General features: G+C 61.4%; 46 protein-coding genes and 1 tRNA gene (1 of these 47 running past the window's edge). 16 read left to right on the forward strand and 31 right to left on the reverse strand.

The window, feature by feature from the left end; translation table 11 throughout:
• Nucleotides 1-190: 190 nt before the first annotated feature.
• The 7 genes from CAF90_RS26860 to CAF90_RS26890 form a co-directional block, all read right to left on the reverse strand.
• On the reverse strand, nucleotides 191-370 hold the full coding sequence (locus CAF90_RS26860) for a hypothetical protein (RefSeq protein WP_085609062.1): 180 nt from the start codon (nucleotides 368-370) through the stop codon (nucleotides 191-193).
• Nucleotides 367-1497 carry a PepSY domain-containing protein gene (locus CAF90_RS26865; RefSeq protein ID WP_085609063.1) on the reverse strand — a complete coding sequence of 377 codons (1131 nt, stop codon included), beginning with the start codon at nucleotides 1495-1497 and terminating at the stop codon, nucleotides 367-369. Before CAF90_RS26865 ends, CAF90_RS26860 begins: the two co-directional genes overlap by 4 nt.
• A gap of 74 nt (nucleotides 1498-1571) precedes the next feature.
• Nucleotides 1572-3998 (reverse strand): TonB-dependent siderophore receptor, encoded by a 2427-nt coding sequence (locus tag CAF90_RS26870; RefSeq protein ID WP_007959822.1) that lies wholly within the window; start codon nucleotides 3996-3998, stop codon nucleotides 1572-1574.
• Between the two features lie 197 nt (nucleotides 3999-4195).
• Complete coding sequence (locus tag CAF90_RS26875; RefSeq protein WP_085609064.1) at nucleotides 4196-5167, reverse strand: FecR family protein; 972 nt, start codon at nucleotides 5165-5167, stop codon at nucleotides 4196-4198.
• Nucleotides 5164-5682, reverse strand: a complete 519-nt coding sequence (locus tag CAF90_RS26880; RefSeq protein WP_045121909.1) for an RNA polymerase sigma factor — start codon at nucleotides 5680-5682, stop codon at nucleotides 5164-5166. The genes CAF90_RS26875 and CAF90_RS26880 overlap by 4 nt, the downstream gene beginning before the upstream one ends.
• Before the next feature lie 110 nt (nucleotides 5683-5792).
• A complete protein-coding gene (locus CAF90_RS26885; RefSeq protein ID WP_085609065.1) occupies nucleotides 5793-6500 on the reverse strand; it encodes a PolC-type DNA polymerase III in 708 nt (235 codons plus the stop codon).
• Complete coding sequence (locus CAF90_RS26890) at nucleotides 6497-8437, reverse strand: putative nucleotidyltransferase substrate binding domain-containing protein (RefSeq protein WP_045121910.1); 1941 nt, start codon at nucleotides 8435-8437, stop codon at nucleotides 6497-6499. The genes CAF90_RS26885 and CAF90_RS26890 overlap by 4 nt, the downstream gene beginning before the upstream one ends.
• 253 nt (nucleotides 8438-8690) lie before the next feature.
• On the opposite strand from CAF90_RS26890, the gene CAF90_RS26895 reads away from it, so the two are divergent.
• A complete protein-coding gene (locus tag CAF90_RS26895) occupies nucleotides 8691-9137 on the forward strand; it encodes a response regulator (RefSeq protein WP_085609066.1) in 447 nt (148 codons plus the stop codon).
• Between the two features lie 70 nt (nucleotides 9138-9207).
• Here the strand turns inward: CAF90_RS26895 and CAF90_RS26900 are convergent, their stop codons facing one another.
• Nucleotides 9208-11385, reverse strand: coding sequence for a malate synthase G (locus tag CAF90_RS26900; RefSeq protein ID WP_085609067.1), 2178 nt, complete (start codon nucleotides 11383-11385; stop codon nucleotides 9208-9210).
• Between the two features lie 454 nt (nucleotides 11386-11839).
• Here CAF90_RS26900 and CAF90_RS26905 point away from each other — a divergent pair, with 454 nt between their 5' ends.
• Nucleotides 11840-12358 (forward strand): glycine cleavage system protein R, encoded by a 519-nt coding sequence (locus CAF90_RS26905; RefSeq protein WP_007959830.1) that lies wholly within the window; start codon nucleotides 11840-11842, stop codon nucleotides 12356-12358.
• A 223-nt stretch (nucleotides 12359-12581) separates the two neighbouring features.
• On the opposite strand, the gene rarD is transcribed toward CAF90_RS26905, so the two are convergent.
• From rarD to CAF90_RS26930, 5 genes are all read right to left on the reverse strand, one after another.
• Entirely contained in the window at nucleotides 12582-13469 is an 888-nt protein-coding gene (gene rarD / locus CAF90_RS26910) for an EamA family transporter RarD (RefSeq protein ID WP_007959831.1), read from the reverse strand.
• Nucleotides 13470-13535: 66 nt separating this feature from the next.
• Nucleotides 13536-14510 (reverse strand): serine/threonine protein kinase, encoded by a 975-nt coding sequence (locus CAF90_RS26915; RefSeq protein WP_085609068.1) that lies wholly within the window; start codon nucleotides 14508-14510, stop codon nucleotides 13536-13538.
• A 116-nt stretch (nucleotides 14511-14626) separates the two neighbouring features.
• Nucleotides 14627-16528: a PhoX family phosphatase gene (locus CAF90_RS26920; protein ID WP_085609069.1), complete on the reverse strand. Its 1902-nt coding sequence runs from the start codon at nucleotides 16526-16528 to the stop codon at nucleotides 14627-14629.
• 69 nt (nucleotides 16529-16597) lie between these two features.
• Complete coding sequence (locus tag CAF90_RS26925; RefSeq protein WP_085609070.1) at nucleotides 16598-17362, reverse strand: TOBE domain-containing protein; 765 nt, start codon at nucleotides 17360-17362, stop codon at nucleotides 16598-16600.
• Between the two features lie 58 nt (nucleotides 17363-17420).
• Nucleotides 17421-18161 carry a ComF family protein gene (locus tag CAF90_RS26930; protein ID WP_085609071.1) on the reverse strand — a complete coding sequence of 247 codons (741 nt, stop codon included), beginning with the start codon at nucleotides 18159-18161 and terminating at the stop codon, nucleotides 17421-17423.
• A gap of 91 nt (nucleotides 18162-18252) precedes the next feature.
• Between CAF90_RS26930 and bioB the strand changes: the two genes are divergently transcribed.
• The 11 genes from bioB to CAF90_RS26985 all read left to right on the forward strand — a co-directional run bounded on the left by bioB (nucleotide 18253) and on the right by CAF90_RS26985 (nucleotide 33056).
• The gene (gene bioB, locus CAF90_RS26935) at nucleotides 18253-19308 is read left to right on the forward strand and encodes a biotin synthase BioB (RefSeq protein WP_011336244.1); all 1056 of its coding nucleotides are present in this window, start codon (nucleotides 18253-18255) and stop codon (nucleotides 19306-19308) included.
• 160 nt (nucleotides 19309-19468) lie between these two features.
• Nucleotides 19469-20647, forward strand: coding sequence for an 8-amino-7-oxononanoate synthase (gene bioF / locus CAF90_RS26940; protein ID WP_007959842.1), 1179 nt, complete (start codon nucleotides 19469-19471; stop codon nucleotides 20645-20647).
• On the forward strand, nucleotides 20640-21371 hold the full coding sequence (locus tag CAF90_RS26945) for an alpha/beta fold hydrolase (protein WP_085609072.1): 732 nt from the start codon (nucleotides 20640-20642) through the stop codon (nucleotides 21369-21371). The genes bioF and CAF90_RS26945 overlap by 8 nt, the downstream gene beginning before the upstream one ends.
• Complete coding sequence (gene bioC / locus CAF90_RS26950; RefSeq protein ID WP_085609073.1) at nucleotides 21364-22170, forward strand: malonyl-ACP O-methyltransferase BioC; 807 nt, start codon at nucleotides 21364-21366, stop codon at nucleotides 22168-22170. Before CAF90_RS26945 ends, bioC begins: the two co-directional genes overlap by 8 nt.
• On the forward strand, nucleotides 22167-22847 hold the full coding sequence (bioD, locus tag CAF90_RS26955; protein ID WP_007959854.1) for a dethiobiotin synthase: 681 nt from the start codon (nucleotides 22167-22169) through the stop codon (nucleotides 22845-22847). Before bioC ends, bioD begins: the two co-directional genes overlap by 4 nt.
• 106 nt (nucleotides 22848-22953) lie before the next feature.
• Nucleotides 22954-23250: a pyrroloquinoline quinone biosynthesis protein PqqE gene (locus CAF90_RS26960; RefSeq protein ID WP_085609074.1), complete on the forward strand. Its 297-nt coding sequence runs from the start codon at nucleotides 22954-22956 to the stop codon at nucleotides 23248-23250.
• 275 nt (nucleotides 23251-23525) lie between these two features.
• Nucleotides 23526-25331, forward strand: a complete 1806-nt coding sequence (locus tag CAF90_RS26965) for a phenylacyl-CoA dehydrogenase (RefSeq protein WP_085609075.1) — start codon at nucleotides 23526-23528, stop codon at nucleotides 25329-25331.
• 260 nt (nucleotides 25332-25591) lie between these two features.
• The gene (locus CAF90_RS26970; protein ID WP_085609076.1) at nucleotides 25592-27706 is read left to right on the forward strand and encodes a cytochrome-c peroxidase; all 2115 of its coding nucleotides are present in this window, start codon (nucleotides 25592-25594) and stop codon (nucleotides 27704-27706) included.
• 210 nt (nucleotides 27707-27916) lie between these two features.
• A complete protein-coding gene (locus CAF90_RS26975) occupies nucleotides 27917-29206 on the forward strand; it encodes a GGDEF domain-containing protein (RefSeq protein WP_007959861.1) in 1290 nt (429 codons plus the stop codon).
• A gap of 90 nt (nucleotides 29207-29296) precedes the next feature.
• On the forward strand, nucleotides 29297-31093 hold the full coding sequence (locus CAF90_RS26980) for an acyl-CoA dehydrogenase C-terminal domain-containing protein (RefSeq protein WP_085609077.1): 1797 nt from the start codon (nucleotides 29297-29299) through the stop codon (nucleotides 31091-31093).
• Between the two features lie 184 nt (nucleotides 31094-31277).
• Nucleotides 31278-33056, forward strand: coding sequence for an acyl-CoA dehydrogenase C-terminal domain-containing protein (locus CAF90_RS26985; RefSeq protein ID WP_085609078.1), 1779 nt, complete (start codon nucleotides 31278-31280; stop codon nucleotides 33054-33056).
• A 227-nt stretch (nucleotides 33057-33283) separates the two neighbouring features.
• Here the strand turns inward: CAF90_RS26985 and CAF90_RS26990 are convergent, their stop codons facing one another.
• Nucleotides 33284-34213, reverse strand: a complete 930-nt coding sequence (locus tag CAF90_RS26990) for a LysR family transcriptional regulator (RefSeq protein ID WP_085609079.1) — start codon at nucleotides 34211-34213, stop codon at nucleotides 33284-33286.
• A 169-nt stretch (nucleotides 34214-34382) separates the two neighbouring features.
• On the opposite strand from CAF90_RS26990, the gene CAF90_RS26995 reads away from it, so the two are divergent.
• On the forward strand, nucleotides 34383-35666 hold the full coding sequence (locus tag CAF90_RS26995; RefSeq protein WP_085609080.1) for an aspartate aminotransferase family protein: 1284 nt from the start codon (nucleotides 34383-34385) through the stop codon (nucleotides 35664-35666).
• A gap of 205 nt (nucleotides 35667-35871) precedes the next feature.
• Nucleotides 35872-36030, forward strand: a complete 159-nt coding sequence (locus tag CAF90_RS27000) for a YqaE/Pmp3 family membrane protein (protein WP_003228885.1) — start codon at nucleotides 35872-35874, stop codon at nucleotides 36028-36030.
• 3 nt (nucleotides 36031-36033) lie between these two features.
• Here the strand turns inward: CAF90_RS27000 and CAF90_RS27005 are convergent, their stop codons facing one another.
• The 16 genes from CAF90_RS27005 to rpsU form a co-directional block, all read right to left on the reverse strand.
• Complete coding sequence (locus tag CAF90_RS27005) at nucleotides 36034-37842, reverse strand: S9 family peptidase (RefSeq protein ID WP_085609081.1); 1809 nt, start codon at nucleotides 37840-37842, stop codon at nucleotides 36034-36036.
• Nucleotides 37808-38980, reverse strand: a complete 1173-nt coding sequence (gene pqqE / locus CAF90_RS27010) for a pyrroloquinoline quinone biosynthesis protein PqqE (protein ID WP_085609082.1) — start codon at nucleotides 38978-38980, stop codon at nucleotides 37808-37810. The genes CAF90_RS27005 and pqqE overlap by 35 nt, the downstream gene beginning before the upstream one ends.
• Nucleotides 38952-39227 carry a pyrroloquinoline quinone biosynthesis peptide chaperone PqqD gene (pqqD, locus tag CAF90_RS27015; protein ID WP_085609083.1) on the reverse strand — a complete coding sequence of 92 codons (276 nt, stop codon included), beginning with the start codon at nucleotides 39225-39227 and terminating at the stop codon, nucleotides 38952-38954. Before pqqD ends, pqqE begins: the two co-directional genes overlap by 29 nt.
• Nucleotides 39224-39976 carry a pyrroloquinoline-quinone synthase PqqC gene (pqqC, locus tag CAF90_RS27020; protein WP_007959877.1) on the reverse strand — a complete coding sequence of 251 codons (753 nt, stop codon included), beginning with the start codon at nucleotides 39974-39976 and terminating at the stop codon, nucleotides 39224-39226. Before pqqC ends, pqqD begins: the two co-directional genes overlap by 4 nt.
• Nucleotides 39977-39997: 21 nt before the next feature.
• Entirely contained in the window at nucleotides 39998-40909 is a 912-nt protein-coding gene (gene pqqB / locus CAF90_RS27025) for a pyrroloquinoline quinone biosynthesis protein PqqB (protein ID WP_085609084.1), read from the reverse strand.
• 84 nt (nucleotides 40910-40993) lie between these two features.
• On the reverse strand, nucleotides 40994-41068 hold the full coding sequence (gene pqqA / locus CAF90_RS27030; protein ID WP_003444522.1) for a pyrroloquinoline quinone precursor peptide PqqA: 75 nt from the start codon (nucleotides 41066-41068) through the stop codon (nucleotides 40994-40996).
• A 159-nt stretch (nucleotides 41069-41227) separates the two neighbouring features.
• Nucleotides 41228-43654: a pyrroloquinoline quinone biosynthesis protein PqqF gene (gene pqqF, locus CAF90_RS27035; RefSeq protein WP_085609085.1), complete on the reverse strand. Its 2427-nt coding sequence runs from the start codon at nucleotides 43652-43654 to the stop codon at nucleotides 41228-41230.
• Nucleotides 43655-43692: 38 nt separating this feature from the next.
• On the reverse strand, nucleotides 43693-44487 hold the full coding sequence (locus CAF90_RS27040) for a carbon-nitrogen hydrolase family protein (protein WP_085609086.1): 795 nt from the start codon (nucleotides 44485-44487) through the stop codon (nucleotides 43693-43695).
• A 12-nt stretch (nucleotides 44488-44499) separates the two neighbouring features.
• Complete coding sequence (locus CAF90_RS27045) at nucleotides 44500-46182, reverse strand: NAD(P)/FAD-dependent oxidoreductase (RefSeq protein WP_085609087.1); 1683 nt, start codon at nucleotides 46180-46182, stop codon at nucleotides 44500-44502.
• Between the two features lie 146 nt (nucleotides 46183-46328).
• The gene (locus tag CAF90_RS27050) at nucleotides 46329-46790 is read right to left on the reverse strand and encodes an Lrp/AsnC family transcriptional regulator (RefSeq protein WP_007959884.1); all 462 of its coding nucleotides are present in this window, start codon (nucleotides 46788-46790) and stop codon (nucleotides 46329-46331) included.
• Nucleotides 46791-47099: 309 nt separating this feature from the next.
• Entirely contained in the window at nucleotides 47100-47861 is a 762-nt protein-coding gene (locus CAF90_RS27055) for a PBECR2 nuclease fold domain-containing protein (RefSeq protein ID WP_256578533.1), read from the reverse strand.
• A 3-nt stretch (nucleotides 47862-47864) separates the two neighbouring features.
• Nucleotides 47865-47941, reverse strand: a tRNA-Ile gene (locus tag CAF90_RS27060).
• Nucleotides 47942-47956: 15 nt separating this feature from the next.
• Nucleotides 47957-51703 (reverse strand): bifunctional diguanylate cyclase/phosphodiesterase, encoded by a 3747-nt coding sequence (locus tag CAF90_RS27065; protein ID WP_007959886.1) that lies wholly within the window; start codon nucleotides 51701-51703, stop codon nucleotides 47957-47959.
• 126 nt (nucleotides 51704-51829) lie between these two features.
• Nucleotides 51830-53677, reverse strand: coding sequence for an RNA polymerase sigma factor RpoD (rpoD, locus tag CAF90_RS27070; protein WP_007959889.1), 1848 nt, complete (start codon nucleotides 53675-53677; stop codon nucleotides 51830-51832).
• Between the two features lie 67 nt (nucleotides 53678-53744).
• Nucleotides 53745-55712, reverse strand: a complete 1968-nt coding sequence (dnaG, locus tag CAF90_RS27075) for a DNA primase (protein ID WP_085609089.1) — start codon at nucleotides 55710-55712, stop codon at nucleotides 53745-53747.
• A gap of 480 nt (nucleotides 55713-56192) precedes the next feature.
• Nucleotides 56193-56408: a 30S ribosomal protein S21 gene (gene rpsU / locus CAF90_RS27080; protein ID WP_002551877.1), complete on the reverse strand. Its 216-nt coding sequence runs from the start codon at nucleotides 56406-56408 to the stop codon at nucleotides 56193-56195.
• A 199-nt stretch (nucleotides 56409-56607) separates the two neighbouring features.
• On the opposite strand from rpsU, the gene tsaD reads away from it, so the two are divergent.
• Nucleotides 56608-57633, forward strand: a complete 1026-nt coding sequence (gene tsaD / locus CAF90_RS27085) for a tRNA (adenosine(37)-N6)-threonylcarbamoyltransferase complex transferase subunit TsaD (protein ID WP_039768071.1) — start codon at nucleotides 56608-56610, stop codon at nucleotides 57631-57633.
• Nucleotides 57634-57656: 23 nt separating this feature from the next.
• On the opposite strand, the gene plsY is transcribed toward tsaD, so the two are convergent.
• A protein-coding gene (gene plsY / locus CAF90_RS27090; RefSeq protein WP_007959895.1) for a glycerol-3-phosphate 1-O-acyltransferase PlsY crosses the window boundary here: on the reverse strand, nucleotides 57657-57671 show its final stretch. It continues 555 nt past the right edge of the window; the window shows 15 of its 570 coding nt (coding positions 556-570); its start codon lies beyond the right edge, outside the window — the gene reads right to left on this strand; it ends in the stop codon at nucleotides 57657-57659.

The following is a 57671-nucleotide window of genomic DNA, read 5'->3' on the forward strand; positions in this document are numbered from 1 at the left end:
TCGCCTGCATGCGGATACTACTGATCAGACTAAATGCCATGCTGCGTGACGGCACCGAATGGCGGTGACGAATGGCAGGGTTAAGACAGTTGCTCCCACACGTTCTCGGGTGTTCACCGATCCCGTGAACACCGCGACCCCTGTGGGAGCGGGCTTGCCCGCGAAGAGGCCAGTCCAGGCAATGCAAATCTCAGCGGCGTTGCAGCAATCCGCGCAGGGCAATGGCGGCCGGAATGCCCAGACCAATCCAGCTCAAACCATCCCAGATCCCGTCGCCCAGCAGCGCGGCGAACAGGCCCGCCGCACTCAGCAGCGCGATCACCAGCGGCGTACTGAAGACCTTCCAGAAATTCGACTGACGCGGTTTCATGCAGAGGCCTCCGCCGGTTCCAGTACCGGTTTCGCGGCCTTGCGCCGTACCACCCACAGATACACGCCGCTGGCGAGGACGATGATGGTCAGCACGTCCAGCGTGGCCCAGAGGATTTTCATCGGCATGCCGCCGTAGTCACCGAAGTGCAGTGGCTGCGACATGCCCATGGCGTCCATGTACCACGGTCGTTCTGCCACCGCCGTGACTTGCAGGGTGCTGGCGTCGATCAGCACCGGAGTCAGCAGGTGCGAAGTCAGGTGGGTGCCGCCCTTCATGAATACCGAGTAATGATGCTCGCTGGAGAAGCGGGTGCCGGGGAAGGCGATGAAGTCCGGCTTCATCCCCGGTGTCACGCTGCCGGCGATGTCCAGCACCCGGGTGGCCGGGGCCAGTTGCGTCAGCGGCGGGGCGTCGCGGTAGGGCGCGATCAGGGTCGTCAGGGCTTCGGCCCGCCATGCGGCGATCAGCAGGTCGGCGCAGGCACTGATGACGCCGGTCACACCAACCACCAGCGCCCAGGTCAGGGTGACCACGCCGATCAGGTTATGCAGGTCGAGCCAGCGCAGGCGGGTGGATTTGTCCTGGCGCACGGTGCCGAACTTCAAGCGGCGCATGAACGGCAGGTACAACACCGTGCCGGACACGATCGCGATCACGAACAGCAAACCCATGAACGCCAGCAGCAATTTGCCTGGCAGGTCGGCGAACATGTCGACGTGCAGACGCAGGATGAACAGCATCAGGCCACCGTTGGCCGAAGGCATTTCCAGGGCTTCGCCAGTGCGCGCATCGAGCATGAAGGTGTGCGAGGAATTGGGCTCGGTGCCGGCAGTCTTGGCCATGATCGTCAGCACGGCATTCGGCTCGTCGTCTTCGAAGCCGAAGTACTGCACGACTTCACCGGGCCGATGCTTTTCCGCCGCTTCGACCAGTTGCGCCAGGTTCAGATGCGGCGTGTCCGCCGGCATCACCCGCAACTCGGGCGCATCGCCCAGCAGGTGGTCGATTTCGTGATGGAAAATCAGCGGCAGGCCGGTCAGGGCCAGCAGCAGCAAAAACACGGTGCAGATCAGGCTGGTCCAGGTGTGGACGAAGGACCAGCGACGAATTGTTTTACTTTTCATTTCATGACCTTCAAAAACACCAAAGCCGTCCACGAGGGACGGCCTGGTTGCAGGGCCTGTTTCAGCTCAGGCGCTTACCACTTGTAGGTGGCGCTGGCGACGACACTGCGCTGGTCGCCGTAGTAGCAGTAGAAGCTGTCGCAGGTGGAAATGTAGTCCTTGTCCAGCAGGTTGGTGGCGTTGAGTGCCAGCGACGCGCCTTTGAGGCTGTTGTCCAGACGGCCGAGGTCGTAATGCACGGCGGCGTCGAACACGGTGTAGGCGTCCGCCTTGCCCAGCCAGGTGTTGGCTTTGTCGCCGTAAGTGTTGCCGGTGTAGCGCGCGCCGGCACCGATGCCGAAGCCGTCGAGCACGCCGCTGTGCCAGGTGTAATCGGCCCACAGCGAGGCTTGCTGGTTCGGCATCAGTTGCAGGCGGTTGCCCTTGTCGGCGCCGTTCTGCACTTCGGACTTGGCCAGGGTGTACGCGGCGATGACCTTCAGGTTGTCGGTGACGTCGGAGACGGCTTCCAGCTCCAGGCCTTTGACCTTCACTTCGCCGGTCTGGCTGGTGATCGATACGCCGTTGACGAACGAGCTGACCGAAACGTTTTTCTGGGTCAGGTCATACACGGCCGCAGTCAGCAAAGTCTTGCTGCCTGGTGGCTGGTACTTGATGCCCAGTTCCCACTGCTTGCCTTCGGTCGGTTTGAGCGATTCGGTCGAAGAGGCGTCGGCGCCGCTGGTCGGCTGGAAGGATTCGGCGTACGACAGGTACGGTACGAAACCGGAGTCGAACACGTAGCTGATCGCTGCGTTGCCGCTGAAGGCCTTGTCGCGGTCGGTGTTGGTCGCATCGGCCTTGTTGATGAACTTCGTACCGGTGTGCACCCAGTCTTCACGACCGCCGAGGGTCAGGCGCCATTGATCCAGGGCCATTTGGTCCTGGACGTAGAGGCCGGTCTGGTAGGTCTTCTGGTTGTAGTCATAGAACGCGGTGGAGCGCGCCGGACGCACGATCGGCTGACCATGGATCGGGTTGTTCACGTTGATGTCCGGCGCACTGCCGAAGATCGAGGTGTAGTTGGTGTTGCTGCGCTGGTGATCCAGACCCAGCAGCAGGGTATGGCGGATGTCGCCGGTGGCGAAGTCGGCCTGGAAGTTGTTGTCCACGGCGAACTGGCTGATGTCTTCGTCGACGATGGTGGTCGAGCGGCCGACGTTGCCATCATTGTCCACTTGAGTGAACGGGTAGGAGCCGACGGTGATGCCCTGGAACGACAGATCCGACTTGGTGTAGCGCAGGTTCTGTTTGAACTGCCACACATCGTTCAGGCGATGTTCGAAGGCATAGCCCAGCGCGTAGTAGGTGCGGTCGTAGTATTCCCAGTCCGGATCGCCCAGATTCTTGTGGTGGGAAACCTTGCCGAACGGCATGTCGATTTTGGTGCCCTGCACCGGCAGGAACTGGCTGGTGATGCCGGTATCGTCGCGGGTGAACTGGGTCAGCAGGGTGAACTTGGTGTCGTCGTCGATGTTCCAGGTCAGGCTTGGCGCGATGTTGTAGCGCTTGTTGTCGACGTGGTCGACCTGAGTGCCGCTGTCACGCACCACGCCGCTGAGGCCATAGAGAAACTGGCCGGCGTCGTCGATCTTGCCGGTGCTGGCGAAGTTGATCTGACGGTGGTTGTCGCTGCCGTATTGCAGCTGGATTTCGCTGCTCTGCACATCGCTCGGGCGACGGCTGACCATGTCCAGCAGGCCGCCCGGCGGGGTCTGGCCGTAAACCGACGAGGCCGGGCCGCGCAGCAGGGCGAGGCGGTCGAGGTTCCAGGTTTCCTGTTTCGGGTTGGCGTACACGCCTTTTGGCAGCGGCAGGCCGTCGAGGAACTGGGTCGGTTCGAAACCGCGCACACGCAGCCAGTCGGCGCGGGTGTCGCTGCCGTAGCTGCTGGCGGTGATGCCCGGCATGTAGCGCACGGCGTCATCGAGGCTGTGCACGCCACGGTCTTCCATTTGCTGGCGAGTGGCGACCGAAATCGAACGCGGTGCTTCGACCAGCGCGGTGTCGGTCTTGGTGCCGGCGGCGGTGCGGGTGGCGGTGTAGCCTTCGACCGGGCCCCAGGCGCTTTCATAGTTTTCCACGCCGATCACCGAAGTTTCCGGCAGGGCCATCACGCCTTCCGGCACGGCGACCAGGGTGTAGGTGCCGGCGCTGCTCTGTTCCAGTTGCAGACCGGTGCCGCGCAGGGCCGCGCGCAGGGCGCCGGCCGCGTCATATTGGCCGTTGACCGGCGCCGAGGTCTTGCCCGCCGCCAGCGACGGGTTCAGCGACAGCGTGAGGCCGCCCTGGCTGGCGATCTGGTTCAGGGTGGTCGACAACGGAGCCGCCGGCAGGTTGTAGGCGCGTACGCTCGACGCCTGTTCAGCGGCGATCAGTTGGCTGCTGGCCAGCGGGGTGCAGAGGGCAATGGCGACCGCCAGCAAACTGGGGCGCAACAAGGTGTCTAGCGAACGGGACATACGGCGGCTCCTGAATGGAAATATTTCTCAATTGCCTGTGTGCCGGACGAGATTCGAAAAGTGATAGGGCTGGATGAAAATAATTTCGATTAACGAACGACATCGCTGCGCAAGTCAGCAGAAAGTCCGTTTTCATGGGGTGTGAAGGTTCTGTCGCGACCTGTTCGCGACAGCGATTGCTCAGGCAACGCAAGTTGTCAGGGCTTCGGATCAGCCTTGGCCACGGTCACCCACCATGGCGTGTGCTGCTCGATCTGCACCGGCAGGGTCGGCAGCAGGGCGTTCAGCGCCTTGTCGGTGTCGTGCAGCGGGAAGCTGCCGGTGATGCGCAGGTCGGCGACTTCCGGCGCAATGCCCAGATGGCCGCGACGATAGCGACCGAGTTCATGCACCAGGTCTTCCAGGCGCGCGTTGTCCACCACCAGCATGCCGCGGGTCCAGGCATCGGCGCCGGGGTTGAGCGCCACCACCGAATCCAGACCGTTATTGCGGATCAGCACTTGCTGGCCTTCGCGCAGGATCTGTTCCTTGGGATCGGATTGTGGATGCGCCGCGACCGCCGACTGCAACACGCTCAGGCGCGTGCCGGCGTCTTCGCGCTTGACCAGGAACCGCGTGCCCAGGGCGCGCATGCTGCCCTCGGCGGTTTCGACGATGAACGGCCGCGCATCGCCGTGACCGGTTTCGACGAGGATTTCGCCTTCCTGCAACACGATCAGCCGCCGCTTCTCATCAAAGCGGACATCCACCGCGCTGTGGGTATTGAGGTTGAGCACGGTGCCATCGGCCAGGCGCACGGTGCGCTGTTCGCCGGTGGCGGTGCGTTGATCGGCGAGCCAGTAATCCAGCGGTAGATAACGTTCGCCGGCAAACAACGCCAGACCGACCACCGCCACGACACTGGCCAGCCCGCTGCCGAGCTTGCGCACGCGGCGGCGGATGCCTTCGCGCGATTGCAACAACGCGCTGCGTGCCGGGCCGTTGGCCACGCTGAAACGCTGGTCGAGCATGCCCAACTGGCGCCAGGCGCGAGCGTGTTCTTCATTGGCCGCGTGCCATTTGGCGAACTCTTCGCGCTCCAGCGGCGTGCTGGAATCGAGGGTCAATTGCCAAGCAATCGCCGCATCCAGCACATGGGCCGGGACCGGTCGGGAACTGGCCGGGCTCATGTCGGCTCACCGTACAACGCGACGTAGCACTGGCGGATGCCCTGGGCCAGGTACTGACGCACGCGCGGGACCGACACGCCGAGTTTGTCGGCGATCTCGGCGTGGGTCAGACCGTCGAGGCGGTTATAGAGGAAAGCGGCGCGGGCCTTGGTCGACAGCTTGCCGAGCATGCGGTCGATGGCCTTGAGGTCTTCGAGGATCAGTTGCTGTTCTTCGACCGAGGGCTGTTCGCCCTCGGGGATCAGCATCAGTTCGGTCAGATACGCCTGTTCAAGCGCCGCCCGGCGGAAGTAGTCGAACAACAAGCCTTTGGCGATCGCCACCAGAAACGCCCGGGGTTCGCGAGGCGTCAGCAGTTCATCGCGGCCGAGCAGGCGGACGAAGGTGTCCTGGCTCAGGTCTTCGGCCCGTTGCGGGCAGGCGACGTTGCGGCGCAGCCAGGCCAGCAGCCAGCCGCGGTGGTCGCGATACAACGCACCGACGAGCTCGCTGTGAGGGCTTTGGGCTGAAGACACGACGACACCGACTGGGAAGTGTTAACTAACGAGAATTGTTCGCGATTGTGGCAGAGGTGGGAATGGTTAGCAATTGGCCACCGGTCGGGTTGTCGGGCGACAACCCGGATTCAGAACGAATGCGTCTGCTGGCGGCGTTTCCACTGACTCAGGCGTTGCTGCAGATTCAGCGGGCTGTGGATCTGCTGCTGGCGTGCCCGGCTGAACAGGATCAGCGCCAGTTCCGCCGTGGCCAGAGCATCGGCGCTCGCATGGTGGCGTTCGAACACTTCGAGCTTGAACCAGTCGATCCACTCGTCCAGCCCCGCCTCGCGAATGTGCGCCTGCGGGCACAGCAGCGGGGCAATCTGCGCCACATCGAGAAACACCGTCTGCAACTTGTGCCCCAGGTGTTCCTTCAATGCGCGGCCGAGCATGTGCTGGTCGAACGAGGCGTGAAAAGCCAGCACCGGGCTGTCGCCGATAAACTCCAGTAGCTCGACCAAGGCTTCGGTGGGCTCGCTGCCCGCAGCAATCGCGCTCGGTGCCAGACCGTGAATCAACACGCTCGGGCCGAGTTTCAGCTCGCGACATTGCAAGGTGCGTTCGAACTGCTGGCTGAAGTCGATCGCGCCGTCCTCAACCACCACCGCGCCGATCGACACCACCCGATCCTTGTTCAGGTTCAGCCCGGTGGTTTCCAGATCCAGCACCACCCAACGCTGCTCGCGCAAACTGCATTCACGCAGTTCGCCAATGGCCGGCAGTTTCGTCAGGCGCTGTTGCAGGTCGTCCGGCACGACGGGACTGGCCGGACGCAGCCACGAAAACAGGCTCATAGCTGATACCGCAGGGTCAGGCTGCTTTGCAGGCGCTGGGCCTGGCGCAGGGATTCACGCAGGATGCGTCGGTCCAGATGATTGAGGCTGTCGGGATCGACCCGGTTCGAGTACGGCAGGTTTTCCCGGGTCTGCAGTTGATGCTGTTGCATGCGCGTCTGTTGGATGAAGTGATACGCCTCTTCGTACGCGGCGCCATCCAGTCGGTCGATGACTTCTTTATCCACCAACTGGCGGAAGCGTTCGAGGGTGTTGTTGGCATCGATGCCATGGGCCAGCGCCAGCAGGCGGGCACCGTCGACAAACGGGGTTAGGCCCTGAATTTTCAGGTCCAGCGTGGCTTTCTCGCCGTTCTTTTTCGTCAGCACGAACTCACGGAAACGTCCTACTGGTGGACGGTTGCGCAAGGCGTTCTCGGCCATCATTCGCTGGAACAGTCGGTTATCAGCGACCTGATCGAGAATCCCCCGGCGCAACTGCTCGCAGCCTTGTTCATCACCCCAGACCACGCGCAGGTCGAAATAGATGCTTGATCCCAACAGGTTCTCCGGCGTTGCCTCGCGAATGAACGCGGCAAAACGTCGGGCCCATTCGGCGCGGGACAGGCACAGCTGCGGATTGCCGGCCATGACGTTGCCCTTGCACAGGGTGAAGCCGCATTGCGCCAGACTGTTATTGATCTGCTGGGCGATGGGCAGCAGCTTGCCGCGAATCTCCGCCGCATGGGCCGCATCCCGCGCGTCGAACAGAATGCCGTTGTCCTGATCGGTGTGCAGGGTCTGCTCGCGCCGGCCTTCGCTGCCGAAGCACAGCCAGCTGAACGGCACGCCGGGGTCGCCTTTTTCGGCGAGGGTCAGTTCGATCACCCGGCACACGGTGTGATCGTTGAGCAGGGTGATGATGTGGGTGATCTGGGTCGACGAGGCGCCGTGAGCGAGCATGCGCTCCACCAGTTGGCCGATCTCGCCGCGCAGGGTCACCAGTTGTTCGACCCGCTGGGCGCTACGGATGGTGCGCGCCAAATGCACCAGATCGACCCGCTGCAGCGAGAACAGATCCCGCTCGGAAACCACACCGCACAGGCGTCGATCCTTGACCAGACACACATGGGCGATGTGCCGTTCGGTCATGGCAATCGCCGCGTCGAAGGCGCTGTGATCCGGCGACAGATAGAACGGCGAGCGGGTCATATGGCGTTCGATCGGCTCGCTGAAATCGCCAACCCCTTCAGCCACTACATGGCGCAGGTCGCGCAGGGTAAAAATCCCTAGCGGCGCCTTTTGCTCGTCCACCGCGACGATGCTGCCGACCTGTTGTTCGTGCATCAATTTCACCGCTTCACGCAGAGGCGTAGACGGGCTGCAGGTCACCGGATGGCGCATGGCCAATTCGCCGAGGCGAGTGTTCAGCGAATACTGGGTGCCGAGGGTTTCCACGGCTTTCTGCTGGACTTGCTGATTGACCTGATCGAGCAGGCTGCTGACTCCGCGCAGGGCGAAATCGCGGAAGGTGCTGGAGAGGGCGAACAGCTTGATGAATGCCAGTTTGTTCAGTTGCAGGCAGAAGGTGTCTTCGCCGGCCAGGTGCTCGGTGCGGGTCGCCCGTTCGCCGAGCAGCGCGGCGAGGGGAAAACACTCGCCGGTGGTGATTTCAAACGTGGTTTCGGTGCCGCCCTTGGCCGTGTGCGGACGTTCGCCGACCACCCGGCCCTGCTTGACGATGTAGAAGTGTTCGACCGGCCCGTCGGCGGGTTTGATGATGCTTTCGCCCTGACCGTAGAAGCGCAGCTGGCATTGCTCCACCAGATAGGCCAGGTGGGCGTGTTCCATTTGATTGAAAGGGGGGAAGCGCTGGAGGAATTGCAAAGTGCCCTGAATGTTCTGCAACACCGCGGTTTTCCCTGCCTGGGTGAAGGCGTCCGCTTTACTCATAACCATTACCGCAGTCTTTTTCGAATTGTTGTTGTCGGATCGTTGCAGCCATGGTCGACCCCATCGCGCGGGGTGCCCATTGGACGTAAGTCTAGGTTGGGCATGCCGTTGGGGAGTTTTCGGATATGCCCTACAAAATCAGTCGGAAATTCTTCGGTTCGCCCCTTGGAAAAAAATCCGACGAAGTGCACATTGAAGCTCTGCCCAGCGATGTCTGACCACTGTGCCAGGGGATCGATTTGAAAACGTAGAGAACGCCATGTCCGACCACGATATTTTGAGCGACGCCGAGCGGGAAGCGCTCAGCGCCGTCATGCTGGAACCCGACCTGCCACCGCAGCGGGTACTGATCGTCGACGACGACAAGGATGCCCGCGAGTTGTTGTCGGAGATCCTGGCACTGGATGGCATTCGCTGCCTGACCGCGGCCAGCGGCGAGTCCGCCCTGAAGATGCTCGAGGAAAAACCCTCCATCGGTCTTGTGATCACCGATCTGCGGATGGGCAATGTCGGCGGGCTGGACCTGATTCGTCAGGTGCGTGAATCGGTGCGGGCGGCGATGCCGATCATCATTGTTTCGGGCGATGCCGACGTGAAGGACGCGATTGCGGCGATGCATCTGAGCGTGGTGGATTTCCTGCTCAAACCGATCGATACCGCCAAGTTGCTCGGTCTCGTCAGACATGAGCTGGGCATCGAGCCCTAGCCAATCCGGCGTAAACAAAAAAGCCCTGATCCAAAGATCAGGGCTTTTTCATGTCCGGCATCAGCGCAGGTTACAGGCCGTTGGCAGCCTTGAACTCGCGACGACGACGGTGCAGGACCGGCTCGGTGTAGCCGTTCGGCTGTTTGGTGCCCTCGATCACCAGTTCGACCGCCGCCTGGAAGGCGATGTTGCTGTCGAAGTTCGGGGCCAGCGGACGGTACAGCGGGTCGTTGGCGTTCTGACGGTCCACCACCGGCGCCATGCGCTTGAGGCTTTCCATCACTTGCGCTTCGTTCACCACGCCGTGGCGCAGCCAGTTGGCGATGTGCTGGCTGGAGATACGCAGCGTCGCACGGTCTTCCATCAGGCCGACGTCGTTGATGTCCGGCACTTTCGAGCAACCCACGCCCTGGTCGATCCAGCGCACCACGTAACCGAGAATGCCCTGGGCGTTGTTGTCCAGTTCGTTCTTGATCTGCTCCGGGGTCCAGTTCGGGTTGACCGCCAGCGGGATGGTGAGGATGTCATCGACCGAAGCGCGGGCACGTTTGGCCAGCTCGGCCTGACGGGCGAACACGTCGACCTTGTGGTAGTGCAGCGCGTGCAGCGCAGCGGCGGTCGGCGACGGAACCCAGGCAGTGTTGGCGCCGGCCAGCGGGTGAGCGATTTTCTGTTCGAGCATCGCTGCCATCAGGTCGGGCATCGCCCACATGCCTTTACCGATTTGCGCACGACCTTGCAGGCCGGTGCTCAGACCGATATCGACGTTCCAGTTCTCGTAGGCGCCGATCCATTTCTCGGCCTTCATGTCAGCCTTGCGCACCATCGGGCCGGCTTCCATGGAGGTGTGGATTTCGTCGCCGGTGCGGTCGAGGAAACCGGTGTTGATGAACACCACGCGCTCGCTGGCGGCCTGGATGCAGGCCTTGAGGTTGACCGTGGTACGGCGCTCCTCGTCCATGATCCCGACTTTCAGGGTGTTGCGCTTGAGGCCCAGCACGTCTTCGATGCGACCGAACAGCTCGTTGGTGAACGCCGCCTCTTCTGGGCCGTGCATCTTCGGTTTAACGATGTAGACCGAACCGGTGCGGGTGTTCTTGCGCGAAGTGTTGCCGCTCAGGTTGTGCATCGCCGCCAGGCAAGTCACCAGGCCGTCGAGGATGCCTTCCGGCACTTCGTTGCCGTGCTTGTCGAGGATCGCGTCGATGGTCATCAGGTGACCGACGTTACGCACGAACAACAGCGAGCGGCCGTGCAGGGTCAATTCGCTGCCGTCGACCTTGGTGTAGGTGCGATCCGGGTTCATGGTACGGGTGAAGGTCTGGCCGCCCTTGGACACGGATTCCGCCAGATCGCCCTTCATCAGGCCGAGCCAGTTTCGGTAGATCACCACTTTGTCGTCGGCATCGACGGCAGCGACGGAGTCTTCGCAGTCCATGATGGTGGTCAGCGCTGCTTCCATCAGGATGTCTTTGACGCCAGCGGCATCGGTCTGGCCGACCGGGGTGCTGGCATCGATCTGGATTTCGAAATGCAGGCCGTTGTTTTTCAGCAGGATCGCGATCGGCGCATTGGCGTCGCCCTGGAAGCCGATCAGCTGAGCTTCGTTGCGCAGGCCGCTGGTGCTGCCGCCCTTGAGGGTGACGACCAGTTTGCCGTCAGCGATCTTGTAGCCGGTGGAATCGACGTGGGAGCCGGTCGCCAGTGGCGCGGCTTCGTCGAGGAACGCACGGGCGAAGGCGATGACTTTGTCGCCACGCACCTTGTTGTAGCCTTTGCCTTTTTCCGCGCCGCCGGCTTCGCTGATAGCGTCGGTGCCATACAGGGCGTCGTACAGCGAACCCCAGCGGGCGTTCGAGGCGTTGAGGGCGAAGCGGGCGTTCATCACCGGAACCACGAGTTGCGGGCCGGCGGTACGGGCGATTTCGTCATCGACGTTTTGCGTCGTTGCCTGGAAATCAGCCGCTTCTGGCAGCAGATAACCGATCTCTTGCAGGAAGGCTTTGTAGGCCACGGCGTCGTGCGGCTGACCGGCACGGCTCTGGTGCCAGCCATCGATACGAGCCTGGAAGTCATCGCGTTTGGCGAGTAGGGCTTTGTTCTTCGGCGCCAGGTCGTGAATGACCTTGTCGGCACCTTCCCAGAATTTGTCGGCGGTGAGGCCGGTACCGGGAATGGCTTCGTTGTTCACGAAGTCGAACAGGACTTTGGCGACCTGCAGGCCACCGACTTGAACGTGTTCAGTCATTGCTTGCCTCACTCTGCTCAGCTATTTCGCTTTTCAGCTCTTCAATTTAACAATGAAGCCTCTGGCCATTTAAACCACAAACCCCTCGACCAGTACATGCCATCGCTGGCGGCTGGGCTGGGACCAATCAACGGCTTGGGGGCCTTGCTGACGGGGCTTTCAGGGTTGCGAACGTGCCTTGGGCAGACATCGATCCAGCGTTATGTAGTGCGCGCTGCGGCATACTACATGATGAGTTGCGGTTGTGAAAATCAGACTAATTACGTCGTTCTGCGACCCCATGACGCATTGCGGTCACGGCGCGGAACGGGATGTTCTCAAAAAACCAATGTATTGTTCCAGTTAAATATAAAAAGTTGTACACGATTTGTGATTTCGAGCGTCTGAGGCGTCTGTCGAACGCTTGCCTATACTTGCTTTTCTATAACAAAAGTCATGACAAGAGGGCTGCGCCATGGATCACCTCGTACTCACCGTCTTCGCACCGGACAAGCCCGGGCAGGTCGAGCGCATCGCCCAATGTATCGCCGAACACGGCGGCAACTGGCTGGAAAGCCGCATGTCACGCATGGCCGGGCAGTTCGCCGGGATCCTGCGGGTCGGTGTGCCGGCGGAGGCTTACGACGAATTAGTCGATGCCCTACAAGCTTTGTCGGCTCAGGGGATTCGCGTGCTGGTGGCCGAAAGCGGTATCGAGCAGGCCTGCACCTGGAAACCGATCGCCATGGAGCTGGTGGGCAATGACCGACCGGGCATCGTGCGCGACATCACTCGCTTGCTGAGCGAGCAGGGCGTCAACCTCGAACGGCTGGTGACCGAAGTGCGCCCGGCGCCGATGAGCAGTGAACCGCTGTTCCACGCCGAGGCGATTCTCGCAGTGCCGCTGACCTTGTCGCTGGACGTGCTGCAATCGCGGCTGGAAACCCTGGCCGATGACTTGATGGTGGAACTGGTGCTGCGCACTGATCCATAAGAGCGGAACGGGTTATCCAGTTTTAGCGTGCACCTGCCTGTGGATAACCTGTAGAGACTGAGCGCCAGGCCACGTCCGCCGTGGCCTGGCGAAGATTGATCAAAAAACCGCCAGCATTCAGTGACTTGCGCACAAACGGCGGGGATCACGCTGTGGATAACCTTGGGAAGGAACGATACAGGCCACGAGAACCGTGGCCTGCGGAGGTTTGTGCGTTTTTTGATCAGCTGCGCCGGCGCAGGCTCAGCCACGCATCGACGCTGTACACCGCCAGACCGGCCCAGATAAACATGAAGGCGATCAGCGTGCTGGACGACAAGTGCTCGCCGAACAGCAGCACGGCTTGCAGCAGTACCAACGTCGGCGCCAGGTATTGCAGGAAACCGAGGGTGGTGTAGGGCAGGTGCCGTGCCGCCGCGTTGAAGCACACCAGCGGCACCAGCGTCACCGGACCGGCCGCCACCAGCCACCAGGCTTCGGAGGTGGTCCAGAACTCGGCCTGAGCACTGGTTGCGGTCGGATTGAACAGCAGCCATGCGAGAGCGATCGGCACCAGCATCCAGGTTTCCACCACCAGCCCCGGCAACGCCTTGACCGGCGCCTGCTTGCGGATCAGCCCGTAGAAACCGAAGGTCAGCGCCAGCACCAGCGACACCCACGGCAGGCTGCCGACCTGCCACACCTGCTGCGCCACGCCGACCGCCGCCAGACCGACCGCCAGCCACTGCATGCGCCGCAGGCGTTCGCCAAGGATCAGCATGCCCAGCAGCACATTCACCAGCGGGTTGATGTAGTAACCGAGGCTCGCTTCCAGCATCCGGCCGTTATTCACCGACCAGACGTAGGTCAGCCAGTTGGCCGCGATCAAGGTGCCGCTGAGCGCAAGAATCGCCAAGCGTTTCGGGTTGTCGCGCAGTTCCTGCCACCAGCCGGGATGCTTCCACACCATCAACAGCAGCGCGCCGAACAGCGCCGACCACAGCACCCGGTGGATGATGATTTCCACCGCCGGCACTTCGGCGATGGCTTTGAAGTAGAGCGGGAACAGTCCCCAGATAATGTAGGCGCTAAGGCCCAGAATGTACCCGCGACGCGGGTTGGCGGCTTGCATGCAGAATCCTTGCTTAGGCAGCTAACAAAGCAGCGATTGTACGGGCAGTTGTATAGACGTGTCGTGTCAGAAAAGCTTCAACGGCTCTTCGTTCAGCGCCGACAGTTGCTCGCGCAACGCCAGCACCTGATCGCCCCAATACCGCTCGCTGCCGAACCAAGGAAAGCTGCGGGGGAACGCCGGATCGTCCCAGCGTCGGGCCAGCCACGCGCTGTAATGCATCAGGCGCAGGGCGCGCAACGGTTCGATCAGCGCCAGTTCGCGCGGATCGAAGTCGTGGAATTCGTTGTAGCCGTCCATCAACTCCGACAGTTGTCCCAGACAATCCTGACGATCGCCGGCGAGCATCATCCAGATGTCCTGCACCGCCGGGCCCATGCGGCAGTCGTCGAGGTCGACGATGTGGAACATCTCGTCGCGGCACATCATGTTGCCGGGGTGGCAGTCGCCGTGCATGCGGATGTTCTGGTGCGGCGTGTTGGCGTAGACGTCTTCCACACGCTTGAGCAGATCGCGGGCGACCGATTCGTAGGCCGGCAGCAGGCTTTTCGGGATGAAGTTGCCTTCCAGCAAAGTGGTCAGCGAGTCATGGCCGAAGTTCTTCACGGCCAACGCTTCGCGGTGCTCGAACGGTTTGGTCCCGCCGACCGCGTGCATGCGCCCGAGCAACTGGCCGAGGCGATACAACTGGTCGAGATTGCCCGGCTCCGGCGCCCGGCCACCGCGACGGGGAAACAGGGTGAAACGAAAACCGGCGTGTTCGTGCAGGGTTTCGCCGTTGTGGATCAGCGGCGCCACCACCGGGATTTCGACGTCGGCCAGTTCGAAGGTGAACTGGTGCTCCTCCAGGATCGCTTCGTTGGTCCAGCGCTGCGGGCGATAGAACTTGGCGATCAGCGGTTCCGAGTCTTCGATGCCGACCTGATAGACGCGGTTTTCATAACTGTTGAGCGCCAGAATGCGCGCGTCGCTCAGGAAGCCGATGCTTTCGACGGCATCGAGCACGAGGTCTGGGGTGAGGGTTTCAAACGGGTGGGCCATGCTGACTCCTGCGCGCAGCAGGCTGCCGCGTCCGGCTCAGCATGGTAGCGCAGACGGGCTGTCTTGAGTGGGATCGTTCCCGTGCAGCGCACGGGAACGATCAGAGCGTCGTCAAATCAGGCGCCGACGATCCCGCCATCCTCACGGGTAATCGCCATCACCGATGAGCGTGGCTTGCCGTTCGGCAGGTGCTCGGGGAAGGTCGAACCGCCGTTCTCGCCCGGGTGCTGAATCCCGACGAACAGGGTTTTCTGATCCGGCGAGAAACTGATCCCGGTGACTTCACAGCCGATCGGCCCGACCATGAACCGGCGAATCTCACCGGTCGCAGGATCGGCGCAGAGCATCTGGTTGTTGCCCATCCCGGCGAAATCACCAGCGTTGCTCGAATCACCGTCGGTGAGAATCCACAGTCGGCCAGCCTTGTCGAAACCGAGGCCGTCCGGGCTGTTGAACATGTTCTGCGGGGTGATATTCGACGAACCGCCCTTCGGCGTACCGGCATGGACGCCCGGGTTGCCGGCCACCACGAACAGATCCCAGGCGAAAGTCTTCGACGCGTGATCGTCGCGGTCGGTGCGCCAGCGCAGGATCTGGCCGTAGACGTTTTTCTCCCGAGGATTCGGCCCGCCCACCGGTTGGCCGTCTTCGCCGCGCTTGGCGTTGTTGGTCAGGGTGCAATAAACCTGGCCGTCTTTCGGGCTGACCACGATCCATTCCGGACGGTCCATGCGCGTGGCGCCGACCACACTCGCCGCCAGACGCGCGTGAATCAGCACTTCAGCCTGATCAGCGAAACCGCTGCTGGCGTCGATGCCGTTTTTGCCGTGGGTCAGTTCGATCCACTGGCCCTGGCCTTTCGGATGGTCCGGGTTGCCGTCGCCGGCATCGAACTTGGCCACGTACAGCGTGCCGTGATCGAGGATGTCGCGGTTGGCCTTGGCGTTGCGGTGGTTGATCTTGTCGCGGCTGACGAATTTGTAGATGAACTCGCCGCGTTCGTCGTCGCCCATGTACACCACGGCGCGACCGTCGTCGGTCTCGGCCAGTGCGGCGTTTTCATGTTTGAAGCGGCCCAGCGCGGTGCGTTTGACCGGGGTCGATTGCGGGTCGAACGGATCGATCTCCACGACCCATCCGTGGCGGTTGAGCTCGTTCGGGTTCTTCGCCATGTCGAAGCGCGGATCGAACGGGTGCCAGTTGATCTCGCGGCTGGCGGCCGACACGCCGTAGCGTTTCTGCGCCGGGTCGAACTGTTGCTGGGCGTTGCTGCTGCCGAAACAGTCGGTGAAGTTCTCTTCGCAGGTCAGATAAGTGCCCCACGGCGTCTTGCCGTTGGCGCAGTTCTGGAAGGTGCCGAGAACTTTCTTGCCGTGCTTGTCGGCGCTGGTTTTCATCAGCTCGTGACCGGCTGCCGGGCCGCTGATACGCAGCGGCGAGTTGCCGTGAATGCGCCGGTTGTAGCGCGAGCCCTGGACGAACTGCCACTGGCCGTTCTTGCGCTGGACTTCGATCACCGACACGCCTTCGCAGGCCAGGGCCTTGCGCACGTCCTCGGCCGACTGCGGCATGCCGCCGTGCGGATAGAGGTAGCGATAGTTGGTGTATTCGTTGTTGATCGCCATCAACGCACGGTTTTTCTCGCCCGGGAATTCGAACAGGCTCATGCCGTCGTTGTTGTCGCCGAACTGCACTTCCTGCGCAGCCGCTGTGCCGTTGCCGCTCGGGTCGAAGGCCGGGCCGTTCTTTTGCAACGGCTGGCCCCAGCTGATCAGCACCGACGACTTGTAGCCTTTGGGCAGGCTAATGGTGTCGGTGGTGGCAGCCGGAATGCTGTCGAAGCCGAGCAGACGGCTGTTGCCGGCGCTGACACTGGCGGCCAGTACGCTGCGGCTCAGCAGGTTGCCGCCGAGGAACATCGCCGCGCCGCACAGCGCGCCGGCGCTGATGAAACCGCGACGGCTCAGGCCGACCATTTTTTCCAGGTCTGTGGATTGGTTTTCTTCTAATAGGCTCACATCAGGCTCCCTGCATGGTTTTGGCAGCCACCTTAATGCGGGTCGATGACGCTTTCGTTGCAGCGCTGTTTAGAGCGGTGTTCCGAGCAGCACATTGGACGGGGAAAACTGCACCTGCACCGCTTGCTCGACCGTCAGGCCACGAGTGCGCAAGTCCAGCGGTTCTGCCAGCGCACACAGGGTCTGGCCGTTGGGCAGGGCGATGCGCACTTCGCTCGGGCCGTCTTCGGCGTCGAGAATCGCCTCGATCCGACCGCTCAGAAGGTTATGGCCGACGGCGGGCGTGGCCTCTGGCGCGAGCAGTTCGAGCCAGCCGGCCTTGATCAGCGCCACCACTTCGGTGCCCGGTTGCAGCTCCAGGTGCAAGGTGCTGTCGTGGGTGATCTGTGCGTCGATCGACAGGCCTTCGGCCAGTTCGAGGCGGATCAGATCGTTGCGGCCCTGACCTTCGATCAGCACAACTTTGCCGTGCAACTGATTGCGCGCGCTGGTCCTGAGCATCAGCCGACCGAGCAGGTCCAGATCGCTGGCGTCCTCGGCCGCTTCCAGCACCTGGGCCTGCAAGGCTTGCAGCTTCTGATACAGACGCAGCACTCGCTCGCCCTCGCTCGACAGCTTGGCGCCACCGCCGCCCTTGCCGCCGACCGCGCGCTCGACCAGAGGCTTTTGCGCGAGGTTGTTCAGCTCATCGATGGCGTCCCACGCCGCCTTGTAACTCAGGCCGGCGCTTTTCGCAGCGCGGGTGATCGAACCCTGTTCGGCGATGTGTTGCAGCAAGGCGATGCGCTGCGGACGGCGGACGATGTGCTGGGACAACAGAGAGGGCAGGGACATGGCGGACGCTTTGTGCTGAAAGGTTGAGGGAGGACGTTGGCGGCTCGAGGCGTATCCGTCAAGCCGCGTCGCCGGGTTTTGGCGTGCGGGCCAGGCAGTACACATCCACCCGCGCGGCGCCGGCGTCCATCAGCAACCGGGCCAGCGCCTGGGCGGTGGCGCCGGTGGTCAGCACGTCGTCGACCAGGGCCAGGTGCCGGCCTTTCACCTGGGCATCGGGGCTCAAGGCGAAGGCGTGTCGCAGATTGCGTTTACGCGCTTTGGCGTTGAGGGCCTGCTGGGCGTCGGTATCCTGCACGCGCAACAGGCTGTGTTCCTCGCAAGGCAGGTCGAGTGACTTGCCCAGCCACTGCGCCAGCATCGCTGCTTGGTTGAAGCCGCGCTGGCGCAGGCGTTTCGGTGCAAGCGGTACCGGCAGCAGGGCGTCCGGGCGAGGCAGGTCTTCTTCGAAGCGATGTTGCAGGAACTCGCCGAGAACGTCGGCGAGCAAGTGGCCAAGCGGCCATTTGCCGTTGTGCTTGAAACGGGTGATCAGCGTGTCCACCGGAAAGCCATAAACCCATGGCACGGCCACTTGCTCAAAGGCTGGCGGATCCTGCAGGCAGCCACCACAGGTAAGCCCGGCAGCGGGCAAGGGCAGGGCGCACGTCAGGCATTGATCGCCCAGCCACGGCAGATCGGTTTCACAGGCGGTGCAGATCGGGATTTGCGCGTCTGCCGGCTCATCGCACAATAAACAGAGTTGTTTGTTTTTTAACCAGATGTAAACCGGCCGTTCGTAGTGTGGTTGACAGCGCATGACTCTTCCTTAAATATGCCGAACATCCGTGTCGTGCCTGTGGGTATTCCGTTTCCCCAGGCGCCAGCCAAGCATAACCAAGGAACCGCCCATGAGCGCCAGCACCACTGCCACCCTGCGTCACGACTGGACTTTGGCCGAAGTCAAAGCACTCTTCGTTCAGCCATTCAACGACTTGCTGTTCCAGGCGCAGACGGTGCACCGCGCGCATTTCGACGCCAACCGCGTCCAGGTTTCCACCCTGCTGTCGATCAAGACCGGCGCCTGCCCGGAAGATTGCAAATATTGTCCGCAGTCCGGTCACTACAACACCGGGCTGGAAAAAGAAAAGCTGATGGAAGTGCAGAAAGTCCTCGAAGAGGCTGCCCGCGCCAAGGCCATCGGCTCGACCCGTTTCTGCATGGGTGCGGCGTGGAAACACCCGTCGGCCAAGGACATGCCTTACGTGTTGAAAATGGTCGAAGGCGTGAAGGCCATGGGCCTGGAAACCTGCATGACCCTCGGTCGTCTCGATCAGGATCAGACCGAAGCGCTGGCCAAGGCCGGGCTCGATTACTACAACCACAACCTCGACACCTCGCCGGAGTTCTACGGCAGCATCATCACCACCCGCACCTATGCCGAGCGTCTGCAGACCCTGGCCTACGTGCGCGATGCGGGGATGAAAATCTGCTCCGGCGGCATTCTCGGCATGGGCGAGTCCCTCGATGACCGCGCGAACCTGCTGATTCAGCTGGCCAACCTGCCGGAGCATCCGGAATCGGTGCCGATCAACATGCTGGTGAAAGTCGCCGGCACGCCACTGGAAAACGCCGACGACGTCGATCCGTTCGACTTCATCCGCATGCTCGCTGTGGCGCGCATCCTGATGCCGCAATCCCACGTGCGCCTGTCCGCCGGCCGCGAAGCGATGAACGAGCAGATGCAGGCCCTGGCCTTCTTCGCCGGCGCCAACTCGATCTTCTACGGCGACAAACTGCTGACCACCGCCAACCCGCAGGCCGACAAGGACATGCAGCTGTTCGCGCGTCTGGGCATTCAGCCGGAAGCTCGCGAAGAGCACGCCGACGAAGTGCATCAGGCCGCCATCGAGCAGGCGCTGGTGGAGCAGAAGAGCAGCGAGCAGTTCTACAACGCGGCGGTGTAAAAAACTGCGCGGATTCCTCTGAAGGAATGCAAACTCCTGTGGGAGCGAGCTTGCTCGCGAAAGCGGTGCTTCAGTCGACATTGATGTCGGATGTGAAGGCCTCTTCGCGAGCAGGCTCGCTCCCACAAGGGATCTGTGTCACTTGAATGTCGAGGCTTGCATGTCTTTCGATCTCGCCGCACGCCTTGCTGCCCGTCGTGCCGAAAATCTCTATCGCCAGCGCCCGCTGCTTGAAAGCCCGCAAGGGCCGGAAGTGGTGGTCGACGGTCAGCCGTTGCTGGCGTTCTGCAACAACGATTACCTGGGCCTGGCCAATCATCCGCAAGTGATCGAAGCCTGGCGCGCCGGCGCTTCGAAATGGGGCGTCGGCGGCGGTGCTTCGCATCTGGTGATCGGTCACAGCGGTCCGCATCACGCGCTTGAGGAGGCTTTGGCGGATCTCACCGGACGGCCGCGTGCGCTGTTGTTCACCACCGGTTACATGGCCAACCTCGGCGCGGTCACCGCATTGGTCGGGCAGGGCGATACGGTGCTGGAAGACCGGCTCAATCATGCCTCGTTGCTGGATGCCGGCCTGTTGTCCGGCGCGCGCTTCAATCGCTATTTGCACAACGACGCCGACAGCCTCGCCAAGCGTCTGGAGAAAGCCACCGGCAATACGCTGGTGGTCACTGACGGCGTGTTCAGCATGGACGGCGACCTCGCCGATCTGCCGGCGCTGGCCCGGGAAACCAAAGCGAAAGGCGCCTGGCTGATGGTCGACGACGCCCACGGTTTCGGCCCGCTGGGGGCAAACGGTGGCGGGATCGTCGAGCATTTCGGTCTGAGTCAGGAGGACGTGCCGGTGCTGGTCGGCACGCTCGGCAAAGCGTTCGGCACGGCTGGCGCCTTTGTGGCCGGCAGTGAAGAGCTGATCGAAAGTCTGATCCAGTTCGCCCGCCCCTACATCTACACCACCAGCCAGCCACCGGCGCTGGCCTGTGCAACGTTGAAAAGTCTGGAACTGCTGCGTAGCGAGCACTGGCGTCGCGAGCATTTGCAGACGCTGATCCGCCAGTTCCGCCACGGCGCCGAACAGATCGGCCTGGAACTGATGGACAGCTTCACGCCGATCCAGCCGATCCTGATCGGCGATGCCGGTCGCGCCGTGCGTTTGTCGCAGATGCTGCGCGAGCGTGGGCTGATGGTCACCGCGATCCGCCCGCCGACCGTGCCCGCCGGCAGCGCGCGGTTGCGGGTGACGCTGACCGCTGCCCACAGCGAGGCACAGGTGCAGCTATTGTTAGAAGGACTGGCCGATTGCTTTGCGCAACTCAAGTCGGAGCCAAGCCATGCGTGATCGCCTGATTCTGCTACCGGGTTGGGGGCTCGGCGTTTCGCCGCTGGAGCCGTTGGCCGCTGCGTTGCGCGGACTCGACGAACACCTGCAGGTCGATATCGAGCCTTTGCCGGAGCTGGACTCCAGCGATCTGGACGACTGGCTCGACGAACTCGATGAGCGCATCCCCGCAGATGCCTGGCTCGGCGGCTGGTCGCTGGGCGGCATGCTCGCTTCCGAGCTGGCGGCGCGGCGTGGCGAACATTGCTGCGGCTTGCTGACCCTGGCGAGCAATCCTTCGTTTGTCGCCCATGAACAGTGGCCGAGCGCGATGCCCGGCGAGACCTTCGATGCGTTTCTGGCCGGCTGCAGCGCCGACCCGCGCACGACTCTCAAGCGATTCTCTCTGCTGTGCGCCCAAGGCGCACAAGACGCGCGTGGCTTGTCGCGGCTGTTGCTCGGCGGCGCGCCGAATACCTCGCCGGCCGCGTTGATGGCCGGTCTGGAATTGTTGGCGCAGATCGATACGCGTGAAGCCTTGCAGGCGTTTCGTGGTCCGCAATTGCATCTGTTCGGAGGGCTGGACGGGTTGGTGCCGGCGGAGGCCGCGGGCGAGTTGTTCGCGTTGCTGGCAGATGTCGAGGTCGGTCTGATCGAGCAGGCCAGCCATGCGTTTCTTCTGGAAGACCCCCACGGTGTAGCGGGTGCGATCCAGGCGTTTTTAAGTGAGTGCGGTGATGACTGATTTGTCTGTTGCGGCGTTGCCCGGAGGCTTGCCTGACAAGCGCCAGGTCGCGGCTTCTTTTTCTCGTGCAGCGGCCAGCTATGACAGCGTCGCCGAGTTGCAGCGCGATGTCGGTACGCAGTTGATGAGTCGCTTGCCGGTGGATTTTCGGCCGGCACGCTGGCTGGATCTGGGCTGCGGCACCGGGTATTTCACTCGGGCGCTGGCCGAGCGATTTGGTGAGGGGCTGGCGCTGGATATTGCGGAGGGCATGCTCAATCACGCGCGGCCGTTGGGCGGGGCCACACACTTCATTGCTGGCGATGCCGAACGTTTACCGTTGCAGGATTTGACCTGCGATCTGATCTTCTCCAGCCTCGCCGTGCAGTGGTGCGCGGACTTCGAAGCGGTGCTCGGCGAAGCGTTTCGGGTGCTGAAACCGGGGGGGATTTTCGCGTTTGCTAGTCTTTGTGTAGGGACGCTGTACGAATTGCGCGACAGCTGGCGTCAGGTCGATGGCCTGGTGCACGTCAACCGCTTCCGCGAGTTCGCCCGCTACGAGCAATTGTGCGCAGCCAGTGGTTTGCGCAATGTTTGTCTGGAGAACCGGCCGCATGTGCTGCATTACCCGGATGTGCGTAGCCTGACCCATGAACTCAAGGCCCTGGGCGCGCATAACCTGAACCCTGGCCGGCCGGGCGGATTGACCGGACGGGCGCGGATTCTGGGGCTGGTCGAAGCCTACGAGCAGTTCCGTCAGCCGCAGGGCTTGCCGGCGACTTATCAGGTGGTCTACGCCGTGTTGGAGAAACCCTTATGAGCGCAGCCTATTTCATCACCGGAACCGACACTGACGTCGGCAAGACCACCGTTGCCGCCGGATTGCTGCACGCTGCGCGGTCGGCGGGGCTGAGTACGGCGGCGGGCAAACCGGTGGCGTCCGGTTGTGTGGTGACGCCCAGAGGTTTGCGCAATTCCGATGCGCTGGCGTTGCAGGCCGAATGCTCGTTGCCGCTGACGTATCAACAGGTCAATCCGGTGGCGTTCGAGCCAGCGATCGCGCCGCATCTGGCAGCGCGTGAGGCGGGTGTGGCGTTGACCGTGCAATCGTTGCTGGCGCCGATGCGCGAGATTCTGGCCATGAACGCCGACTTCACGCTGATCGAAGGCGCGGGCGGCTGGCGGGTGCCGTTGGCGGATCAGGACAATCTGTCGGATCTGGCGATTGCGTTGAAGTTGCCGGTGATTCTGGTGGTCGGCGTGCGTCTGGGATGCATCAGTCATGCGTTGTTGACTGCCGAGGCGATTGCCCGGGACGGGCTGCAACTGGCGGGATGGGTGGCGAACATTATTGATCCGAAGACGTCGCGGCTGGAGGAAAACCTGGCGACACTGGCCGAGCGGATTCCGGCACCGTGCCTGGGGCGGGTGCCGAAACTCAAAGCCGTCAGCGCTGAAGCGGTCGCCGATCACTTGCAACTGGATCTGCTCGACTGATTTTGGCTATGACAAGGCACTGTGCCATTAGTGTTTTTGACGGGTGTTTTTCTGACGCCTCTGGTTCAATGGCACCCATTGATCCTTCCCAAGGATGAGAGCTCCCATGGAAATCTCCGGAAACACAGCTTTTTATGCAGGTCTGAGTACCATTCAGACCGGGCAGAACCGCGTCGATCAGGCCGCCAGCCAGATCGCCCGCAGCACCATCGAGCGTTCGGTCACCAGCCAGTCTTCGGAAGTGCAGGTCGATCGTCTGCGTTCCGTGGATCGCGCCCAGCAATCGGACCTTGCCAGCAACATGGTCGAGATGGCCCAAGGCAAGTTTCAGGCGGAACTGGGCGTGAAAGTCGCCAAGGCTTCCGATGAAATGCTCGGTACGATCATCGATACCTTCGCCTGATTTTTTGATCTGCGCTTTGCCAGACGCCGCGACTGTTCGCGGCGTTTTTCGTTGTAAGTCCTTCTCCCTCAACTAATCTTTTTTCAGTGCACATGGCTCGGTCGGGCGCATGTCGCGCTGCTGTGTCCGGCGTTCGGAAAATGTGATGACGAATGGCAAAAGAACGACGCTTGACAAGATTTCGGCGTAAACGTATGTTTCAAACAACTGTTTGACCGTCACAACAAATCAACGCGGTCGTTCATTCCCGGTTACATCAGCAGAGGTTTATCGCTATGCCTGACTACAAGGCCCCCTTGCGTGATATTCGCTTCGTTCGTGACGAACTGCTCGGCTACGAAGCGCACTATCAGAGCCTTCCAGCGTGCGCAGACGCAACGCCGGACATGGTTGACGCCATTCTCGAAGAGGGCGCCAAGTTTTGTGAGCAGGTGCTGGCACCGCTGAACCGCGTGGGTGACACCGAAGGCTGCACCTGGAGCGAGTCCGGCGTGAAAACCCCGGCCGGCTTCAAAGAGGCCTACAAGCAATTCGTGGAAGGCGGCTGGCCAAGCCTGGCCCATGACGTCGAGCACGGCGGTCAGGGTCTGCCTGAGTCGCTGGGTCTGGCAGTCAGCGAGATGGTCGGCGAAGCCAACTGGTCGTGGGGCATGTACCCGGGCCTGTCGCACGGCGCGATGAATACCATCTCCGAGCACGGCACCCCAGAGCAGCAAGAAGCCTATCTGACCAAACTGGTCTCCGGTGAGTGGACCGGCACCATGTGCCTGACCGAGCCGCACTGCGGCACCGACCTGGGTATGCTGCGCACCAAGGCCGAACCTCAGGCCGACGGTTCCTACAAAGTTTCCGGCACCAAGATCTTCATCTCGGCCGGTGAACACGACATGGCCGACAACATCGTCCACATCGTGCTGGCCCGCCTGCCGGACGCACCGGCCGGCACCAAAGGCATTTCCCTGTTCATCGTTCCGAAGTTCATGCCAAACGCTGACGGTACTGTTGGTGCACGCAACGCCGTGACCTGCGGTTCGATCGAACACAAGATGGGCATCCACGGCAACGCGACCTGCGTGATGAACTTCGACGGCGCGACCGGTTTCCTGATTGGCCCGGCGAACAAAGGCCTGAACTGCATGTTCACCTTCATGAACACCGCACGTCTGGGTACCGCGCTGCAAGGTCTGGCCCACGCCGAAATCGGCTTCCAGGGCGGCCTGAAATACGCTCGCGATCGTCTGCAAATGCGCTCCCTGACTGGCCCGAAAGCGCCGGACAAGGCTGCTGACCCGATCATCGTTCACCCAGACGTACGCCGCATGCTGTTGACCATGAAGGCATTCGCCGAAGGCAACCGTGCGATGGTGTACTTCACCGCCAAACAGGTCGACATCGTCAAATACGGCGTGGACGAAGAAGAGAAGAAGAAAGCCGACGCACTGCTGGCCTTCATGACTCCGATCGCCAAAGCGTTCATGACCGAAGTCGGTTTCGAATCCGCCAACCACGGCGTGCAGATCTACGGCGGCCACGGCTTCATCGCCGAGTGGGGCATGGAGCAGAACGTTCGCGACAGCCGCATCTCGATGCTGTACGAAGGCACCACCGGCATCCAGGCACTCGACCTGCTGGGCCGTAAAGTGCTGATGACTCAAGGCGAGGCTCTCAAAGGCTTCACCAAGATCGTCCACAAGTTCTGCCAGAACAACGAAGGCAACGAAGCCGTCAAAGAGTTCGTCGCACCGTTGGCTGCACTGAACAAAGAGTGGGGCGAGCTGACCATGAAGGTCGGTATGGCCGCCATGAAAGATCGCGAAGAAGTCGGCGCGGCCTCCGTGGACTACCTGATGTACTCCGGTTATGCCTGCCTGGCTTACTTCTGGGCCGACATGGCGCGTCTGGCTGCTGAAAAACTGGCTGCCGGCACCACCGACGAGGCGTTCTACACCGCCAAGCTGCAAACCGCGCGCTTCTACTTCCAGCGCATCCTGCCGCGTACCCGTACGCACGTGGCCACCATGCTGTCGGGCGCCAACAACCTGATGGACATGAAAGAAGAAGACTTCGCACTGGGCTACTAAGCCTTAACGCAGTCTTTCAAAAAACCGCTGCTCCCTCGGGGGCAGCGGTTTTTTTGTGCCCGGATTTCCCCAATCCCGGGGCTGATTCCCCAGCATTGATGAAGCCACTGTTCAGCCGAACCCCTGCGCTTATTGATTCAAAATATTTCCAGAAGAGTGGCCAATTAATTGCACTGCCCGATTTACCGGTGCTAACCAGAACTGCCTGCTCAAAGAAGCAAGACGCCCGGCACTTAACAACAACAGTCAGGGTGAAGCCTATGAACATCAGTCGACTCGCTCGTTTGACCTTCTGGTTGCCCGTTGCGCTATCAGTCCACAGCGCATGGGCCGCCGACCCCGCCGAAGTCGATCCCCCGGTGCCGGAAGTCCCTTCGCTGCAATCGTTGCGCGGGATGGTGCCTCCCGATCCGTCCGGTACCGAAGGCGGACGCAAGGTCGACCTGATGACCGACTACGTGCTCAATCGTCAGGCTGCGATCCTGCTGGGCAAAGCGTTGTTCTGGGACATGGAGATCGGCAGCGACGGCTCCACGGCCTGCGCGTCCTGCCACTACCACGCCGGCGTCGACCACCGCATCACCAACCAGCTCAACCCCGGCCAGGCGCACACCAACGCCAACGTCGCGTCGATCTTCAACAAGCCGTTTGTGGCGTCGGACATTCCCGGTGACGTGGCGTCCTACGCGACGTTGTCCGGCGGCAAGGGCGGCCCGAACTACACGCTGAAGAAAACCGACTTCCCGACCCACGTGCTGAGCAATCCCCTGGAGCGCAACTCGCCCATCGTGTACTCGACGGACGACGTGGTCGGCTCGCAAGGCGTGTTCGACGCCAACTTCGTCAAACCCAATCAGCCGCGTTTCGACAAGTGCACCCAGCAGCCGGACGGCCTGTTTCAGGTCGGCGGCATCAACGTTCGCCGCAGCACCGGACGCAATGCGCCGTCGGTGATCAACGCCGCGTTCAACGTGCGCAACTTCTGGGACGGTCGGGCCAATAACGTCTTCAACGGTTTCTCGCCGTTCGGCAATCGCGATCCGGATGCCGGGATCTACGTGACCAGCGAACGCAGCACGGTCGCCACCAAAGTCCGGCTGGCGCTCAACGATGCGTCTGCCGCCTCGCAAGCCGTCGGCCCGCCCGGCAGTCCGGTGGAAATGTCTTGCGGTGGCCGCACCTTTGCCGACATCGGCCGCAGGATGCTCGACACGTTGATGCTCAAGCAGCAGCGGATTTCGTCCACCGACTCGGTACTGGCTCCGGTGTCCGGCGCACGGCGGCCGACCTATCGCGAGCTGATCAAGAACGCCTTCCAGCCCCGGCTGTGGAACGCCACGCAAAACGTTCTGGTGGGCGGTGCGCCGTACACCCAGATGGAGGCCAATTTCCCGCTGTTCTTCGGTCTGGCGATCCAGATGTATGAGGCGACGCTGGTGTCCGATCAGGCGCCGATCGACGCCTACCTGCAAGGCGACCATACGGCAATGAACGCGCAACAGGTCGAGGGCATGAACCTGTTTCTCGGCAAGGGCAAATGCGTCAATTGCCACGGCGGGCCGGAGCTGACCAACGCCGCCAGCCGCCTGCTGATGCATCCGCGCGAACGCATCGAGCGGATGGTGATGGCCGACAACCTGACCACCCTTTACGACAACGGCTTCTACAACACCGGTGTGCGCCCGACCTCGGAAGACCTCGCCCTCGGCGGCGCGGATGCGTGGGGCAATCCATGGTCGTTCACCCGTCAGTACAACACCGTGTTGCAGGGCGGCCGGTCGGTGGATCCGCTGGACGTCGATGTCTGCACGTTCGAGGCGCCGTTGAGCGCGGCGATTCCATGCGATGCGACGCTCAAGCCGAATGTCGGTTTCCGCGATTCGGTCGACGGCGCGTTCAAGACGCCGACCCTGCGCAACATCGCCCTGACCGGCCCGTACTTCCACAACGGCAGCCGCTCGACGCTCAAACAGGTAATGGAGTTTTACAACCGTGGCGGTGACCGGCGCGGTGAAGACGCCAACAACACCAGCGGCTTCGAGCATCCGGCGGTAAACCAGCACAACACCTCCAACCTCGATCCGGACATGACGGCGTTGAACCTGACGCCTGCGGAAATCGATGCCGTGGTGAAATTCATGGAAGTCGGCCTGACCGATCCGCGCGTGGCCTGGGAGCGCGCACCGTTCGATCATCCATCGCTGGTGATCCCGCAGGGCCATATCGGCGACGAGAATGCCGTGACCCAGCGCCCGGCCAGTCCGAAAGTCACGACCCGCCAGGCGATGGATGCATCGCTCAATCTCAAGCCTTACGGCGCTGAAGGCCGGCCGGCGGCAGAGGGGCCATTGCAGCCGTTCTACAACGATCTCTGAGCAGAAAAACACACCATGGCCATCAAGAATGATGGCCATGGTGGCCGTCTAGCGGCCATTACGTAAAAAACCTGACTAAATCCCTCAGCAACCGCCGATTTCGGCCGTTAAAGAGACAGCCTGTGATCTGGATCACATTGTGTGTGCTTAACTGGCCATATTGCAGGCACAATGCCATCTCTTTGCCATGACGGGTCGGAGCTTTTACCCTTGCCGCGTTCTTCCGCTGTACGTTTCAGTCATTTCCTACCTTCACTGCTGTTGTTGCTCGCGGGGTTGGCGGCTGCGTACGTCAAAGACCTCAACGTGTTCTTCACCTCGCTGTTTAACGTGTTGCCGACCTTGGTGCTGCTGTTGGGCGGTTCGTACTGTGCGGTTTACCGACGCCAGCGCGAGCTGTTTCTGATGGTCACGGTGTACATCGCCTACTTCCTGCTCGATACCCAGACCGACTATTACCGCGACAACGGCAAGGTGCGCGAAGACGCGGCCGTGGTGTTCCACCTGGTCTGTCTGCTGTTGCCGCTGTTGTTCGGTCTGTTCGCCGCGTGGCAGGAGCGCACGCACCTGTTTCAGGACATGGTCGCGCGCTTCGCCGTGCTGCTGGCATTTGGCAGCGTGGCGCTGGGGCTTGAGCAAAGTTACCCGCAGGCGTTGCTCATGTGGCTTTCCGAGATCCGCTGGCCGGCGCTGCATGGCGCGTGGATGAGCCTGATCCAGTTGTCGTATCCGGTGTTCATCTCGGCGTTCCTGCTGCTGGCCTGGCAATACTGGCGCAACCCGCGTCCGCTGCACGCGGCGCAACTGGTAGGGTTGCTCGGGGTGTTCTGGATGCTGCCGAAAACCTTCATCCTGCCGTTCACCCTGAACATCATGTGCAGCCAGGTCATGCTGATGATTGCTGCAGCGGTAGCGCATGAGGCTTATCAAATGGCCTTCCGCGACGAACTCACCGGTCTGCCGGGCCGCCGCGCACTTAACGAGCGTATGCAGCGTCTGGGTCGCAACTATGTGCTGGCAATGAGCGACGTCGATCACTTCAAGAAATTCAACGACACCCACGGCCACGACGTGGGTGACCAGGTCTTGCGTCTGGTCGCCAGCAAGCTGTCCAAAATCAGCGGCGGTGGTAGGGCTTATCGCTATGGCGGTGAGGAATTCGCACTGGTGTTTGCGGGCAAGACTCTTGAAGAGTGCATGCCGCACCTGGAAGTCATCCGTGAGTCGATTGCGTCCTACAACATCCAGCTCCGAAATCAGGAAAGCCGCCCGCAGGATGATCAGCAGGGCCGTCAGCGTCGCTCGGGTTCGGGCGCATCCAGCGTGTCGGTCACGGTCAGCATCGGCGTGGCCGAACGTCTGGAACAGCGCACCCCGGAAGAGGTGCTGAAATCCGCCGACCAGGCGCTCTACAGCGCCAAGGGCGCAGGCCGAAACTGCGTGATGGCGTTCGGGCAGAATCGCCGTGGCGCGGTGCGCATGGACAACGCCGCAGGTTGAGTGATGACGGCGCATTCAGCGTCTGGACAGTGATTGTGAGGCAGGGTGGCCGGCAGTAGGTTGAAGCAATCTGCTGAAGGAGAAGCCACCATGCCCGAGTACAAAGCTCCCCTGCGCGACATGCGCTTTCTGATCGACCACGTCTTTGACTTCCACACTCAGTACGCGGCCCTCGGCGCCCACGACGCCAGCCCGGACATGATCAACGCGATCCTCGACGAGGGCGCCAAGTTCTGTGAGAACGTTCTGGCCCCGCTCAATCGCAGCGGTGACGAAGAGGGCTGCCATTTCGACAACGGCGTGGTGACAACGCCTACAGGCTTCAAGCAAGCCTTCGCACAATACGTGGAAGGTGGCTGGCACGGTCTGGCGGCAGATCCGGCTTACGGCGGCCAGGGCCTGCCGAGTTCGCTGGGGCTGGTGATCAGTGAAATGGTCGCCTCCAGCAACACTTCCTGGGGCATGTACCCGGGCCTGACCCACGGCGCCATGTCGGCGATCCACGCCCACGGCACCGAAGAACAGAAAAACACCTATCTGCGCAAACTCACCGCCGGCCAGTGGACCGGCACCATGTGCCTGACCGAAGCCCACTGCGGTACCGACCTGGGCATCATCAAGACCCGCGCCGTGCCTCAGGCCGACGGCAGTTATGCAGTGACCGGCAGCAAGATTTTCATCTCCGCCGGCGAGCACGACATGAGCGACAACATCATTCATCTGGTGTTGGCCAAACTGCCGGACGCACCGGCGGGCACCAAAGGCATTTCGCTGTTTATCGTGCCGAAATTCCTCCCGAACGCATCCGGTGAGGCGGGCGAGCGCAACGGCGTTTCCTGCGGTTCGATCGAGCACAAGATGGGCATCAAGGCCTCGGCCACCTGCGTGCTGAACTTCGACGACGCCAAAGGCTTCCTGATCGGCGAGCCGAACAAGGGCCTGAACTGCATGTTCACCATGATGAACCACGCACGCCTCGGCACCGGGATGCAGGGCCTGTGTCTGGGCGAGGCGAGTTTCCAAGGCGCAATCAAATACGCCAACGACCGCTTGCAGATGCGCGCCCTGACCGGCGCCAAAGCTCCGGACAAACCGGCCGACCCGATTATCGTCCACCCGGACGTGCGACGCATGCTGCTGACCATGAAAGCCTTCAACGAAGGCAACCGCGCGCTGACCTATTTCACCGCGCAAATGCTCGATGTTGCGCACCTGAGCCCGGACGCCGACGCGCGTCAGGAGGCCGAGGATCTGTTGGCGTTCCTGACTCCGATCTGCAAGGCGTTCATGACCGACACCGGGCTGGAAGTGACCAACCACGGCATGCAGGTGTTCGGTGGCCACGGATTTATCCGCGAGTGGGGCATGGAGCAACTGGTTCGCGACTGCCGGATCGCGCCGATCTACGAGGGCACCAACGGTATCCAGGCGTTGGATCTACTCGGGCGCAAAGTGCTGGGCAGTCAGGGCAAGCTGCTGCGCAACTTCACCAAAATCGTCCACAAGTTCTGCGCGGCCAACGCCGGGCATCCGCAACTTGGCGAGTTTGTCGCGCAGCTCGATGGCCTCAATCAGCAGTGGGGCGAGCTGACCATGAAGGTCGGCATGGCCGCGATGAAGAACCCGGATGAAGTTGGCGCCGCGTCGGTGGATTACCTGATGTACAGCGGTTACATCGTTCTGGGCTACCTGTGGCTGCGCATGGCGCTGGTTGCCCAGGCGCAGCTGGAGTCGGGCGAGGGTGATGGCGATTTCTGCCAGGGCAAACTGGCGACGTGCGAGTTTTACTTCAAGCGTCTGTTGCCGCGCACCGCGGCACATCGTTCGGCGATCGAGGCGGGCAGCGATTGCCTGATGAAACTGCCGGCGCAGTTGTTCGCGCTGTAACACGCTCCTGTTAAACAAAAGAGCCCGCAGATTGCGGGCTTCTTTATGGTTGATTGCTGGTGACTAAAAATAACAAAACAGTCACCGCCTGACCCTATGTGTCGCAAAAGTTGTTGGGTTACACTCCAGCTCAACGAAAACACCCTTCCACGAATCACCTGTTTAGATCTTTGCGAGGTTTGCCATGGCTGACTACAAAGCGCCGCTGCGCGATATGCGCTTCGTCCTCAATGAAGTGTTCGAAGTCGCCAAACTCTGGGCCGAACTGCCGGCCCTGGCCGAGACCGTGGACGCGGAAACCGTTGAAGCCATTCTCGAAGAGGCCGGCAAGGTCACCAGCAAAAGCATCGCGCCCCTGAGCCGTGCCGCCGACGAAGAAGGTTGCCACTGGGCCGACGGTGCCGTCACCACGCCGGCCGGTTTCCCACAGGCCTATCAGACTTATGCCGAAGGCGGCTGGGTCGGTGTAGGCGGTGATCCGGCCTACGGCGGCATGGGTATGCCCAAAGCCGTTTCGGCCCAGGTCGAAGAGATGGTCAACTCCGCCAGCCTGTCCTTCGGTCTGTACCCGATGCTGACCGCCGGTGCCTGCCTGTCGATCAACGCCCACGCCAGCGAAGAACTGAAAGCCGCTTACCTGCCGAACATGTACGCCGGTGTCTGGGCCGGCTCCATGTGCCTGACCGAGCCGCATGCCGGCACCGACCTGGGCATCATCCGCACCAAAGCCGAACCTCAGGCCGACGGCTCCTACAAGGTCAGCGGCACCAAGATCTTCATCACCGGTGGTGAGCACGACCTGACCGAAAACATCATCCACCTGGTGCTGGCCAAACTGCCGGACGCACCGGCCGGGCCGAAGGGCATTTCGCTGTTCCTGGTGCCGAAGTTCATGGTCAATGCCGATGGCAGCCTGGGCGCGCGCAACCCGGCGAACTGTGGTTCGATCGAACACAAGATGGGCATCCAGGCGTCCGCCACTTGCGTGATGAACTTCGACGAAGCGGTGGGTTACCTGGTCGGCGAGCCGAACAAGGGCCTGGCCGCGATGTTCACCATGATGAACTACGAGCGTCTGGGCGTCGGCATTCAGGGCCTGGCCACCGGTGAGCGCTCGTACCAGAACGCCATCGAATACGCCCGTGACCGCCTGCAAAGCCGTTCGCCGACCGGCGCGCAGAACAAGGACAAGGTGGCCGACCCGATCATCGTCCACCCGGACGTGCGTCGCATGTTGCTGACCATGAAAGCCTCGAACGAAGGCGGCCGTGCGTTCTCTACCTACGTGGCGATGCAACTCGATACCGCCAAGTTCAGCGAAGACGCCGCCACCCGCAAACGCGCGGAAGATCTGGTTGCGTTGCTGACGCCAGTGGCCAAGGCCTTCCTGACCGATCTGGGTCTGGAAACCACTGTCCATGGCCAGCAGATCTTCGGCGGCCACGGTTACATCCGCGAGTGGGGCCAGGAGCAACTGGTGCGTGACGTGCGCATCACCCAGATCTACGAAGGCACCAACGGCATTCAGGCGCTGGACCTGGTGGGTCGCAAGATCGTCGGCAGCGGCGGCGCGTTCTACAAGCTGTTCGCCGACGAGATCCGCCATTTCACCGCAACCGCCAATGCCGATCTGGGCGAGTTCACCAAGCCGCTGAATGACGCCGTCGACACCCTCGACGAGCTGACCTCGTGGCTGCTGGATCGGGCGAAAACCAATCCGAACGAAATCGGTGCGGCGTCGGTCGAGTATCTGCAAGCGTTTGGCTACACCGCTTACGCCTACATGTGGGCGCTGATGGCCAAGGCATCGCTGGGCAAAGAAGCGCAGGACGATTTCTATGCGAGCAAACTCGGCACGGCGCGGTTCTATTTCGCCCGTTTGCTGCCGCGGATTCACTCGTTGAGCGCGTCGGTCAAGGCCGGCAGCGAGTCGCTGTTCCTGCTGGACGCTGCGCAGTTCTGATGATGTAACGTCATGTAAGCGATCTCTTACATGACGTGCTGCTGTTCTCCCATAGGCGTAGATTGGATCCAGAGCTAATCTACTTTCCATGGACGTCGCGCAGGAAGCGCAAAGCAACAACACGGACACGTAGGATTCTGCCAGGGTGGCGGAGTGAAATGGATGTCAGGGAAACAGTCTGCAAAGCCCCGCTTCGGCGGGGTTTTCTTATGCCCGCAGAAAAGTTTTCAGCTCAACGCGTCCAGCGGCGGCGCACCTTTCAGCGGTTTTTCCTCACGCTGCATCACTTCTTCCAGCAACGTTCGCAGCAAGGCCAATGGCGCCTGCTGGCGTTGCACATCGCGACACACCAGCCCGACTTTCAACGGCACGCGCGGCTCACTCAACGGTTTCCACAAAAGATCCTGATCGTCGTACTCTTTTTGCGAACGCCCAGGCAGCACCGTCGCCAGACGGGTATGCGGCAGGCTGTCGAGAATCCCCACCATATTGTTCAGTTCGGCCTGCACTTGCGGGCGTCGCCCGAGGCTGGCCAGTTGGGCCTGCCAGATCTGGCGGATCTGAAATTCTTCGCCCAGTAGCAGCATCGGCAATTCGGCCGCCTGACTCATCGAGACTTTCTTGAATTCCCGTAGCGGATGATCCGCCGGGATGACCAGCGTCAGTTCATCTTCGTACAGCATCACGCCGTGCAGCCCCGGCTGGCGTGGCGGTAGATAGCTGATGCCGATGTCCAAGGAACCGTTGAGCAGCCGCCGCTCGATCTCAAGCCCCGTCAGTTCATAAATCTGTACCACCAGATGCGGCTGGGCCTTGCGCACCCGCTCAAGCATCTGCGGCACCAGGCTGGTGTGCACGGTTTGCAACACACCAATCGCCAATGTTCGCAGTGCCTGACCCTTGAAGTTGCCCAGCGCCTCACGCGCCCGCTGCATGCCGTCGAGCAGTGGCAAGGCGTGGTTGTACAAGGTGTGGGCGGCGAGGGTCGGCAGCAGGCGTTTGCTGCTGCGCTCGAACAGCGTGACGTCGAGGTTCTGTTCCAGATGGCGGATCTGCTGGGACAGCGCGGGCTGAGAGATCGACAGGCGCTCGGCGGCGCGTCCGACATGACCTTCTTCGTAGACCGCGACGAAATAACGCAGTTGTTTGAAATCCATAAGTAACACTTATCGAAAATGCTGGGAAATCGAAATGGCTCGACGCCGTGAACAGGCCTAGTCTAACCGCATTCACAAGGCTTACAGGGCCGGAAAGCGCAATGACCAGCGTTTGTTTTGAAAGTGTTTGCATAGGCAGTTCAAAAAACCTCGATCGAGGTTTTTTTCAATGAATCTGTTCAGTTTGCGGCGCCAGACGCCGAGCCTCGATGACCTGGCTTTTGAAACCCAGGAATCGGATGCCGCTGACGGCCTGAATGCCGAGCGTCTGATGCCCAGCGTCGAACGCCCGCAGCAGGTATTCGTTCGCGGCCAGGGTTCCTGGCTATGGGACAGCAATGACCGCGCCTACCTGGATTTTTCCCAGGCCGGAGGCGCCAATAGCCTCGGCCACAGCCCTTCGGCGCTGGTCAAAGCCATTGCCAACCAGGCTCAAGCGTTAATCAATCCCGGCTTCAATCTGCACAACCGCGGCATGCTCAGCCTAGCTGAGCGCCTGTGCGCCAGTACTTCCAGCGATCAGGCGTATCTGCTCAACAGCGGCAGTGAAGCCTGTGAGGCGGCGATCAAACTGGCGCGTAAATGGGGCCAGCTGCATCGCGGCGGCGCCTCGCGGATCATTGTCGCCAGACAAGGGTGTCACGGACGTAGTCTGGCGACGATTTCGGCGTCGGACAGTTGCAATTTGCACAACCGTTTTGCGCCGCTGCTGCCGGGTTTCGACCTAGTGCCGTTCAATGATCTGCCGGCGCTGCATGCGGCGGTTGATGCGCAGACCGTGGCGATCATGCTCGAACCGATCCAGAGCGATGCCGGGGTGATCCCGGCGACCGAGCATTACCTCAAGGGTGTCGAACGCTTGTGCCGTGAGTTGGGGATTCTGCTGATTCTCGACGAGGTTCAGACCGGCATTGGCCGCTGTGGCACCATGCTCGCCGAACAATCCTACGGCGTGCGCGCCGATATCGTCGTGCTCGGCAAAGGCCTCGGCGGTGGCGTGCCACTGGCGGCGTTGCTGGCGCGAGGCAAGGCCTGCTGTTTCGACCCCGGCGAGTTGGGTGGCACTCATCACGGCAACGCGTTGATGACCGCCGCAGGGCTGGTCGTGCTCGACAGCGTGCAAGACCGCGCATTCCTCGAACAAATCCGGGACAACGGCCAGCATCTGCGCGAAGGGCTCGCCCGTCTGGCGCATCGTTATGAACATGGCGAGTTGCGCGGGCAAGGACTGTTCTGGGGACTGACCCTGTCGGAAGACTCCGCCGAGGCCGTCGTCAAAGCCGCGCTGCATGAAGGCTTGCTGCTCAACGCCCCACAAGCCAACTGCCTGCGCTTCACCCCGGCGCTCAACGTCAGCAAGGCCAACATCGACGAAATGCTCCTGCGCCTGGCCCGTGCCTTCTCCCGGGTACGCACCGCGCAGCTGCAATGCCGCAAAGGGATTGCCGTCTGAGCTGAAATTTCCCACCCGAATTCAAGAACCGTCTCGCGGTATAACGCACGCCCCACGCCTGATTCTTTTGGCGTGGGGCGTTTTTTTGTGGCCGGGTAATGGCGATCAGATGGCGAGATTGTGGTTTGCACTGAACCCTGACAAACGGCACAGGTCGATTAGCTTGTATGGCTCAGGTGAGCCAACCCCAATCAGGAGCTGCCCCATGGACTTTATCCGCATCATCATCGCCATTCTGTTGCCGCCACTGGGTGTGTTTCTGCAGGTCGGGTTCGGCGGCGCGTTCTGGCTGAACATTCTGCTGACGTTGTGCGGTTACATCCCGGGGATCGTGCACGCGGTGTACATCATCGCCAAGCGTTGAGTCTCAGTCCGTCAAACCCATCACTCGCCGGTAGAACCGCCATTCCTGCTCCAGCGCATGGGCCTGGTTGGCGGCCCGGCGGAAGCCGTGGCGTTCGTCGGCGTAGTAATGCGCTTCGACTTCAATGCCGTTTTGCTCCAGGGCCGCGACCATGTCGCGGGTCTGTTGCGGTACGACCACGGCGTCCAGTTCGCCCTGAAAGAAAATCACCGGTACGCGAATGTTGCCTGCGTGCAGCAACGGCGTGCGGGCGGCGTAGCGTTCGGCATCTTTATCGGGATCGCCGATCAGCCAGTCCAGATAATCGCCTTCAAACTTGTGCGTCGCGCGGCCGAGGGCCACCGGGTTACTGACGCCGTACAGACTGGCGCCGGCGCGGAATACCTGATGGAACGCCAATGCACAAAGCGTGGTGTAACCTCCGGCGCTACCGCCACGGATGAATGCACGCTCACCGTCGATCATGCCGCGATCATTCAGATAAGCCACGACCGCACAGGCATCCTCGACATCCACTGCACCCCAGCTGAGATGCAGCGCTTGCCGATACTCCCGGCCATAACCGCTGCTGCCTCGGTAGTTGAGGTCGGCGACGGCGAAGCCGCGTTGCGTCCAGTACTGGATGCGCGGGTCGAGCATCGGGTAGCAGGCTGAGGTAGGGCCGCCGTGGATGAACACCACCAACGGTGGTTTCACGTCGCCATTTGTGGCCGGGTAAAAGAAGCCGTGCGCTTCACCTGAACCGCTGGGGTAGCGCAGGGTTTGCGGGCGGCTGATGCGCTCCGCTGGCAGCGGTGCGACACCGCCGGCCAGGACATTCATTTCACGCGATTTGCGATCAATGGCGATCACCGCTGAAGGGCTGATCGGTGACGCGGCAATGCAGTAAATGAACTGATCATCGACAGCCAGATGACGGAAGCGGCTGTAGTCGCCGGTGAAGTCTTCGCCGTTGAGCGCCAGACGACCGAAACCGCCTTCGCTCCAGCTCGCCAAAAAGCCTTCGTCGGTGGGCAGCCAGGTGCAGCCGCCAAGTTGCCATGGGGCCGGCGCGTGATCGGCTTCGGCGCTAGCTAACGGCTGCAAGCCGTTTGCCGACTCGCCCCACGGTTGCCAATATCCGCCACGGTCGGTCAGACAGCCCAGTCGGCCGCTGGCATCGAAGCGCGGTTGCTGGATCGACTCTTCAAGCGTTTCACCAGCCACGCAACGTGGGGTAGAAAATCCGCTATCAGAACGCTCGGCGAGCATCAGTCGGGTGGAAGTCCACGGCTGATGCGGACGGCTCCATTCGATCCACGCCAGGCGCTGGCCGTCCGGGCTGATGATCGGCGACGCGTAAAAATCCGCGCCTTCAACCAGCGTATGGCGGTCGCCATTCGCCAGATCGATCGCCACCAACCGATGGCAATCACCGTTCTCTTCAACGGCCAGCACCTGCCCATCGGCAAAATGCAGATCGCCATATCGACACTCGCCCGACGTCAATGCCACGGGCTCGCCGACCAGCGTCTGTCGGTACAGTTGCTGATCCGCCTCGTTAACGAAAACCACCCCGTCAGGCGTCAGACAAAACGCCCCACCGCCATATTCGTACACCCGACTGCGCACGCTGAGACCCGCAGGCGTCAGACATTTCGCCGCGCCATCACGCCAGTGCCAGATCCGGCAGGCGGCGTCCGTCGGGCGATATTCATTCCAGAACAAACCATGGGCGCCGAGCTGCAGCTCGGCGAAATCCACGCCGGCAGCAACCGCAGCGGTGGCGCTGAAAGGCTCAGCCTTTGGCGATGAGGCGCGAGTTTCGTTCATTGCGAAAGGCCAGTTGTTCGATGGTCTGGGTGGCGTACTCGGCTTCTTCGCGGGCCTTGAGAATCACACCGTGATGTTCGGACTTGCTGCACACCGGATCTGCATTGCTCGCATCGCCGGTGAGCATGAAGGCCTGGCAGCGGCAGCCGCCGAAGTCCTGTTCTTTTTCGTCGCAGGAGCGGCACGGCTCGGGCATCCAGTCGTAGCCGCGAAAGCGGTTGAAGCCGAACGAGTCGTACCAGATGTGCTGCATGCTGTGGTCGCGCACATTGGGAAATTGTACCGGCAGCTGTCGGGCGCCATGACAGGGCAGGGCGGTGCCGTCCGGTGTGACCGTCAGAAACAGACTGCCCCAGCCATTCATGCAGGCTTTCGGGCGTTCTTCGTAATAGTCCGGGGTGACGAAAATCAGCTTGCACGGATGCCCTTCGGCTTCCAGCTTGGCGCGGTATTCGTTGGTGATGCGTTCTGCGCGGACCAGTTGCTCCTTGGTCGGCAACAGGCCGACACGATTGAGCTGCGCCCAGCCGTAGAACTGGCAGGTGGCGAGTTCGACGAAGTCCGCTTCGAGCGCGATGCACAGCTCGATGATGCGGTCGATCTTGTCGATGTTGTGCCGATGGGTAACGAAGTTCAGCACCATCGGATAGCCGTGGGCCTTCACGGCGCGGGCCATTTCCAGTTTCTGCGCGAAGGCTTTTTTCGAGCCGGCGAGCAGGTTGTTCACTTGCTCGTCGCTGGCCTGGAAACTGATCTGGATGTGATCGAGTCCGGCCTTCTTGAAGTCGCTGATCTTCTGTTCGGTCAGGCCGATGCCGGAGGTGATCAGGTTGGTGTAGAAACCCAACTGGCGCGCTTCACGGATCAGCTCGGCGAGGTCCTGACGCACCAGCGGTTCGCCCCCGGAAAAACCCAGTTGCGCCGCGCCCATTTCCCGCGCTTCGCGGAACACCTTGATCCACTGCTCGGTGCTCAGCTCTTTGCCCTGCTCGGCGAAATCCAGCGGATTGGAGCAGTACGGGCATTGCAGCGGGCAGCGGTAAGTCAGCTCGGCGAGCAGCCACAGCGGCAGGCCGACTTCCGGTTTGGCCGGGACTTGCACCGATGACTCAGGCAAGTTCGATCCAGTGCTGCGCACGGGCAACCTCCATGAATTGCTCGATGTCGTCACCGAGCTCGGGCACGCCGGGGAACTGTCTGTCGAGTTCGGCAATGATTGTCGCGACGTCCCGCTCACCGTCGATCAGGCCGCCGATCAGCGCGGCACTTTCATTGAGCTTGATCATGCCTTCCGGATATAGCAGCACGTGGCCTTTCTGGGCCGGTTCGTACTGGAAACGGTAGCCGGGACGCCAGGTCGGGGTCTTGCTGCGGTCGAAACTCATAAGGCGATTCCTTTATGCCAGACCCGTTGATCGGTGACGCTGTGATACGGCGGGCGGTTCAGTTCGTAGGCCATGCTCATGGCATCGAGCATGCTCCAAAGAATGTCCAGTTTGAACTGGAGAATTTCCAGCATGCGCTCCTGGCCTTCGCGGGTCTTGTAGTGCTCCAGCGTAATCGCCAGGCCATGCTCGACATCGCGTCGGGCCTGGCCGAGACGAGTGCGGAAATATTCGTAGCCGGCCGGGTCGATCCACGGGTAATGCTGCGGCCAGCTGTCGAGCCGCGACTGGTGGATCTGCGGCGCGAACAGCTCGGTCAGCGAGCTGCTGGCGGCTTCCTGCCAACTGGCGCGGCGGGCGAAGTTGACGTAGGCATCGACGGCGAAACGCACGCCGGGCAGCACCAGCTCCTGGGAACGCAATTGATCCGGATCGAGACCGACGGCCTGGCCCAGACGCAGCCAGGCTTCGATGCCGCCGTCTTCACCGGGAGCGCCGTCGTGGTCGAGCAAGCGCTGGATCCACTCGCGGCGGATCTCGCGATCCGGGCAGTTGGCGAGGATCGCCGCGTCTTTCAGGGGGATGTTCACCTGATAGTAGAAGCGATTGGCGACCCAGCCCTGGATCTGCTCGCGGGTGGCCCGGCCTTCATACATCGCGACGTGATACGGGTGATGAATGTGGTAATAGGCGCCCTTGGCGCGCAGGGCCGCTTCGAATTCGGCGGTGGACAGCGGGGTGTCGGTCATTGCGGTTCTCCGGGCCATTCGTTACAGGACGATGCTCATGCCGTCATACGCCACTTCAACACTGCGCCGCACCAGTTCCGCGCGCTCCGGGGAGTCTTCGTCGAGAATCGGGTTGGTGTTGTTGATGTGGATAAGCACCTTGCGCTGCTCGGGAAGCTGCTCCAGCACTTCGAGCATGCCGCCGGGGCCGTTCTGGGCCAGGTGGCCCATTTCGCGGCCGGTGCGGGTGCCGACGCCACGGCGCTGCATTTCATCGTCGTCCCACATTGTCCCGTCCACCAGCACGCAGTCGCTGCCGGCCATGATTTCCAGCAGCGGCGCGTCGACCTTGCCCAGGCCTGGGGCATAGAACAGTTTGCCGCCGGTGCTGAGGTCTTCGACGATCAGGCCGATGTTGTCGCCCGGGTGCGGGTCGAAGCGGTGCGGCGAGTAGGGCGGTGCTGCGCTGCGCAACGGCAGCGGGGTGAAGCGCAGGTTCGGGCACGCAGCGACGGTGAAACTCTGGTCGAGTTCGATGCGGTTCCAGTCCAGCCCGCCGTTCCAGTGCTTGAGCATGGTGAACAGCGGGAAACCGGTGCTCAGGTCTTCGTGGACCATGTCCGTGCACCAGACTTGATGCGGGCAACCTTCGCGCAGGCTGAGCAGGCCGGTGGTGTGGTCGATCTGGCTGTCCATCAGGATGATCGCGCTAATGCCGGTATCACGCAGGGCGCGGCCCGGCTGCATCGGGGCGAAGCTCTGAAGCTGCGCGCGGATGTCCGGGGAGGCGTTGCACAGCACCCAGTTCACGCCGTCATCGGAAATCGCGATGGACGATTGGGTACGGGCCTGGGCATTCAGGCTGCCGTCGCGAAAACCGGCGCAATTGACGCAGTTGCAGTTCCACTGCGGAAAACCGCCACCGGCGGCCGAACCCAGAATCTGGACGAACATGAACGCTCCATCATTTCAACGCTGAAAATAAAACGCCCCGGCGAGCCGAGGCGTTGCACTGCAGTGTTCTGCTTGAGGCAGGACTCAGCGGCTGGCGAAGTACATGGTGACTTCGAAGCCGATGCGCAGGTCGGTGTAAGCAGGTTTGGTCCAAGCCATCGGGTGACTCCTTTTTCAGGTGGGTGAGATAGCGCTATCCATAGGTATAGTCCACGGCAGCACAGGGATGTTCCAAATAGTTAGGTGGCTATGTTACTCAAAATTTCGGTGGCTTTGCCCGTGAATCTTTGAGAAAGCTCCTTGCAGCCCCGGTAATGATCATTTTGCCGCTTGCCATGGCGCGCCCGGCGCAGGGCTGTTGGCCAGACCATGCCAGCCGCCTTCGGCGCGGATCAGACGTTGGGCAGCGGCCAGCAATGTCGGGCGATCCAGTTGAGCGATGGCGCTGCGCAATTGCACCAGATAATCCGACGAGTGGCCGGCGAGGCGGGCCTGCCACAGGAGTTCAGCCGCATCTTTGCCGGACAGGACGTTGTCATCGAACTGATCGGCAAGCGTCTGGCGTTGCTGAGTGAGGCTGGCAGCATCCAGCTGTTCGACAAGGGCTGGCAGGTCATCGAGAAACTGCTGAATGTGGTCGAGCAATTGCGCGGCGGTGGCCGTGGGCGATTGCACACCGAACAGCAATCCGGTCTGGCCGTGGAACTGGCGCAACCCGCTGAACACGGCATAGCCGAGTTGCAGTTCGACGCGCAGGCGTTGGTAGAACGGTGTCTGGCACAGGTGCGCGAGCAGGCGCCACGCGGCTTCGTCGTCGATTTCACGGCTGGCGGTCGGGCAGAGCAGCAGCAAGGCATGTTCGCTGGACGCGCTGTCGATCTGACTCCACCGGTATCCGGCGTTGATTGCCGACGGTGCGGGAATTTGATTGTCCGGGATGCCGGGGATGCGACTCAGGGCCAGACCCATGGCTGACTGGGTTTGCGGGCTTAACCCCAAAGCCAGACCGTCCCAGCGGGACGTTGTCCACAGGTGGGCGGCGTCATCGGATTCGCCGATGGCTGGCAGGCACTGTTCGGGCAGTATTTTGAGCAGTTGGCGGATCGGTATCAGCGACGGTTGTGGCTCGCCTTTTGCGGAATCGGCGCCTACTTGTGTCAGAGATTTCAGCGCGTGTTCCAGGACAACGGGCAGCGTGTCCTGCAGGCCAGTGAGTTTCAGCAGCCACTGATCAGCTGAGGCGCTGAAAGACAACTCGACCCCAGCCTGACGCGCGTCGTCGGAAACCTCCCGCAGACTGCGTTGCAGTTTCGCTTGCAGCTCGGTCGTGGCCGCCGCTTCCGTCTGCCAGCGCACATACACCGCACCTTCGTCACCGTTATCCGGCAGCGCCTGGCTGAATTGCATCGGCGAGCGTTCGCGGCGGCTGCGCGAGCGATCCTGAGCAAACGTGCGCAGGCCCCGGTGGGCGCTGGTCTGGCCGCGGATCAGGCCGGCGTTGGCCAGTGGCTCGGCTGCGCGCAGGAACGGATTGGCAGCGGGCAGATGCCAGTGACTGCTGAAGTTATCCACAGTGCCGATTTTGCCGAGAATCACTTTGAGCGCCGCAACGGCCGTTTCGGAGATTTCATTCTCGAGTTGTTCGCTGTCGAGTCGGGCCAACTGCAATGCACCGCTGACCTGCTGCTGCCGTTCAAGCAGCGTTGCATACTCCTGACGCAACGCCGGCCAGTCCTGCTGCGCTGCGAAGAAACTCAGCCAATCCAGACAATGCTCGCGAATGAGGTCGAGCGAACCGGAAGCTGAAGTGAACTGAAGATGCAGCAAGGCTTGCCCGCCGAACTGGTACTGCACGCTAGCTTGCAAGCCGTCAGCGAGCCCCTGCTGCCGCAAATGCGCGAGCAATCCACCGGGTTTGGCGCTGTTCAGCCAGTGACAGAGAAACGCCAGCGCCTCGGCCGACGACTCCGGCAAATCCTCCAACGCAAACAGCAGATTGCCGTGCCGCTCGCCGACCTGTTGATAACTTTCTTGTGCGTTGTCCATCAAGCGAACGGGGGCAGCCTGTGCAGTTTTATCCCCAGGCGTCAGCGTGGCGGCAAACTGTTCGGCCTGCGTGCGCAGTTCTTCAACACTCTGCGGCCCGAGCAGGCTCAAAGTCATCTGCCCGGTGCGGTAAAACTGCTGATGAAAGTCTTTCAACGCCTGCTGAAAATCCGCTTGCTCTAACGGCAGGCTGTCGCGGTTCCCGGCATGAAAGCCGCGCAACGGATGCGCTGCCGACAATCCCTCAAACAGCGCCTCTTTCTGCTGAGCCGCCGCATCCTGCGACCACGCGACAAACTCCGCCTGCAACACTTCCCGTTCCCGCAACTGATCGTCCGGATTCATACGCGGTCGGGCGAGCATGTCTGACAGACGCTCCAGCCCACCGCTGAAGGACGCTGGCGGCAACTCAAAGAAGAAATCGGTGGTGCGCTCACGGGTGCTGGCATTCACCTGACCGCCGTGACCTTGCACGTAGGCCATCAGCCCTTGCTGTGCAGGAAAACGCTCGGTGCCTAGGAACAGCAAATGCTCAAGGAAATGCGCCAACCCCGGCCACGCCAACGATACGTCATGACTGCCGGCAGCCACCCGCAACGCGGCGGCGCTGCGCTTCAGGCCGGGCACGTGACGCAGGGTCACGCGCAAGCCGTTGGCCAGGGTTTCTGTGTGGGGGCGGGGGTGAGTCGGCGCAGGCATGGGCACTTCCAGAACAGTGAAGTGCCAATGCTAGCGGATTAGCGCTTGTTGAGCGCGTCGTAAAGTTCCGGGCGGCGGTCGTTGAAGTAGCGGTTGGCGCTGCGCGAGTCGACCATCAACTGGCGATCCAGCTCACCGACGATCAAGGCTTCGTCCAGTCCGGCCTGGGCGATGCGGCTGCCATCCGGCGCGGCGATGCTGCTTTGCCCGCAGTAATGGATGTCGCCTTCGTGGCCACAATAGTTGGCGTACGCCACGTAGCACTGGTTTTCGAAGGCGCGGGAGCGCACGGAGACGTCGGCAATGAAATCGAAAGGAATCATGTTGGCTGTCGGCACCAGAATCAGCTCGGCACCTTCAAGGGCCAGGCGCCGGGCGTTTTCCGGGAACTCCAGGTCGTAGCAGATCAGGAAACCCAGCTTCCAGCCTTTGAGCTCGACGATGGGAAACTCGCCATCACCGGGGCTGAACATCGAACGGTCCAGATCGCCGAACAGATGCGTCTTGCGGTAATTGCACAGGCGCTCGCCGTTCGAATCGATCAACTGCACGGCGTTGTAGATCTGTCCTTCGGCGGTGCGCTCAGGGTAACCGTAGAGTATCGCCAGACCGGCAGCCTTGGCGATCCGTCCTACTTGCTGCGCCCACTCACCGTTGTAGACCTCGGCCAATGTCGCAACCGCCTCCTTGCCGATGTTGTAGCCGGTCAGGAACATCTCCGGCACCACCAGCAGGCCGGCGCCTTTGGCCTCCATCGCCAGTTGATGCAGGCGCTGAAGGTTGGCGGCGGGTTCCAGTGGCAACGGTGGACATTGGTAAAGGGCTACACGCATCAGGGATTCCTCTTACTCGGGCAGGGCGATCGGGCCGATGTCGTTGAACACATCACCCGGGCCGGGGTTCTCTGTATGAGTGGACCCGCCGAAGTGCTTCATGATTCCCCACACTGCGTTGAGCGAGGTCTGCACCGCGCCTTCAACCCACGCTGGCGTCCACGAAACGTCGTCGCCGGCGATGAAAATCCCGCGCTGCTCCGGCGGCATGTCGTCCTGCATGAAGTGCGCGTACATGCGCTGGTTGTAGCGATAGTGGCCGGGCAGGGCGCCCTTGAACGCGCCGAGAAAGTGCGGGTCGGCTTCCCAGGACACGGTGATCGGATCGCCGATGATCCGCGCGGCGATGTCGACTTTCGGGTAGATCTTCTTCAGCGCATCCAGCGCCAGTTTCACGCGTTTTTCCACCGGGTGCGGGAGCATCTTGAGCGCATCGCTCATCCACGAGTACGACAGGCAGATCACGCCGGGTTTGTCGTCGCCGTTGTCGAACAGGTAAGTACCACGGGTCAGGCGATCAGTGAGGGTCATGCTCATCAGGTCGCGGCCGGTTTCCGGGTCCTTGTCCTTCCAGAACGGGCGGTCGACCATCACGAAGGTTTTCGACGATTGCATGTAGCGAGTGCGGTCCAGCGCCATCCACATCTTCTGCGAGAACAGGCTTTCGTCGCATTCGATCTGCGTGGTCAGCAGCCAGCTCTGGCAGGTGGTCAGTACGGCGGCGTATTCGCGGGTGTCGCCGTTGTTGTCGGTGACCGCGAAACGTCCGTCGGGCGCGTGGGCAATTTTCTTCACCCCGGAACGTGGAGCGCCGTGGTGCAGCGATTTCAGGCTGGTGCCTTGCGGCCAGTGTACGCAGCGTTCCGGCGCATGACGCCAGATGCCTTGCGGCACTTGTTCCACGCCGCCGACCACCAGATGCTGGTGATCGTCGCAGTTGGTCATCACTACGCGGAAGATTTCCAGCATCGAGTTGGGGAAGTCCGAGTCCCAGCCACCGGTGCCGAAACCGACCTGGCCGAACACTTCGCGGTGATGGAACGACAATTTGGCGAAGGCTTTCGAGGTGGCGACAAAGTCGTAGAAGGTGCGGTCGTCCCACAGCGGAACCAGAGTGTTCCACAGCTCCTTGAGGTGTGGCACGTCACGGTCGCGAATCGCTTGCTGGATATCGGAGAACTGCGAACCGGCCTCCAGAGCGTCGGCCCAGGCGTCAGCCACTTCCTGGAACAGTGCAGGAAGATCCTTCAGGCTCTGTGCGTAATGGGTTTTGCCTTCCAGGTCGATCACGGTGCTGCCGGAGGCCGGCGTCAGCGGGTTGGGGAAGGGCTTGGTCTCCAGACCGAGTTTGTCGACGTAGTGATAGAACGCAGTGGAGGACACCGGGAAGCGCATGCCGCCTAGCTCGGCGACGATGCCGTCAGTGCCGTTGAACGCCTGGGAACGCAAACGGCCGCCGAGCTTCGAGGCTTCATAAACGACGGGTTTCAAGCCGAGTTTCATCAACTCATAAGCCGCCACCAGACCGGCGATACCGGCCCCGACGATCGCCACTTCGGCCCCGTGATTGTGCTCCGGAATGCTGCCCAGACCGGCCGGGTGTTCGATCCAGTCGTCAAAGGCGAAAGGAAAGTCCGGGCCGAAGATGGTGACTGGTTTCTTACCGTCTGCAGGATGGCGATTGTTCTTGTTCATGGCTGACCTTGCTGGCGACCCGACGCTGGATGCGCGTCTGAGTATAGGAAAAGATGCCAGCCATTCTAGGGAGCGTAGAACACGTTAATAAGACGCAATGTGTCGTCGTTTTGAGTGTAGGTGCTGCAATCTGACGATCTTGTTGGTCAGACTGGATGCCCGCGATCGATCTTGCTGCTGAGGATGATCGACGTCGTGGTCTTCTCTACACCGTCTACGCTGCCGATCTGATCCAGAAGCTGATCCAGCTGCTCCGGTGAATCGGTCCGTAACCACGCCACGTAATCAAATTCGCCACTCACCGCGCACAATTGCTGTACCTGAGCCATTGCGCTCAAGCGGCGCAACACCTCTTTGCCGGAGCGTGGCTGCACCTTGATCCCGACGTAAGCCTGCAATCCGCCGTCCACCACACGTTGGCCCAGACGCACACCATAGCCAGTAATGACTTTGGCCTTTTCGAGCCGCGCCAGTCGCGAAGTCACGGTCGTGCGGGCGATCCCCAATTGCCGGGCCAGCATCGCCACGCTCTCGCGGGCGTTGATTTGCAGGGCAGCGATCAGCTGACGGTCGATTTCATCGAGCACGGGTGGGCGGATGTCGGGCAAGGGCAGGCTCCAGCGGTACGGATCAATGGGGTCGCATGTTACAGGCTCGCCACGCGAGGCGCTTGTGAGCGCTGATTGAGCGGCGGGGGATCAGGCAGCCGCCGGATCGGGGGATTTTACTGAAACAAAAGAACAGACAAATGATTTGACTTGCCTGCTGCCTTTATCAAAAATGGCCTCAAGAGCGCGAAATCTGCTGCCTTGCAGGGCTTCAGCAGACGTAGGTACCTCAGCGATGCTGCAACATCGGTGTAAGGTGAGACCTCTTCATCCCATTTCCTGAGGATGCCAATATCAGGATTCAAATATTCAAGGGGAGCCAGCAGGCTCCCCTTTTTGTTTGTCCTGAAGAACGTATCTCTTGTAGAGAAGTTCGCCCTGGCGGTGCTTGTTCATCGCTCTTGCCGGGGCATGCATGAAGTTCCACAGGACGTGTCCGTGCCTGACATCTACCACGACGAGCATGTCATTTTTTGCCTCGTAGGCGTTGATGAAGGCCATGCGGTATCCGCCGTTGTCGTACAGCACTCTCCATATTTCAAACGGTCCCGTCAGCGTATCAATCGCATGCCGAACGTAGCGCTCTCGTGAGTCAGCGCGTTTTTCGACGATGTGGGCAAGTTTGTCCCTCATGACCGCAACGTTTCCGATCGGGGTGAGGATGGTGACTGCGAGCAACGCCTCATCGATGAATCCGAAGTGAGCCAGGAGAATTCTGAGGGCTCCTTGCGCATCGTCTGCCCTTTTCACTTCATCAATTGCGGCTGAGCGAAGCTCCCTGGCCAGCGTACGCAGGTCGGGCAAAGCTAAGTCGATCCATGTTTGTTGGCCACTGGATTCTTTTATCAGTGGCGCAGCATTCACGAGCATGAAAGTAATCCCTGGCGAACAGCGGCGCCCGGAGATTACTCGTTCGAAGAAAAGGCCAACAAGGCCGAAAACGGAGTGAAAACACAGCTTGGGAAATAACCTACAGACCTTGCGGTAGTCTTCCGAACGTTGCGCTTGTGAAGAACGTAAAACACCAAACGACAGGCGAAAAAAAGCCGCGCGAGTGCGCGGCTTTTTCATGTTTGGTGGGCCCACACGGACTTGAACCGTGGACCAAAGGATTATGAGTCCTCTGCTCTAACCAACTGAGCTATAGGCCCTCAGTAGGCCGCGGATTATAGCGACGGTTTCTCGGCTGTGCTATCCGAAAAATCTGATACGGCTATGCGAAGAAACGTCGCGGCAAATTCCTCGGGTGGGAGCGGCAGGCTGACGATGTAGCCCTGGATCTGTTCGCAGCCCTCAGCGGCGAGGAATTGTTGCTGGGCCTGGGTTTCCACGCCTTCGGCGATCACGGTGAATTGCATGCTGCGGCCCAGGGCAATGATGGCGCGCACGATTGCCGCGTCGTGCGGGTCATCGGGCAGGCCACGGACGAAAGACTGGTCGATCTTGAGAATGTCCAGCGGCAGGCGCTTGAGGTAACTCAGCGAGGAATAACCGGTGCCGAAGTCGTCGATGGCCAGTTGCACGCCCAGGTGTTTGAGCTGGTGCAGCACCGCCAGCGCTTCTTCGGCCTGGCTCATGATGAAGTTTTCGGTAATTTCCAGTTGCAGTAATTCCGGCCGCAGGCGGTTGTCCTTGAGCAGTTGCTCGATGCGTCCCAGCAGGTTCGGCTGGCGTAGTTGCGCGCCGGCGAGGTTGACCGACAGCGGGCCGAGGGACTCGTAGATCTGGCCCCACTCGAACATCTGCCGGCAGGCGGTCTCCAGCACCCAGTCGCCGATTTGCAGAATCATCCCGTTCTCTTCCGCCAGCGGGATGAAGTGCTCCGGCGGCACATCGCCGAAGTTCGGGTGGCGCCAGCGGATCAAGGCTTCGGCGCCGACCAGGCTGTGATCGTCGAGGCTGATTTTCGGTTGGTAATAGAGGTACAGCTCCTCGCGCTCGATGGCCCGGCGAAGTTCGTGCTCCAGCGCCACACGCTCGCTGGCCTGGGCGGTGAGATCGCGGGTGTAGCTTTCGACCCGGTTGCGGCCCTTGGCCTTGGAGCGGTACATCGCCGCGTCTGCGTTCTTGATCAGGGTCGCGACATCGCAGCCGTCGCGCGGGTAAAGGCTGGTGCCGATGCTGGCGCTGATGAAGAACTCATGCTCGCCAGCCTGGAATGGCGCGCCAAAGCAGTTCAGCAGTTTGGTGGCGATGTTGTCGGCATCGCCGGGTTGCTGCAGGCCGGGCAGCAGAATGATGAATTCGTCGCCACCCAGCCGCGCGACGGTGTCGATATCGCGTAATTGCTCCTTGAGGCGCACGGCGATGCCCTTGAGCAGCAAATCGCCGACCGGGTGACCGAGGCTGTCGTTGATGTGCTTGAAACGATCGAGGTCGAGGAACAGCACCGCGCCCTGGCCGCCGTTTTCCTGCTGACTGTTGAGTGCCATCAACAGGCGGCTTTCGAACAGCGTGCGGTTTGGCAGGCCGGTGAGCGGGTCGTGATGCGCCTGGTAGTCGAGTTTGGCCTGGGCGTGCTTGAGGCTGGAGATATCGGCGAACACCGCAACGAAGTGGGTGATGAACTTGTCGCGGTTGCGCACGGCGCTGATGGTCAGCCAGCTCGGGTACAGCTCGCCATTCTTGCGCCGGTTGGAGATTTCGCCCTGCCAGTGACCTTCGTCGGTCAATTGATGCCACATCGCCGCGTAAAACGCGCTGTCGTGCAGCCCGGAGGCCAGCAGGCGAGGGGTGTGACCCAGCGCTTCGCTTTCGCTGTAACCGGTGATTTCGGTGAAAGCCCGGTTCACGGCGCTGATGTGTTGCTGGGTGTCGGTGATCAGCACACCTTCGGCAGTGCTCTCGAACACGGTTGCAGCCTGTTGCAGCTTTTCCTGCATCAGGTGGCGTTCGGTGATGTCCCGGGCGATGGTCAGCATGCAGTCTTCGTCGCCGATCGGCAGTGGACGGCTGGACACCTCGCAGAGCCGGATCTGCCCGTCGCTGCGACGGATGTGGCAGCTGAAGTCGCGAACGAACCCGTCGCGGTGCAGCAGGTCGAGCATTTGCTTGCGTTCGTTGAGGTTGACCCAGATGCCCAGGTCCAGCGCCGAGCGATCCACCGACATGGCGCTGTTGAAACCGGTGATGCGACTGAAACCTTCGTTGACCTCCAGCAGCAAGCCATCGCTCTGGCGCGACAGCAGCAGACCGTCCGGCGAGGCGTGGAAGGCCTTGGCGAACTTCTCTTCGGAGGTTTGCAGTTGCTGTTGGGTTTCCTTGAGCTGGGTAATGTCGCGCACCACCACGACCAGTGCGGGCGTGGTGTCGAGCTCGAAGGGTTCGGCGGATATCAGCCCGGTAAACACCTGGCCATTGTTGCGGCGAAAGGGCATCTCCAGGTTGCGAATGCTGCCGGCTTGCAGCCGCTGAAGCAGGCCTGGGCCAACTCCGGGAATGCCCCAGATGTTGAGTTCGGTGGCAGTCTGGCCGATAACTTCTTCGGCTTTGAGCCCGATCTGTTCCTCAAAGGCTTCGTTCACCTCCAACAGGCAGCCGTCGGAGAGCCGGGCGATGACCAGGATGTCCGGGCATTGCTGGAATACCGAAGCGAATTTCTGTTCCGACAGGCGCAATGCCTCTTCGGTGCGCTTGGTTTCGCTGATGTCGATCATCAGGCCGCGCATCACCGGTTCGTGGCCATGTTCGATCAGGCTGACGATGTCACGCACCCACAAGCAACGGCCGTCAGCGGTGATTACGCGGTAATCGAGGCTGTGATCGCGCCCGGCCAGCACCTCGTGATCGCAAAAACTCTGGGCACGGGTCAGATCTGCCGGGTGAATGATGTTGCGCCAGAAGCCCGGAATCAGCCAATGGGACAGGGGATAACCGAGCAGATCTTCGGCGTGGGGCGACACATAGCTGTAGGTGAAATCGCTGATCCGCGCTTCCCAGGCGATGGCCGAAAGACTCTCCACCAGTCCGCGATAATGGTATTCGCTGCTGCGCAGCTCCTGTTCGAGGTCGATGCGCCGGGCGATTTCCGAACTCAGGCGCCGGTTGATGCGGATCACCACTGCCAGGACGATGACCAGGAGCGAGAGGCCCGGTAAACCGTAAATCAGCAGATCCGACCAGAATGTCCGGTGATCGAGAACGTTGCCGACCCAATGCTCCTGAATGCTGCTGATTTCTTCCGGGGACATGTCAGCCAACACCTTGTCCAGAATCCCCACCAGCATTTTGTTGTCCCGGGGGACGCCCATCGCCAGTTGGTAGCGGTAAGGGGTCTCGCCGCTGACGTATAAGCCGTCGAGCTTGAGCTGACGCAGGCTCCAGACACTGGAGGCCAGATCGCCGACCACCGCGTCGACTTCATCGGTGGCCAGGGCCTGCAACGCGGAGCTGACGTTGGGCATTGCCACCAGGTTCAGGTCAGGATGATGGGTGCGCAGCAGTTCATGGGGCGCGTAGTTTTCGACAACGGCGATTTTCAGGCCGTAAAGATCCTCGAGCTTGCGCGGTTGTGGGCCGCCGACGTGGGCGAGGATGACGATCGGAAAGTCGAGATAAGGGCGGGTGAACGACAAATAACTCTGGCGCTCCGGGGTGGACATGATGCCCGGAAGCAGGTCCAGCGTGCCGTTTTTCGCCTGTTCGAGCACGACGGTCCAGCTCACCGGCTCGATGGGGGTGAGTTTGATCGCCAGGCGTTGGCGAATCACATCGATATAGTCCGCTGCCAGGCCCTGATAGCGGTTCTGGTCGTCGCGGAACTCGAAGGGCGGCCACGACGCATCCACACCCAGGCGCAAGTCCGGGTGAGCCGCCAGCCAGCTACGTTCTTCATCGGTCAGAGTCAGCGCGTCAGCCGTTGCGGTCCAGATCATCAGTGACAGCAAAAAAAGCACGGACGCCAGTCTGGGCATAACGGTCTCGTTATGGCTCGGGGGAATGTTTCGAGTGTAGACGGGCTGTGCGCGGGGGGAGGGCGGAGCTGGGTATTTAATCTGCCATATAAACAAAACCCCCGGCCTGGGCCGGGGGTTCTGGTGTCACTCGTCGAGGAAGGAGCGCAGATGCTCGCTTCGCGTCGGGTGGCGCAGCTTGCGCAGCGCCTTGGCTTCGATCTGACGGATCCGCTCACGGGTCACGTCAAACTGTTTGCCGACTTCTTCGAGCGTATGGTCGGTGTTCATGTCGATACCGAAACGCATGCGCAGTACCTTGGCTTCACGGGCAGTAAGGCCGGACAGCACTTCGCGGGTCGCTTCTTTCAGGCTCTCAACAGTGGCGACATCGATTGGCGACTGCATGGTCGAGTCTTCGATGAAGTCACCCAGATGGGAGTCTTCGTCATCACCGATCGGGGTTTCCATGGAGATCGGCTCTTTGGCGATCTTCAATACCTTGCGGATCTTGTCCTCAGGCATTTCCATGCGTTCACCCAGCTCTTCCGGGGTCGGTTCGCGACCCATTTCCTGCAGCATCTGGCGGGAAATACGGTTGAGCTTGTTGATCGTCTCGATCATGTGCACCGGAATACGGATGGTGCGGGCCTGGTCGGCGATCGAGCGAGTGATCGCCTGACGGATCCACCAGGTGGCATAAGTCGAGAACTTGTAACCACGACGGTATTCGAACTTGTCCACCGCTTTCATCAGACCGATGTTGCCTTCCTGGATCAGATCGAGGAATTGCAGGCCGCGGTTGGTGTACTTCTTGGCGATGGAGATCACCAGACGCAAGTTCGCTTCAACCATCTCTTTCTTCGCGCGGCGGGCTTTCGCCTCACCGATCGACATGCGACGGTTGATGTCCTTGATCTCGGCGATGGTCAGGCCGGTCTCGGTTTCCAGCGCGGTCAGCTTCTGCTGGCAACGGATGATGTCCGGTTGCACGCGGGCAATGGCTTCGGCGTACTTGCTCTTGCCTTTGGCCAGGGCGTCGGACCAGCTTTCGTCGACTTCGTTGCCAGGGAACTGACGCAGGAAGTCAGCGCGTGGCATACGTGCATCACGTACGCACAGTTGCATGATCGCGCGCTCTTGCTGACGCAGACGATCCAGGGCACTGCGAACACGCTCGACCAGGGCTTCGAATTGCTTCGGCACCAGTTTGATCGGCATGAACAGCTCGGCCAGGGCCAACAGTTCGGCAATCGCCGCCTTGTTGTTGCGACCGTGCTTTTTCAGGGCCTTGCGGGTGATTTCCATCTGATCGGCCACGGCGCCGAAGCGCTGTGCGGCAATGACCGGATCCGGACCGCTTTCGGCTTCTTCTTCGTCATCGGAAGCTTCGGCGTCATCGTCCTCGGAATCGTCGTCCGCTTTCGCGGCTTTCGCGTCGATCGGTGGCGGGACTTCGGCGGCAGGCGGCGTGATGCCGTCGTCCGGGTCGATGTAACCGCTCAGAACGTCGGACAGGCGACCACCTTCGGTGGTGACGCGAGTGTACTCGGAGAGAATATGGTCAACCGTGCCAGGGAAGTGCGCGATGGCGCTCATCACTTCACGGATGCCTTCTTCGATACGCTTGGCGATTTCGATTTCGCCTTCACGAGTCAGAAGCTCGACCGTACCCATTTCACGCATGTACATGCGCACCGGGTCAGTGGTGCGACCGATATCGGTCTCCACCGCCGCCAACGCAGCGGCTGCTTCTTCCGCAGCGGCCTCGTCGGTATCGGCGTCGGCCAGCATAAGGGCGTCCGCATCCGGAGCACTCTCGTGTACGGGGATCCCCATGTCGTTAATCATGCGGATGATGTCTTCCACCTGCTCCGGATCTGAAATATCCTCGGGCAGGTGGTCGTTGACCTCGGCGTAAGTCAGATACTTCTGCTCACGACCCAGTTTGATCAACTCAATAATACGAGACTGCTGTTGCGCTTTTCCGGACATAACACCCTATCCACTGAAGGTCTTGGCGGGCAAAAAACAAGCCGAGGATTATACCTGAGCTATGACCTCACGCGCCAGTTGAGGTCGGGTTTGATGCGGAAACATTGCGACTTAAAAGGTCGCGCAGTTGATTTTTCTCTTCGGCGCTCAGTTCGCTTTGACGCGCTTTCCTGAGCAGTTGTTCCAGATTTCGCTCGCGTTGGCGGGCTGACAAGCTAGTAATGGTGTCGAAAAACTGTTGTTCAAGGTTGTCTCCGTCAATCAGCCATTCCTTTTCCGCCAGCGCCTTGAGCAAGCGGCCCTGTTCGGTTCCGTGCCATCGCGCGATCAACTGAAATGAGTTTAGCTTGGGATTCTTCTGTACGGCTTCGAGCAGTGCCACCAGCAGTTGTGCGTTGGTCTGGTTCTCGTCCGCGAAGTGCCCGGCATCCTCGACCTTTTCCGCCAGTTGCGGGTGATGCAGCAAGGTTCTCAGGGCGGCGAGGGTCGGTGGTTCGACGGCGGCCGGCACGCGTGGGGCACGGGGCTGGTCGCGATCACCGCCGCGCTTGCCATTCTTGTCCCACGGTTTCTTGTCCCATTTCTTGCCGCCGGCGCCGGATTTCTTCGGCGTCCATTCCTGCTGCGGCACATACATGTCCTGTGCCTGCGGCTGATGGTAGTCGCTGTAGTCCGGCATGGCGTCGTAATCGATGCCCGGGTCGTAGGCCGGCGGCGCTTCCTGCGGAGCGTTCTGGGCCAGCTGGCTGACGCTTTCGCTACTCAGGCCGGTGATCTCGGTCAGGCGCTGGCGCATCAGGATGCGCAGGTTGGCGCCGGGAACCTTGTCGATCAGCGGTGCTGCGAGCGTGGCCATGTGGGCCTTGCCCTCCAGCGAGCGCGGGTCGGCTTCTTCGGTCAGTTGCTGGAAGAAGTAGTCCGCCAGCGGCTGTGCGTGCTGATTGATCCGGGCGCGGAAGGCATCAGTGCCCTCGGCGCGAATCAGCGTATCCGGGTCTTCGCCTTCGGGCAGAAACAGGAAGCGTGCACGACGCCCGTCCTGCAGGCTGGAAAGCGTTGCTTCCAGCGCACGCCAGGCGGCGTTGCGACCGGCCTGGTCGCCGTCGAAGCAAAACAGTACGTTCGGCACGACGCGAAACAGGCGCTTGAGGTGTTCTTCGCTGGTCGCGGTGCCCAGTGTCGCGACGGCATTACGCAGGCCTTGCTGGGCGAGGGCGATGACGTCCATATAGCCCTCGACGACGATGATTTCGTCGAGGTTGCGATTGTTCTTGCGGGCTTCGTACAGGCCGTAGAGTTCCTGGCCTTTATGGAAGACCGGGGTTTCAGGCGAGTTCAGGTACTTTGGCTTGTCGTCGCCGAGCACTCGGCCACCGAATGCGATGATTCGTCCACGGGTGTCGCGAATCGGGAACATCACGCGATCGCGGAAGCGGTCATAGCGTTTGCCGGTTTCGGCGTTCTCGATCAGCAGGCCGGCGTCGATCATGGCTTTCTGCTGCAAGGTGTCGCTGCTCAAGTGTTTGAACAGGTTGTCCCAGCCCGGCGGTGCGAATCCGAGACCGAAGTCCCGGGCGATTTCGCCGGTCAGGCCGCGACCCTTGAGGTAATCCACCGCTGCCTTGCGTGCCGGGTGACTCTTGAGTGCCTGCCGGTAAAAGTCGGCAGCGGCGGTGAGCAGCGGGTACAGCGGTGAATCGGTCGGCTGGCGCGGTTTGTTCGAGCGGCCGCCTTCTTCACGCGGCACTTCCATGCCGGCGGCTTTGGCCAGATCTTCGACAGCCTGGGGGAAGTCCAGGTTGTCGTGATCCATGAGAAAGCCGAGGGCGTTGCCGCCGGCGCCGCAGCCAAAGCAGTAATAGAACTGCTTGTCGGGGCTGACGCTGAACGACGGGGTTTTCTCTTTGTGGAACGGGCAGCAGGCGGTGTAGTTTTTACCGGCCTTCTTCAATTGCACGCGCGAGCTGACCACATCGACGATGTCGGTGCGGTTCAGAAGGTCGTCAATGAAGCTCTGGGGAATCAGCCCGGCCATGGCGTTCTCGTCTGCGCTGTAATGGATCCGATGCGAAAGGCGGCCGGACGCGGGTCATTGAGTGATGCGCGCACGTGAGGCGGCTCGACCGGTGTCGTTTGCGTAATCGCTGTCGGGAAGTGTATCTGCCGAAAATCCACTGACGTTAGTACTCATCAGTTTTCGACTATTCGAAAATGTTGCGCTGAATCCGCTGACGGCCTGTAATCGGCCTCGGATAGCTCATGAAGCGGGCACGCAAGCAGGTGCCTTGGGCTGATCGTCGTAAGAGGAATCAGTGGGTGTGCTCGTCAGTAGCCTTGAAAGGCTCGTCAGAAAAGACGTGCACCGCTGGCAAAAGAGCCAGGCCTGACGCGGTGAAGCGGGTGTGTCTCGGTCGCATCTGCGGCTTCGACGGTGAAGCATCAAGCGTTTTACGCAAATGCCATTAGCCCGGCTGAGGGCCGGGCTTGGCAGAAGCTTGCTACGATCGTCTGTGTATTAGTACAGACGAACGGCGCGGCGCTGTTCGCGCTGAACTTTCTTGGCGTGACGCTTAACAGCAGCAGCTGCCTTGCGCTTACGCTCAGAAGTTGGCTTCTCGTAAAATTCGCGGCTACGAACTTCAGCCAGTACACCGGCTTTTTCGCAGGAGCGCTTGAAACGACGCAGAGCTACGTCGAAGGGTTCGTTCTCTTTAACTTTGACGGCTGGCATCCAGAGCTACCTTCATTCATTACCGGGGTCAACATCCTCGCGGCAAAAGAGCACTTGAAGACGTCGGTTTTTAAGGGTTGCGGATGTTAACCCCTCATCGCTCGGAATGCAAAGCCTCTGATCGAAAACCGCTGGTCGGGGCATCACGCGGCGACTATTATGCGCGCCTTCGAATTCAGCCTAAACAAGGCGCAAACCCATGCTAGTACTGGGATTAGAAACTTCCTGCGACGAAACCGGCGTCGCTTTGTACGACAGCGAACGCGGCCTGCTGGCCGACGCGCTGTTCAGTCAGATCGACCTGCACCGCGTCTATGGCGGCGTGGTACCGGAGCTGGCTTCGCGCGACCACGTCAAGCGCATGCTGCCCCTGATCCGTCAGGTGTTGGCCGAGGCCGACTGCGTGCCGACCGAGATCGATGCCATCGCCTACACCGCGGGTCCCGGCCTGGTCGGTGCTCTGCTGGTGGGGGCGTCCTGTGCTCAGGCGCTGGCGTTTGCCTGGGGCATTCCGGCCCTTGGCGTGCACCACATGGAAGGCCACTTGCTGGCGCCGATGCTGGAGCCAAAACCGCCGGAATTCCCGTTCGTCGCTTTGTTGGTCTCCGGTGGTCATACGCAGCTGGTTCAGGTCGATGGCATCGGCCAATACAGCCTGCTCGGCGAGACGCTGGACGATGCCGCGGGCGAAGCTTTCGACAAGACTGCAAAAATGATGGGCCTGAATTATCCGGGCGGACCGGAAATCGCCAAGCTGGCAGAGAAGGGCGTCGCAGGACGTTTCACCTTCCCGCGTCCGATGTGTGATCGCCCGGGCCTGGATTTCAGCTTCAGCGGCCTGAAGACCTTCGCTCTCAACACCTGGCAGCAGTGCGTCAGCGCCGGGGACGACAGCGAGCAAGCCCGTTGCGACATCGCGCTGGCGTTCCAGCAGGCCGTGGTGGAGACTTTGACCATCAAGTGCAAGCGTGCCCTCAAGCAGGCCGGCATGAAGCGTCTGGTGATCGCCGGCGGCGTCAGTGCCAACAAGGCGCTGCGTGTTTCGCTGGAGAAGATGCTCGGCGACATGAAGGGCGATGTGTTCTATGCCCGTCCCGAGTTTTGCACCGATAACGGCGCGATGATTGCGTTTGCCGGCTGCCAGCGTTTGCAGGCCGGTCAGCAGGAGAGTCTGGCGATCAGCGTGCAGGCGCGCTGGCCGATGGAGCAGTTGTCGGCGCTGTGATGAGCGGCGCTCACGTGCGGTATTTAAAAATGCCGTTC

This window comes from Pseudomonas sp. B37(2017) (genome assembly GCF_002112885.1).
GTDB lineage: Bacteria > Pseudomonadota > Gammaproteobacteria > Pseudomonadales > Pseudomonadaceae > Aquipseudomonas > Aquipseudomonas paraglycinae.

Bases quoted from the DNA above. Each gene is read 5' to 3' on its own strand.
- CAF90_RS26925 (WP_085609070.1), bottom strand. From the start codon at position 17,362: ATGTCCCTGCCCTCTCTGTTGTCCCAGCACATCGTCCGCCGTCCGCAG.
- pqqC (WP_007959877.1), bottom strand. From the start codon at position 39,976: ATGACCGACACCCCGCTGTCCACCGCCGAATTCGAAGCGGCCCTGCGC.
- bioC (WP_085609073.1), top strand. From the start codon at position 21,364: ATGACTGATTTGTCTGTTGCGGCGTTGCCCGGAGGCTTGCCTGACAAG.
- CAF90_RS26990 (WP_085609079.1), bottom strand. From the start codon at position 34,213: ATGGATTTCAAACAACTGCGTTATTTCGTCGCGGTCTACGAAGAAGGT.
- pqqF (WP_085609085.1), bottom strand. From the start codon at position 43,654: ATGCCTGCGCCGACTCACCCCCGCCCCCACACAGAAACCCTGGCCAAC.
- pqqD (WP_085609083.1), bottom strand. From the start codon at position 39,227: ATGAGTTTCGACCGCAGCAAGACCCCGACCTGGCGTCCCGGCTACCGT.
- pqqB (WP_085609084.1), bottom strand. From the start codon at position 40,909: ATGTTCGTCCAGATTCTGGGTTCGGCCGCCGGTGGCGGTTTTCCGCAG.
- CAF90_RS26960 (WP_085609074.1), top strand. From the start codon at position 22,954: ATGGAAATCTCCGGAAACACAGCTTTTTATGCAGGTCTGAGTACCATT.
- CAF90_RS26995 (WP_085609080.1), top strand. From the start codon at position 34,383: ATGAATCTGTTCAGTTTGCGGCGCCAGACGCCGAGCCTCGATGACCTG.
- CAF90_RS27065 (WP_007959886.1), bottom strand. From the start codon at position 51,703: ATGCCCAGACTGGCGTCCGTGCTTTTTTTGCTGTCACTGATGATCTGG.
- CAF90_RS26885 (WP_085609065.1), bottom strand. From the start codon at position 6,500: ATGAGCCTGTTTTCGTGGCTGCGTCCGGCCAGTCCCGTCGTGCCGGAC.
- CAF90_RS26875 (WP_085609064.1), bottom strand. From the start codon at position 5,167: ATGAGCCCGGCCAGTTCCCGACCGGTCCCGGCCCATGTGCTGGATGCG.
- CAF90_RS26915 (WP_085609068.1), bottom strand. From the start codon at position 14,510: ATGGCCCACCCGTTTGAAACCCTCACCCCAGACCTCGTGCTCGATGCC.
- tsaD (WP_039768071.1), top strand. From the start codon at position 56,608: ATGCTAGTACTGGGATTAGAAACTTCCTGCGACGAAACCGGCGTCGCT.
- rpsU (WP_002551877.1), bottom strand. From the start codon at position 56,408: ATGCCAGCCGTCAAAGTTAAAGAGAACGAACCCTTCGACGTAGCTCTG.
- rpoD (WP_007959889.1), bottom strand. From the start codon at position 53,677: ATGTCCGGAAAAGCGCAACAGCAGTCTCGTATTATTGAGTTGATCAAA.
- CAF90_RS26945 (WP_085609072.1), top strand. From the start codon at position 20,640: ATGCGTGATCGCCTGATTCTGCTACCGGGTTGGGGGCTCGGCGTTTCG.
- CAF90_RS27000 (WP_003228885.1), top strand. From the start codon at position 35,872: ATGGACTTTATCCGCATCATCATCGCCATTCTGTTGCCGCCACTGGGT.
- CAF90_RS27040 (WP_085609086.1), bottom strand. From the start codon at position 44,487: ATGCGTGTAGCCCTTTACCAATGTCCACCGTTGCCACTGGAACCCGCC.
- bioB (WP_011336244.1), top strand. From the start codon at position 18,253: ATGAGCGCCAGCACCACTGCCACCCTGCGTCACGACTGGACTTTGGCC.
- rarD (WP_007959831.1), bottom strand. From the start codon at position 13,469: ATGCAAGCCGCCAACCCGCGTCGCGGGTACATTCTGGGCCTTAGCGCC.
- CAF90_RS27005 (WP_085609081.1), bottom strand. From the start codon at position 37,842: ATGAACGAAACTCGCGCCTCATCGCCAAAGGCTGAGCCTTTCAGCGCC.
- CAF90_RS26965 (WP_085609075.1), top strand. From the start codon at position 23,526: ATGCCTGACTACAAGGCCCCCTTGCGTGATATTCGCTTCGTTCGTGAC.
- CAF90_RS26900 (WP_085609067.1), bottom strand. From the start codon at position 11,385: ATGACTGAACACGTTCAAGTCGGTGGCCTGCAGGTCGCCAAAGTCCTG.
- CAF90_RS26980 (WP_085609077.1), top strand. From the start codon at position 29,297: ATGCCCGAGTACAAAGCTCCCCTGCGCGACATGCGCTTTCTGATCGAC.
- CAF90_RS27055 (WP_256578533.1), bottom strand. From the start codon at position 47,861: ATGAAAAAGCCGCGCACTCGCGCGGCTTTTTTTCGCCTGTCGTTTGGT.
- CAF90_RS26930 (WP_085609071.1), bottom strand. From the start codon at position 18,161: ATGCGCTGTCAACCACACTACGAACGGCCGGTTTACATCTGGTTAAAA.
- bioD (WP_007959854.1), top strand. From the start codon at position 22,167: ATGAGCGCAGCCTATTTCATCACCGGAACCGACACTGACGTCGGCAAG.
- CAF90_RS26860 (WP_085609062.1), bottom strand. From the start codon at position 370: ATGAAACCGCGTCAGTCGAATTTCTGGAAGGTCTTCAGTACGCCGCTG.
- CAF90_RS26970 (WP_085609076.1), top strand. From the start codon at position 25,592: ATGAACATCAGTCGACTCGCTCGTTTGACCTTCTGGTTGCCCGTTGCG.
- CAF90_RS26905 (WP_007959830.1), top strand. From the start codon at position 11,840: ATGGATCACCTCGTACTCACCGTCTTCGCACCGGACAAGCCCGGGCAG.
- bioF (WP_007959842.1), top strand. From the start codon at position 19,469: ATGTCTTTCGATCTCGCCGCACGCCTTGCTGCCCGTCGTGCCGAAAAT.
- CAF90_RS26870 (WP_007959822.1), bottom strand. From the start codon at position 3,998: ATGTCCCGTTCGCTAGACACCTTGTTGCGCCCCAGTTTGCTGGCGGTC.
- CAF90_RS26890 (WP_045121910.1), bottom strand. From the start codon at position 8,437: ATGGTTATGAGTAAAGCGGACGCCTTCACCCAGGCAGGGAAAACCGCG.
- dnaG (WP_085609089.1), bottom strand. From the start codon at position 55,712: ATGGCCGGGCTGATTCCCCAGAGCTTCATTGACGACCTTCTGAACCGC.
- CAF90_RS27045 (WP_085609087.1), bottom strand. From the start codon at position 46,182: ATGAACAAGAACAATCGCCATCCTGCAGACGGTAAGAAACCAGTCACC.
- CAF90_RS26895 (WP_085609066.1), top strand. From the start codon at position 8,691: ATGTCCGACCACGATATTTTGAGCGACGCCGAGCGGGAAGCGCTCAGC.
- CAF90_RS26985 (WP_085609078.1), top strand. From the start codon at position 31,278: ATGGCTGACTACAAAGCGCCGCTGCGCGATATGCGCTTCGTCCTCAAT.
- CAF90_RS26865 (WP_085609063.1), bottom strand. From the start codon at position 1,497: ATGAAAAGTAAAACAATTCGTCGCTGGTCCTTCGTCCACACCTGGACC.